This window comes from Aporhodopirellula aestuarii (genome assembly GCF_023701485.1).
Taxonomy (GTDB): Bacteria; Planctomycetota; Planctomycetia; order Pirellulales; family Pirellulaceae; genus Rhodopirellula; species Rhodopirellula aestuarii.
Map to the genome: position 1 here is coordinate 57672 of NZ_JAMQBK010000051.1, position 53239 is coordinate 110910.

A 53239-nucleotide genomic window follows, 5' to 3' on the forward strand; every position below is an offset into this window, starting at 1 on the left:
ATGCACGCCGTCATGATCGGAGGGTCGGTTCTTTTCAAAAGTCTTCATGACGGCAGGTTCATTGCAAGGAGGGAATCATAGGGAGGGCGAACGGACTGGTCGTCCGAAGAGTTGCCCGCCGAAGCGGACGAGTGGATGGAGTCGATCAGCACCGAATGCGTCGGCAAGCTTTCGCAAATATCGAGATGACGCGATTGGATCCCGTGAAGCAAATTGGCCACGGCGTCGGCGGGCATGGCAACGTCGGCAAGTTGACGAGACGCCGCGGTCCCGGGATGGATACCAGCGGGACCCAAGATGAAATGGTGGTTTGCCTCGGCGAACGTGGGGTCACGCTCGGGTAAACGCACGCGGCCACTGGTAACGTACTCATCCAACAACATCGACAACGATTCGGGCAGTTCGACGCTTGTCGCGTTTACCCAAAACGGCGTGTCGCGACGGCGTGACACCACATAATGCATCAACAGAAAATCACGAACTTGTGTGTAAACGTCGGTCATCCGAGCATTAAACAATTCGTGGTCGAAGAACGCCGAGTGAAATGTTGACGGTGTCGCTTCTGGCAAACACTCGACGAGTTCATCCAATGCACGCTGGACCAGGAAAATCCCGGTCGACTCGAGCGGCTCGACAAACCCCGACGAAAGGCCCAGCGCGACGCAGTTGCCGACCCACGACCGAGGACGCATGCCGATTCGCATCGGCACGATTTTTGATTGAGTTGTCTGCGGATCGGCACCGACTAGGCTGATTAACTCACGCCGAGCCGTCTCATCGTCGATGTGTCGCGACGAATACACATACCCACAACCGGTGTTTTCGGCCAACGGAATTTGCCACGACCAACCCGCGTTCATTCCGGTACTGATCGTGTACGGTGGGAGGCGTCTCGTTTCCCGATCGCTGCCTGCGGTCGCGTTTGTATCGTCCTGCCCCGGCAAACGTAACGTAACCGCACGATCACAGATTAATTGATCCGACCAATCAACCCACGACGACCGCATCACGCGTTCGATCAAGACGCTCGCAAACCCGGTGCAGTCGACGTACAAATCTGCTTCGAGCGCCGGCTGTCCCTCGAGATGCAGCGAATCAATGTTCCCGTTCTCATCCAGCTCAGCGCCAGTGACTTCCGCGATCTGGTGCCGCACACCTTCGTTCATCGCGACGTCTTTTAAGAACTCCGCGAGCTTACCGGCGTCGAGATGAAACGCGTAATTGCGTGCCATACTCGGCGACCCCGGTCGCCGTGGAGCACAACCGTGCTGACACAGTTCACGTTGAAAACTGTAGTCGGTGTACCGAGAATCGGCCGACACCGCACCTTCTCGCACGGCTCGTCGCCAAGCGTGGATTAGATCCACCCCGTCAATGGGACAACCGCAGATCCCAAACGGGTGCCAATATCGATGCGTCGGCTCGACCCAGTCGTCAAACCGAATGGCTAGCTTGTAAGTGGCACCGGTACGGCGGACGAATTCGTCCTCGTCGATGCCCATGTTTTCGATCCAATCCACCATCGCAGGGATCGTCGCTTCGCCCACGCCGATGGGTGGCAAACGAGCTGATTCGACGACGGTAACCCGACAACCGATGCGTCGCTTGAGTGTCGCCGCGCTCATCCATCCGGCCGTACCGCCACCGACAATGACAACATGACAGCGTCGATCCGGGTCATTGCTGGCATTCTGGCCGGCAAGCGGACGAGATGTCATCGGATTGAAGTCGGTGGAGGGAGGCATACATCGGGGAGTAGCAAATCCCGCCACCTAATAACAGAGCGTTTTCCCGAAAACCCAAGGGAGGTGTCTTTACTTCAGCCTCCGCAAACACGTACTCCCAAGCACTATCGATGCGCGCAGAAAGCGTGTTTCACCCTCAGGGGCAAAACGCGTTCACACCCGAAATAGGCACCTCCTCGTGCCCAAACCACACCGAATGACTTGCGACGCCGATACTGGTCCAGCGAGCGCTTAACCGATCATGAGCCGCACCGATCGAACGTCGCTACCAACCACGAGACGAGCGTCTCATCTCGTCGTTTTCATCTCGTGGTCTTCCGCGACGATCGACGCACCGACTACGCGTGGGTCGTTTCCACGGCTTCGTTCTTGGGCTGATTGATTTCGGCGAGCAATTCACCGAACCACGGCACGTCGATGTCAAATGGCTTGCCGCCTTTGATTCGTTCGAATTCGATCGCACGAAGTTCGTCACCGCGTTCTTCGTCTTCCCCGATCACGCCGCCATCGCCAACGAGTGCACATTCGACGGCCTTCTTCGCACAGCGGCCGATCAGTTCGATGTCGGCAGCGTTGGCCGCCGCCGCGCGAGAATAATAACCGCTCTTTTGAATCAGCGTCTTCTCGGCACCGAGCATTTCGGCAAACTGCTTGCCGAACCATTTACCGGGGTTCACCGCATCGAGTTTGTAGTGACCGAATGCGTCTTTGGGCACTTCTTCACCACGTGATTCGATTTCTGCCACGATCGCGTCCACGCCCGCACCTTCGGAGATGAAGATATTGACGCAGTCGTGCTCGTCCATGATCGCCTTCAAACGTTTGGCTTCATGTTGCAAGTCGAAATGCATTTCCGGGATGTAAACACCGTGAACTTCGCGTCGTTCGCGTGACAACCCGATCTCCGGCAAGAAATTTTTCGTCGCAAGTTGTTCGCGATACTTCACCGCCGTTGCCGCGGTGAGCCAACCGCAATTGCGGCCCATCACTTCGTGCACAATCAACATCCGCGGGTTGGCGTTGTGCTCGGAAACAACGTTCTCAAAGAACTTCGCACCGACCTCCGCAGCCGTCCACGCACCGAGACTTTGCTTGATCGGAATCACGTCGTTGTCGATCGTCTTCGGCAATCCAACAACGGTGAGTGCGTAATTGTGACGGGCAAGGTACGCCGCGAGGTCCGCAGCGGTCGTGTTGGTATCGTCGCCACCAATCGTGTGCAACACATCGACTTTGTCGGTCTGCAATTGCTCAGCGGCAACCTGCAATGGATCTTGTCCCTCTTTGACGAGTCCACGTTTGACACAATCGGCGACGTTGGTCAGCTTGATCCGACTGTTGCCGATCGGGCTGCCGCCATGCTCGTGCAACACGTGGGCACGTTCTCGCATCTGAGGCGTCACTGCGAAACTATCACCGAGCAACAATCCTTTGTAACCCGAGCGGTAACAGATGATTTCGACTTCCGGTGCTTTCTCGCTGTAGGCCTCGATCAAGGCTCCAATGGCGGAAGACAGACAGGGGGCCAATCCCCCGGCGGTGAGAATTCCGACTCGTTTGACCGTCATGACGATAGTTCCCTGAAAGTGGCTCGAAAAACAGATGAACGGATAGGCGGCAAACGCCGCGAACGGATCAGGTAGATTATCGCATTACGGCGGAATCGTCGCCCAGGGGGCAGGTGTCTGGGGGGCACGGGCAATTCACTCGCCCTCAACGCCTGAACAGTCGACCATGTTCTTCCCTTCCGAAAAACGCTCAATCCCGTGTCCATTCGGACCAATCAGCTAGGAAACGCATGAACTTGCGATCAAAAACCGCGCAGCGATTCTTGGTCGCCGGCCAGTTCCTCACCGCGGCAACGTTGGTGCTGACCGCCCGCAATGTGCTGAACTCACCCGTCGCACTCGTCTTGATCGTCGCCGGAGCCTTGCTCGGCATCGGGGCTTGGCTGACGTTCGGTTTGACAAAGATCACTGTCATGCCCGAACTCAAAGACGAAGCGAGACTGATCACAAACGGACCTTATCGTTTCATCCGTCACCCGATGTACACCGCCGTCGCGTTGTTCTGTCTCGGTTTCGTAGTCGCCTCGCCGTCGCTGTGGCGAATCTTGATATGGATCGCACTCGTTGTCGTCGTGACGGCCAAGTCCCGGATCGAAGAAGCGTTCTTACTCGATCGGTTCTCGGAATACTCGCAATACAAAAAACGAACCGGCCGCTTCCTTCCGTTTTGCTAACACGCCCTCATCTCCCATTCTCCCCACGCCCGGACTCAACCACATGACTTGGTTTCAACAACTCACCGGCATCGATGAGCGATCACCCGATCACGTGCGATCCCAAATCAACGTTGACGACGGCGCGCTCGTCATGCCTAACGGCAAACGCATCGCGTTTGGCCGATTGGAAACACCCACGCTCGGCGAATTACGATCGCAAGCCAGCATCATCCGACCGGCAGGAGATGGACTACGCCTCCGCGAAGTCGTCGGTGACGTTCGTAAACTGCACGCCGATCCGGCCAACGCGGGCTCGCTGTTCCAGGTCGCGTCCCAATTCAACTTATTGGAAATGGCTGGACCGTCGGTAACGCCTGAACGTGGAGTCGGTGTCTATGAAAACGATCTTACCCAAGGCCCCGCGTGTGCGATCTCATGCGGTTCCGGCACGATCTACCGCAACTACTTCGCCCCCGTGGGCGACTCGATCGGACAAACCGCCCAACAGCAAATCGATTGCTCGGCCGATCTCGGACAACTCCTCGGCAACGCCAGCGGCACGCTCTGGAAGATGCAAAACGGTTACCTGTTTCCGACCGATTCCGGACTCGAACAAGTCGCAACGAAGCTACAAAGGGCCGACGACGGGGAACGGGACCGATACCGAGAGAGCCTTCGCATCGGCGTGCAGTGGAACACTGCCGTAACATTGCCGGGCTGTGATCACCGTGTGTCGCAAGCGTATTGCTCCGCTCTGCCAGTCGCCTACGGCCGCCAACCGGCAAACCAATGGACGCAGTTCGCCAGACTCGTTCTCGAAGCCGCGTACGAAGCCACGCTGTGCGCGGCCATTCTCAACGACTCCCCACAAGTCTTCCTCACCTTGCTCGGTGGCGGTGTGTTTGGAAATGAGGATCAATGGATCATCGGAGCGATCGAACGAGCCATCGAGAAAGCCCGCCAATACGATCTCGATGTCGCAATCGTTTCATACGGATCGTCCCAGCGAGTTGTCGCTGAATTGGTCACACGATTCGGCGGTGCGGCTTAAACACAGCAACCGGCCTTCCAATCACCGCTGATAAATCGGCAAGAAGCCACGGTCAATCTGCAACATCGTCAGATTACAAGCGGTGACATATACCGGATGGATTTGACCATCCCATGATCCGTCGGCTTGCTGTTCCGCAGAAATGCGATCGTAGAGCCGGTCGCGAAACGGGAACCACAACTCGTCGCCCTGCCGATAAACGACTTGGCTGTAGTACAGATACGTGTAATGCCAATGACCAAAGGACTGGCCGGCCTGACCGATGTCGTGCAGCGACTCTTTGCTGTAGGCGAGCATCTCGGGAACATGCTCGCTGTCGTAATCCCCAGCGTTGTAAAGCGCCGCGAGTGCTGCCGCCGTGATCGCCGGACGACTGCTGCCCGTTTGGCGACTGCTGTAACTGATCCCGCCGTCGGGATTTTTGCAGCGGTAGATGTAGTCTTTCGCTTTCTCGATCACTTCGCTGCTGACCGGGATGCCCGCGTTACGACACCCGCGTAGCCCTTGGACCTGCGTGATCGTCGTGCTGCCTTCATCAAAATCATTGCCTTCTTTCGCCGACACGTATCCCCAACCCCCTGCGGCCGTTTGAGCGTTTCCGCTGAACTGCACCGCGCGGCTGAGCACATCGACGAGTTCCTCGCGGCGGTCGAGCAGACCTTCCTCCCCGAGCACTTGGGAAAGGAACAACATCGCGAATCCGTGCCCGTACGTGTACCGCGAATCGGTCTGCGGGTCGCCGATCAGACCATTGCCCCGCGACTTGCTGATCAAAAAGTCAGCGGCGCGGGCGATTTGACGGGCGTAGGGTCCCTGCGTCGTCGTGCTGCCGCTGGCAATCAGAGCCGTGCCCGCCAAAGCGGCCATCGCGGTCGGATAAACCGTCGTGTTCCACTGCCCACGCGACGACTGCTTGCTGCTGAGCCATTCCAAACCGCGGTCAATCGCCTCCTGCCATTTCGGTTTGGGAATCGCCGCATGGGCGGGCGAAGGCATCCCCCCCACCGTTGCCGCGACACCGCCGCCCACAGCCAAAGCCCGGAGAAATTGACGACGGTCGAACGATGAGAGATTCATAATGGACCCTAAATTGGGAAAATGACGTCATTTCGGGAGCGTTCCGGCACGATCCAGGATAGCAGGAGAATGCCAGATCGAGAAACGCACCATTTTCTACGAAACCAGTGAAGTTGTAACGCCTGTAACGTCGATAACGATTGTGCCACCGATTGGCTGGACTCGAATCGCACGAGAGGCGTACCACGATGACAAACACGATGAATCTACGAACGACCGTCACCACTTTCGTGGCCGCGACTACATTGCTGACCCTGCTGACCGCAACCACCGGATGTCAGGTCTCGCTCAATGGTCAAACGCTGCCAAGCCCGTATTATCTACAGGACGACGTCCAGTATTTCCCTGCCGGGCCTGAATTCAAGCTGCCACGTGAGGCAGCCGCTCTCCGCGCAGCACAAGCCGAAGAAAAATTGAACAAGCGATGAACCGAACCCCGCATCAAGAAAAGATCATTCGCAATTACTACCAAAATCGCGATGTGATCGGGCTGCAAAAAGCCTCCGAAGCGGTAACGGATCTTTACCTCAGCGAAGGAAAAAAACGCGCCACCGTGTGGAAACGGCTGGCCAGCCATCTCGAAAAGATCGGCGTTCCTGAACCGCAAATCGCAGCTCTCCGCGAAGCCGACGACCCTGCTGCGGTGGCGAAACTGCTGGAAAAATACTCCGGCTAAACCACCTGTCTCGGTAATCTCAGCTGACCAACGCCCCAATTTTATTGAGGGCGACGGGTCGCTCAGAGACTCTCTTGGAAGTCCGGATTCTCTTGGATGTCCGACGCGCTCGTGAAACTGCGTTGCAGCGGCTTCACGCCACTTCCCAGCGAATGGCGAGCAACCGGGCGGCCACCAACAGCACGAATGCCGTCACCATCAAGACGGCGAGCTGGGGCCCCAACTCGCTAGGCGGTAACTCACGCCAAAAAACCTTGTCGTAACCGTCCAACGCCCACGCGTTGAACGTCCACAAGCCGGCCCGCTGCAACGATTCGCTCATCACGTAGCGTGGCACCATCGAACCGCCCAGCGCGCTCATCGTCAGGACCGCAACCACGGACAAACCACCGAGTTGTCCCCGGGTCCGGCACAGCGTTGCCAAAAACAGACCAAACGATGCCGCCGCGGAAGCGGTCGCCACCGTCATCATGGCAAAACCATCAAAGTGCTCGGACAAGTTCAAACCGAACACGAGCTGCGCCCAAACGAACATCACGGTGACCTGAACGCATCCCAATAGGGTTAGGTAAAACCATTTGCCAAGCAGCAATTGGTCCATCGTCATGTGCGTCGCGAGCAAGCGTTCGAGCGTTTGGTTCTCGCGTTCTTCCAACAACACACCGCCGCCAGTTGTCGCTCCGAAAAGCAAAAACATGACCGCAATGCCAGCGGCGTAGACACTGATCACCGGATTCGTTTTGCCTTGACCGATGATGTTCACCACTTCAATCTTCGGGGGGCCAAACGCTTGGGGTACAAACGACGGGGCCGGCGGTGACGAAGTCCCGTCCGGTTTGGAGGCGACATTCTGAACGAACTGCGCAAACTCAGCCTGCTCCGAACTCGATGTCGGCTCACCCGTCTGAGATTGTCCGCTGGGCAGTTTCACCGCGGACGTCGGCGGTTCCGCTGCGGACGTTGACGAATCGACCTGCTCCGGTATCCCGGGCGCCGAACCGACCATGATCTCGCGAGTCACCAGAGCCGTGACCACTTGGCTGGCGACTTGGTCCGACGCGTCATTGAGCAGTTCCGCGGAAATCTGCTCGTCCTTCTGATCGATTACCACCGCGATCGTGGCGGTCCCTCGCCGTACCATCATCTCGGCCGTCGATCGATCCACGGTGTCCCCGTCTGACGAACCTCGAATGATCCGGAGTCCCTCGTTTTTGCCAAGATTGTCCAGGACAGTTTGGCATCGATCGGTCACCTCCGACGCCGCAGCCGACTCGGCCGCCCCGTTCACCAACGCCACTTTCACCCGCGGCGTGGAACCGACACCACGCGAAAAGATCAACGCAAAGATACTGAAAAACGCGATCGGGACCACAAATGCCAACAACCATTCGACACGGTTATGTCGAAGGCGGCGCAAATGGATTTCGATGACTTTCCAAATCACGACGGATCAATCTCTCAGTTCGTGACCGGTTAAATGTAAAAACACGTGGTGCAGCGACGGGCTTTGCACATCCACGTCCACCACCCCATATCCGGCCGCTCCCACCGCATCGATCAATCGCGGCAATCCGACAGCGATCTCGGGCACCTTGGCCGAAATCGATCGCTCCCCCGGTTTCACCGCTAACGTCAAACCACACGTCGCCAAAGGTTCATTCCCTTCGCCTCGCAACACGCGATCCAATCGCACCGTCACGCTCCGGTCGCGACCGATCGTCTGCCGAAGCAATTCATCAAACGTTCCGGTGGCAACCACCCGGCCGCGGTCGACGATCACGATCCGGTCGCACTGCGTTTCCGCTTCGTCGAGATGATGAGTCGTCAGCAAGATCGACGTACCACGTTCGCTGAGCTGATCGAGCATCGTAAAGATCCGCTGGCGACTTTGTGGGTCCACACCGACACTCGGCTCGTCAAGCAGCAGGACTTCCGGTTGATGCAAAACACCGCACGCGAGGTTAATACGTCGCTTCATCCCGCCCGAGAAAGTCGAAACCAGATCGTCGCCCCGATCGGCGAGCCCGGTCCACTGCAGCGCCCACTCGACGCGCTTGGCCAAGTTCGAACCACGCAATCCATGAAACCGCCCAAACGCAAACAGGTTCTCGCGAGTCGTGAGGTCTCCATACAAAGCGATCTCTTGTGGCACCAACCCGAGCGTGTCGCGAGCAGAACTGCGGTCGACCGGTTGGCCCATCAATTCAATCGTCCCGGAATCCGGCCGCGTCCGCCCCGAAAGACAACGGATCATCGTCGTTTTCCCCGCCCCGTTGGGACCAAGATAAGCGAGCCGCTCCCCCTGACGCAGCTCAAACGAAACCCCGTCGAGTGCCATGTGGCGCTGAGAACCGCGATTCCAAAACGGCAAAACGCCTCCCTCGCGAGCGTAGCTTTTGCGCAGCTCTTTCACCAAAACGGCGGGGGGCGTGGTGGAAATCAACGCGGTTCTCAGGTGCTGATGTGGGAGGACGTCGCCTGAGAATGGTACCCCAAGGGTGAACTTCACGGAAACCGCAAACTCCTTGCCGGATTCCGCCCTACCCTCACTCCGCTTTGCGGTCGAAATACAACGCACCCGTCGGGCAAGCCGCGATGCAGCGTTCGGCTAAATCCCCCATCCCCTCGTCATAGCTGCCGTCAAACGGAACGCTCACACGCACGTCGAACCCGCGACCGACGAAGGACAACCCCAACGCGTCTTGCGACTGCGATGCGATTTGAATGCACAATTCGCATTTAATGCACTTACCGGGCTCAAACAAAACGTTGCCGCCTCGGCCGAGAACCTCGTACACCCCCTGTCGCGTCCCAAACCGGTTCGGGTCGGCACCGTATCGAGCCGCATAGTTCTCCAACCGACAATCCCCATGTGCAACGCATCCACACGACAAACATCGATCTGATTGCTCGGCAACCTGCTCATCCGAATAGTCATCCGACGTGTTGGGTGTTTGCACGGGCACCGACGCCGCCCCGGCCAAGAATTGTTTCATCTCTTCCGTCGCGACTCGCCCCAATCGCGATGCAAACGGCTTCGGCGGTGCCGTGACTTTCTGCCCCGACAGGAATTGATCGATACACCCGGCGACCTCTTTGCCATCCGCCGCGCTTCGCACGAACAAACATTTCCCCCTGACCGCGCAGCCGGCCGCGAACACGTTTTCACGTTTGGTTTGATAAGTCTCGCGATTGATCTCGATTCCGCGACGCGATCCATCCACCGACCACTCGTCCGACATCTTCACCGCATCGGCACCCGACGCGATCAGTACCACGTCATGCGAATCCACTAGTTTTTCAAACGCCTCACGCGAGTCGACCGGGGTCGCGGTCTCAACTTGCACGTCCAACCCGACGATTTGTGCGATCTCCGCATCGAGTGTTCCCCGCGGCAGCGTTTCTGAATCGGTTTCCCATCGCAGTCGCCCACCGAGCTGTACAGTCGCCTCGATCAACCGGCATGCGTGGCCGCGTTGACGCAAATAATACGCCGCCGACAATCCCGTCGGCCCCGCACCGATAATGGCAACACGTTTCCCTGAGTCGGCGGCGCACTCCGGCGCAAAGGCGTGTTCTGAAGCGAGGTCAGCATCGGCGGCATAGCGTTTGAGTTCGCAAACCGAGACGGGATCATCCGCCGAACTGCGACGACATCCTTTCTCGCACGGCTTCGTGCAAATCCGCCCCAGCACCGCGGGGATCGCAATATCGCGTTTGATCGTCTCGATCGCGTCATGTAAATCGTGATTACCGAGCTGCCTGAGCATCAGTGGAATGTCCATGTGTGCCGGACATGCAAAGAAACACGGCGCCAAACAATCGCCGACGTGATCGCTCAACAACAATTCGAGAGCCGTTCGCCGGGCCGCATGAACTTCCGCCGTCTCGCTGTCGATCTGCATCCCGTCGACGATCTTAGTCGCGCACGAGGGAACGAGTTTTCCGCTTGCCCGATCTCGAACCAAACAGACCTGACACGACGTTGAAGGCAGATAGCCCTTGAGAAAACACAACGTCGGTATCTCAATGCCCAACTGCTCCGCCGCATCCAAGACGGTCGTGCCCGCGGGAACTTCAATTGTTCGTTCGTCAATCGAGATCTTAGGCATTGGTTCTTCTCACAATTTCCACGGCGTTTTCAGGACACACGACGCGGCAGGTATCGCACGCCGTGCAGAGGTCGACATCGACGACATGTTTGGCGTATGGCACCGCGGGGATCGCGTCGACGGGACAGTGCTGCGCACACAACGTGCATCCAATGCACGCGTCGGTAATGTGATAGGCGATCAGGTTCTTACACTTGCCCGCCGGACAATGCCCGGCCAAGTGTGCTTCGTATTCCTCACGGAAATAACGCAGCGTCGAGAGCACCGGGTTGGGGGCCGTTTTCCCGAGCCCACACAAACTGCCACTTGATACGCTTTGGCACAAATCTTCGAGTAAATCCAAATCGCCTTTCTTCGCCTCGCCCCCACAAATCCGTTCCAAAATCTCCAACATCCGCTTCGTACCGATTCGACAATACGTGCATTTGCCGCACGATTGATCTTGGGTGAAACGCAGGAAATATCGCGCGATATCGACCATGCAATCGGTATCGTCGAGAACGACCATCCCACCGCTGCCCATGATCGCACCGACACTACTCAGTGCTTCGTAATCAACCGGCGTGTCTGCCAAACTCGCCGGCACACAACCGCCCGACGGGCCTCCGATCTGAACCGCCTTAAAGCGACGACCGTTTGCAACACCACCGCCAATTTGATTGACGATCTGGCGAATCGTCACCCCCATCGGAACTTCGATCAGTCCGCCGCGTTGAATTTTGCCCGCCAAAGCAAAGACTTTGGTTCCCTTGCTCGTCTCGGTTCCGAACTTGGCAAACTCATCGCCGCCATGTCGCAGAATCCATGGGACCAACGACAACGTTTCGACGTTGTTGATCAGCGTCGGCTTCTCCCACAATCCCGATTCAGCAGGAAACGGAGGCCGCAGCCTCGGAGTTCCCCGGCCGCCTTCGATCGAATGGATCAATGCGGTCTCTTCGCCACAAATGAACGCGCCCGCCCCTTCTTTGACCGAAAACTTGAGCGAATAATCGCTTCCCAAAATGCGATCGCCTAGCAACCCCGCCGCTTCGCACTCCGCGATGGCATGGCGAATCCGCTCGACAGCGAGAGGATACTCGGCGCGAATATAAAAGTATCCCTGGTGAGCCCCCACCGCGACGGCCGCAATCGCCATGCCCTCAATCACGCGATACGGAAACGACTCCAAGATCATGCGATCCATGAACGCGCCCGGATCGCCCTCATCACCGTTGCAGATGACGTACTTCGTTTCCGCATTCGCACCTCGCACCGTACGCCACTTAATCGCAGACGGAAAACCGGCGCCGCCTCGACCTCGCAAACCGCTGCGCTCAATTTCCGAGATCACCTCGTCGCTCGACAATTCATCCAAGCATCGCTTGAGTGCCACGAAACCTTCATGGCGTTGGTATTCGGAAAGGTCCAAGGGATCGATGTCGCCACACGATTCCGTGGCGATCCGCTTCTGCGGCCCCAGAAACTCACACACCGGGCCTTCTTTCGGCGACACGGCTTCGACGCTCGATTCGGCACCGTTTTCACGGCCATACAACTCCGCAACCATCTTGGACCACGACGTTCGCATTCGCGACACGATTCCGGTCGGCTGATAGTTTTGTAAAACGATTTCTTCAACCTGCTCGGGCTGCACGTGACAGTACAACCGGCTGGTCCCGTCACCTCGGATCGTCTCAACCAGCGGCGTTTGATGACACATCCCGACGCAACCGACCCGTTTCACTTCCGCCGCAGCCCCGATCGATGTCACGACCTCTTGGACCTTGTCGAACACCTGACCGCTGCCCTGGGCAACACAACACGAACCGAGTCCAACGCGAATTTCCCCAACCGCCGAACCGCTCGTCGAAAAATCACGTTTCCGCAAATCACGACGCGTGGACTTCACCTCGCTGCCTCGCCTGGCAAACCCACGAATCGTCGAGGGAACACTCTGCGGAGTCAATCGTCCATACGTGGCATCGTCGATCTGCACGACGGGAGCCAGCGTACAACAACCCAAACAGGCAACCGGCTCGATCGTAAACTGCCCCTGTTGATCGGTATCCTCTCCGGGTTTTAAACCCAGGTGCAGGGCAATGGCTTCTTCGATCAGATCCGCACCCTTGACGTGACAGGCCGTGCCACGGCAAACCTGGATCGCGTGCCGGCCCATCGGGCGATGACGAAACTGCGTATAGAACGTCGACACGCCAGTGATCGCCGAGGGCGTGATCTCGGTCAATTCACATACCCGCTGCAACGCCGCATCAGGCAAATAGCGATACTTCGTTTGAATCGCTTGCAAGATCGGAATCACCGCTTCCGGACCGCCACCGTGCACCGCAACCGTCTGATCGACGAACGCCAAATCGATCGCTGGCGACGCGATCACCGTAGTGTCGTTGACGACCTTCTCAGCGCTGCCTACCGCCGCATTCATGATTCACCGATACAGAAAAGATGTTTTTCGCCGCGAACATAAATTCGTCCGTCCAGAATCGCGGGGCTCGTCACGCATTTTTCACCGAGATCCGCCTCCGAAACGGTTTCGCATGCCTCCTTCGTCGTCGCCACGATCCAGCACGCACCGGATTCCCCAATCAATAAAACTCGATCACCGATCTTCGTCGGCGACGACTTGAACCCGTCATCAAAATCTTGCTCCCAAACCGGGTCACCACCTTCACCGATGTCATAGCTGGTCAATGTTCCAAATGACGCCAACATCAAAATCATGTCGTCGACTAACAGCGGGCTGGTCGTATCGGGAGCACCAAAATCGACTTGCCAAATGATGTGTGTGTCCGTGACGTCGCCACTGCCACCGAGCCGGATTGCCGCACCACCGGGCACCTCGTTGCAGACATACACCACGCCATCACGCATAACCGGCGACGGACCGACATCCTGATAGAGTGCATCACACCGCCAGATTTCTTCGCCGTCGCTCGTGCGATACGTGATCACCCACGGGTTCGCGCACGTGATCACTTGCGACTCGCCCTCGTACTCGATCACCAGCGGCGTCGACCAGGAAGCGGGCACGTCACGCGAAGTTTCCCAGATCGTCTCCCCGGTTCGGCCATCGAGTGCAATCAAACGTGATGACGGTTCGTCTTCCTCGCCCTGGTCCAATTGAATCAACACGCGTTCCTCATCCGTCACGAGCGAAGAAGCGTGCCCGTACGGATTGTGAGGCGTACCGAATGATCGAGTCCAAACGATCTCGCCGTCAAAACCCATCGCGACAATGTCGCCGTGGGCGAATATCGCGAAAACACGCACGCCATCGGTCGCCATCGTCGGTGCCGCAAACCCCGTGTCGTCATTGACTGTCAACTCGACCGGCTCACCTCCGTCATCCTCCGGTGCAGGCAGAGGCACATCCGTCTGCCAAACCAACGCTCCGTTCGCGGCGTCAAAACACGAGACCGTGCGGCGTTCCTCCGTCGCACCACTTAGAAATACACGATCCCCCCAAACGATCGGAGAATTGGTTCCCGGCAAGTCCACGGGCGTTTTCCACAAAATCCCTTCGCCACTCGCCCCATCCCACGTTTCGGGAATCGACGTCGACTCCACGACTCCCATTCCGTCTGTGCCCCGGAACCGCGTCCAAAACTTGCGTTTCTCATCGAGCGTCGGCAACACCTCGGGATCGACAACCGCTGGTTCCACGTCCGGCATCGAAGGCTCGGTTGCGCCAGCGTCCTCCAGCTCCTCCGACTCGACATCAAGCCCCCGCGTCGCGACCATCGCAACATCATTTGATTCAGGAAACAATGCCGCCAGATGCGTCGCGTCGGGCGGCAAGACACTGCGATCAGAAACAATCAGCCAACTCGAAAACAGGAACACGCCCACCGCAAAACCGCCAACCGCAGACAGCGATTGCAAACTCATGATTCGATCGGGATCATCCACATCCGATTCAAATTCCGCCAATTGCGGCGGTTGTCGCCGCAGATTCGCGACCACTTTGGCGGACGCAATCGTGACGAACAGGCTGCCCAACAACAACCAACTGGCGGCCCCCATGAAGGCACGTCGATCGAAATACTCGGTGCGCAGTTCCACGTCGAGCGATCGGATCTGGTTCGCAATCGCGGCATGGACCGACTCATCGCCAGACGCCTCGCGTAGCGACTCCTTCAACTCGACAAACTCCGGCGTCACACTCGGATCCACCACCCGCCCGGCGAAACTCGCCAACATCGCGACCGCGACCACGACGGAAAAGACAGCCGCGATACTCGAAATGCGGACCCAAGTCCGGTCATTTTGCATCAGCGATCCAAACGACGGTTGCTCGCGGCCACTCATGTGATCTGCACCAATTGAGAGGGCTCCGTCGGACCGGTGGTCGGTGTGACCCCGGGAGCTTTCCCATCCGGCACCGGGCAGTACCAGAAACAACGACCGCACGAAACACAGTTCTTCGTGTCAGCCCGATAGTCCGCGTGAGGACGACGAACGGCCAGCGACACCAACTTGACACTGATCACCACACCGATCCACGCCCCCAGCGCCACGCCGAGCCAACGGAAACGCTCCTGGGTAACGAGCACCTTTTCGAGCAACGCACGCTCGTCACGTCGGGCGTTTCGAAACGCTTCACTCGCGTCGGTCGTCGTGGCGGTCAGCCCCAACGTTTCCATCCGCAACTGTTCGGCGAGCTGAACCTCCGGATCCATCCGAGACAACGGCCCACGCATCATCGCCCCCAAGCCCGCGAACGCGACAACGATCAGCGGCGCCGCTACAAGGAGATAACCGAGTCGTCTACGGCCTCGCGAAGCCTCCACGGGAGTCGCCCGCGACACAGGTGATTCGATTGCACCATAAGGACACGCCTCCGAACACAATCCACACGTGATGCACTGCGTCGGTGGAATCCGCACATGGAATCGTGAGAACCGCGAAAACACCGACAACACCGCACCGTATGGACACAAGTACCGGCAATAGGGACGCCCGACAAAGACGCCGACCAACAACAACACGCCACCGGCGATCATCATGTTCGCGTTACCACCGAGCCGAAAAAATCCGACAAACGGGTCATAGCGGCAAATCAAAAAGGCGGTTCCTGTCGCCGAAAAAATGACCGCCGCCCCCAGATAAATCCACGTCATCAATCCGAGCGAATGATCCACCCATCGAGGGACTTGCACGTTCTTGACTGACACGAACTCCTGAATCGCTCCGAGCGGACAGACCGCCGCACAAAATGTTCGCCCAAAGAACAATGTGAATAATAACGGCAACAAGAAAAACGCGACGACTGATAACGGAATCACATACCCGTTGTCGAAGATTGCGAGTGCCACGTTCTGCGTCGCACCAATACTGCACACGCACCCCTGGCGAACAAAACCAAACCACACCAACGACGCAAATGACAACAGGAACAAATGCCGACGAGACCGCGTGACCAATGCGAAATAACTCGCCAGCGACAACGCCACAACCAGAATCGCGACGTCGAGATACTCCCACGCCAGACCGCTGCCGCTGGGAACCTGAGTGGTCGGTATCGAGTGCGAACTAAAGTCAGGCGTCGGAATCAACTCACCCGATACGATCGACGAATGCAGCCCCACCAGCAACGCCAATAACGACGCAAAACTCCATCGCAGACGACCGCCAAACGGATTCGCGACGGTGTGTCGCCCCCAACTCTCACGGACAGAACGAACCAAGCGTTTCATCGCATTGTCACCGTCCGCATCAACTGCTCGACCGGATCATCGTCGGAGCGATTTTCGTCACCGAGTTTGTTCTCATAGAGTGCTTGCGCCTGTGCTTTGACAAGGTATGGTTTCTCCGCCGGCACCCGCGTGTACGCCTGCGTCGGACAGACTCTCGCGATCGCACACTCGTTGCAATTCACGCATCGATCGTGCATGACCTGCAGGTACAGCGACCCGTTCATCAACGCGCATCCTTTGACGCACTTACCGCAACCGATACACGCCTCCTCATCGATCGTGTATTGATAGAACCGCTGGCCCGCTTTGTCTTCAATGAATTCGCGGACCACCGCCGCCGTCGGACACAATTGGTTTTCCGCCGCTGTATTCACATCGTGATAGTTCGTGTCGAGGTACCCCGTGCAGATGTCGCAGTAACCACACATATCAAAACACTGCACACACTTGACGGCTGACTCATCGAGCACGCAGTAGGTCGAACAGTGACTGCAACCGACGCATTTATCGGGATCAAGTTGCCATCGTGTTTCGCCCGCCTCCCCATGTCGCCCAGCTAAGAATCCACCGAGGGACCCCAACGCGATCGCACCGGCAACCCGAGTTCCTCGTACCAAAAATTCTCGCCGACCGGCAATCGGCAGCGAAACATCAGCGGCGGGAGATCGCCTGTCAGACACGATCGGCTCCCTTCTTCGCTGCCCGATTTTGGGTTGCCTGCTGTAGCGCCGCTCTTTCGAGTGTCTCTCTTTCCAACATCGCCGCCGGCAAGACACAACGACTGATTTGCATGCAATCTCGGCATGTGGTGAGTGTCTGAGAACACCCCGCGCGCAACCGACGACGCGTCAGCACCCAAGCAACGACAGCGATCACCAGGCTCAGCGACCATCGCACGCTCGTCTCGATCCATTGCCGACGGTTCATCTCCATCGCTCAGATCGCTTTCTTTTGAGTGCGGATAAATGTGCGAATTTGATCGGCCGTCGGATCGAGCACCAAGATGCGTTGCTCGTCGTCGACCGCGATGTCAAAAACGTCCCCGCTCAAAACTTCGTCCCCTCGACTTTGACGGCGCAGCAACTGCTCCGTGCCGGCCACAACGCTCTGCAACTTGCCCGAGTCGTCATAAACCTTGATCCGCGGGATGCCCTTTTCCGAAGTGACAAACCGTCCACCCGGCAACATCGCGATATGGGCTGGGTTACAACACCCAAAGAAATCTTCCATCCCTGAACCGGCTTGCCCCCAAACCGCCTCGCGGTCACCGTCCACCGAATACGTCTCCACCCGACGAGCCCCTGGGTTCACGACATGGACCAATCCGTTGTCCTCCGCCACCACGTCGAAGTAGCCACTCGGGACGACAAACTCAGCACCAATCACCCCCGTCTGTATCCCGTCATCATCAAATACGATCACGGTTTGATTCCCCGCATCGGCGACATAAACGTTTTCATTCGTCAACGAAATTGATGTCAACAACGGCAACTTACCGACCACATCCCAACGTGCAATCGATTCACCGTCGGCTGAGAAAATTTCGATCGCATTATTTCCCGCGACATAAATACGACCGGCCTGCGGATGATCCTTTCCCGCCACCGCCACACAACGGGGTTTCACCACCGGTGCCAGTGTCTGCAATACCACTCCTTCGGCATCCAGAACCCAAACGCTCGACTCACCGCAAACAACCATGTCACCATTCGGCGACACCGCGAACGCATGAGCATCCGACAATGGCAACGCGATCGGTGCCGCCTCGGAGTAGTGCAACAGCGGTTCGGCAATATCCGTATGCCTCGAAACATCCAACGCAAAACTGTTTTCTGATCTCGTCAACGACTCCATCCGCATCACAACGACCGACACACCACCGAGAATCAAAACGGCGAGCATGATCCACAACGGAGCCAACACAGATCCTGGATTTCGATAGTTCATAGCGAGTCCTCACTTTTTTCAGGCGTTTTCGCGGCCACGTTTAAACACACCAATCGAGTCATGTCACGAAGCAACAGATTCCCGTCAACGATCGCCATCGGCCCCCATGCATCGTGACCATCTTCAAACACCAGATGGCTGGCAAGTCTTCGATAACCCGACGCGTCCGCTTCCGCGATCGTTAATTCGCCGAAGTTACTCATCATGAACAACAAACCGTCCGCGATCAGATACGGCCCGTGTCCAAATCGATCCCGACCACTGTTCCAGATTTCTTTACCATCGATGTCCATGCAAACCATGGGACCACCTCCCCGTTTGCGAATACCGAACAGATGCCTTTCGAACAGAATCGGGGTCTGTTGTTCGGAATTAAATTCCTTCGGAGTGAATTTCCTTTCGACACTGACATGCGTGCCGCTTTCATCAACACGTAGTATCAACGCGCCGGTGTCGTTGCCGTACCCGCTGCAAACAAACACACGCCCATCAGGCAAAATCACTGGAGAAGGCGCATGAGCGAACTGCACCGGCCACTGCGTGGTATCCCACAACACGCTGCCGTCAGTGGCATCCACGCCAACCACCCCACCGCTGCCGCAGTACACATACGTTCGTCTCCCGGCATGCTGCATCACCGCAATACTGCCGTGCGTCATCTCCCAGCCACGCGGGTTTTCGGCCCGCCAAAGCACTTCGCCTGACTCGGGCCTGATCGCCACCATCAGCGCCGCGTCTCCCGGAGCAACGATCAATTTTCCTTGATCGATCAGCGGACATTGCCCCGCATACCACCGCGGAACGGTTGTTTGATATTGCGCACGCAAATCCATCAGCCAGCGGTTTGCTCCCGTCACCGCGTCCCAGCAGGCGAGATGGCATTGCGGCCCGAGCGTAATCACGCAATCTTCGAATAAGACCGGAACCGTCCGCGTGATGCCATGGTTGCGAGTCACCGCAACCGGGTAACCGTTACTCCAAATCTCCCGTCCGTCGTCGAGCGAAAGACAACGCAGCACATCGGCTTCGGCGGCCTCGTCGTAGTCCAACACATAGACACGTCCGTCGCGAACAGCGGGACTCGCGTAGCCTTCGCACATCGCAACCTCCCAACGCAGCGGCGGTCCGCTCGCGGGCCACGATCTCGCTAACGGTATCGAATCAGGGCAAACGCCATCCCGATTCGGTCCTCGAAAACCTGGCCACTCCCCTTTGATCTGAGAAGCCACACCCGTTCCCACAACAGGTTCCCCCGCGACAGTTGCTTCATAGGGCAACCGGTTCGCGGTAACCAACACTCGAGGCGTCCCGTCCATTCCCGGAACGCGCATTTCAATCGGCATTGTCGAGCGAGTAAAGAACAAACTCAACAACAAGAAAACGGCCAAGACAAAGACCGCTGCGGAAATGGTTCTATCGACCGATGAAGGCATCATCGTACGTCACCGAAGTCTCCTAGTGCGGAAAGCGAAAGCCGCCTCCCTGGAAGTAATCGATTATGCGCGAGACCTCTACGCATTCACTACAGATGAATCGGCGCCAATTGACGCACACGGTTACAAGACACCGTAAATCACGATGTTTCTGAACCGCCTCGCGACGATCCACCGCACGAAGTCAGACCTCAAATTCCCTTCCCAGCCCCCTCGCACCCTCCGTGGGTAACACTGTCCTGCCTGACGCTTCCGCATGCAAACTCAACAAGCCGTCACGAGCGCTTCGTCACGCACGTTCTCGATTGGGAGCCGCGATGTACCTTTTTGCTAGCTGGACAGCGCCACGTTCTGGCAGACGTATTGGAGTTTTCGACGTTCCGGTAGCGGGCCTTCTCCGAAGCTCCGGAAGCGGGTAACGCCCGCAATCCTCGGTCTCGGGGGACATTGATTGTTTTAGTGCTCTTTTTAGCGGAACGGCGCGAACCGTCCGGTCTCGAGTCACCGGACGGCGCGAGCCGTTCCGCTACTTTTGAAATCCCGCAGTAATTAAATCAACGTCCCGAGAGACCGAGCTACGTGAAACGTGACGCTGTCCAGCTAGAGGTACGATGGTAGCGGCTGGCGCAATCGTCGCCGCCCTTTCGGCGCTTCGTCACTCTTCAACGAAACTCTTGAGTCGGCTCAGCGCATCATCCCATTGCTGTGAGATCGCCACGAGCGACTGAGCCGCTGACTCCACCACCTTGGGTTCGATTTGGAAGAGGTTCTCGCGTCCTCTACGAACGCCTTTGACCAAGTCAACCGCCTCCAGAACATGGAGATGTTTCCGGATCGCTTGACGAGTTTGCGGACGTCCTTCGGCCAACTGCGTGATGCTACACAAATTGCCTCCACCCAACTGGACCAGCAACGACAACCGAGTCTCGTCACCGAGCGCAGCAAACAAGGACGCGTTTTTCGTAAACGTTCGTTCCGGTTCCGTACTAGCTGACATAGCTTCTAATTACTTTTAACGAGACAGACCCAATCACCACCACCGGGCCGACGCCACCGACCCAACAAACGACCTCGCACATTTCCGCAACCACTAAGTTGCATATTGACAGAGGGCGGGATACAAAGTCAAGCGAATCGAAATTTTGTTCGGCCCATGTCGATTGCGGCGTGCGCCGTTCGACTAGATCTCAAACCGCTCAATTCCCCGCCCGTAAACACCCTATCAAGGAGGCCCCCTTTCATGTTTGCAAAGCCCCAAGCCGAACACCAATGGCTCGAACAGCTCGTCGGCGAGTGGTCATTCGAACACGACTGCCAAACACCGGATGGAGAATCCATGAAATCATCCGGGAAAATGACATGCCGCATGTTGGGAGGCCTTTGGGTCATCTGCGAGAGCAGTGGCGGATCGAGCGCGGATGATAAATGGTCGTCCATCATGACACTCGGTTACGACGCAGCCAAAAAACTCTACGTCGGGACGTTCGTCGGCTCGATGATGGACAACATCTGGCCGTACCAAGGTGTCCTCGATGAATCCGGAAAACGACTACCGCTCGATTCCGAAGGGCCCAAATTCGACGGCAGTGGCACGGGGAAATTCCGCGACACGATTGAAATCGTAGACGAAAACAACTGGCGGATGATCAGCGAATTGCAAAATGATGACGGCGAATGGACGAAGTTCATGCACGGACACCACACCCGCGTCTAACCGACCGAAATCGCAAGACACTCCGCCTCTTAATCTCTCACATCATACCCCTTCCCTCTTGGTGAAACTTATGAAATGCAATCCGATCGTATGGTTTGAAATCTATGTCGACGAAATGGCGCGAGCAACCAAGTTCTATGAGACCGTGCTCGACCTCAAACTTGAGAAACTCCCCACCCCCGTCGACAACTTAGAAATGATGGCGTTCCCCGCATCGATGGAAGCTCCCGGCGCATCAGGTGCGCTCTGCAAGATGGAAGGATTCAAGTGCGGCGGAAGCGGCACGATCGTCTATTTCAGTTGCGAAGACTGCGGGGTGGAATCCTCGCGAATCGAAGCCGCCGGTGGAAAGGTCCACATGCCCAAGACCGCCATCGGACAGTACGGATTCATCTCGCTCGGAGTCGACACCGAAGGCAACGTATTCGGCTTGCACTCGCAAAAGTAGAAGACTCCACCCTCAAAGGTCGCGGGCCCATCAATCGGAAACACTTCATGAGCAACGCAGTTGAACTCCATCGCGTGTTGCGAGCACGTGACGAACGCGTCTACCGCGCGTTCCTCGACGCTGCCGCGCTTGCCCGGTGGCTCCCGCCGTACGGTTTTGTTGGGGCCGTCTATGAGATGGACGCCCGCGTCGGTGGCGGGCATGGAATGTCATTCACGAATTTTTCCACCGGCTCGAGTCACTCGTTCAAACGACGATTCGTCGAACTGACTCCCTATGCTCGCCTCGTATACACCGACCGATTTGACGATCCCGGCTTGGCGGGTGAGATCAACGTCATCGTGACGCTTCGGCCGGTCGTGTGTGGAACCGAATTGCAAATCAAACAATCTGGAATCCCTGATGTTATCCCCGCCGAAATGTGTTATCTCGGTTGGCAGGAATCGCTCACGATGCTCACGCATCTGGTCGAACCAAACATTCCCGATGGCACGTGAGAACTCGGGCGTAACTTCGCCCCAACTCCACCTTCAGGCCGATCGACTCCCCACTCATCACTCGAACCGTTCCCATGAAATCCTCCAAGACAGTTATTACCGGTTGGGCCCTCAGCGGATTGCTCGCCGCCTTCCTTTGCTTCGCCAGCGCGAGCGGCAAATTCACTGACTGGGAGGGCAAAGCCGAGATGTTTGGACACCTCGGATGGGAAGAGGGCGTGATGTTCACAATCGGTATCGTCGAAGTCGTCATCGCCATGCTGTTTCTCATCCCGCGAACCGCGTTCGTTGGCGCAATCCTTCTGTCGGCGTACCTCGGCGGTGCCGTCGCGACTCACGTTCGTGTCGGCGATCCCTTTTTCGTCCCGATCATCTTTGGCGTGATCGCGTGGATCGCGTTGGGACTGCGGGACCCCCGCGTGTTCCAAATCGCGTTCCGCTCACCAAGCGAACCGACTCCGGCCACGAGCAATCAAGCGCCCCCGCTCACGACTGATTAAACCGTCACCTCAGCTGCCATCCTGCCGCTAGGAATCTCATCGATCTGTGAGAGCCACATAACTCAGACGCGTTCCAGCTTTACCGGCGTCGTACGTTCGCCGTTCCACTGGCAAACGTAAACATTTTCATCCTCGTCGATGCAGACATCGTGTCCGTGATAGAACGTCCTTGCCTCGTCTTGCTTGACCGGTTGCAGGATCCCGTTCTCATAGACCGGCTGCTCGCCGCCGGGGCACGAGACCACGCGATCATCCTTGTCCATCACCATGGTGAATCCAGACTGATAGAGCCACGGCTTGGGAACATTCACCTCCGCAAAGTGATGGCTCCAACAAACCCCGGCATAAACGTACTCACCATGAATCACCGGCCGGCAGATCTGTAGGTTGGCCAGTGACACGGTCTTGAGCCACTTGCCATCAAGCGAAAAGTACTTGAACGCTTTCTGGCCGCGACTCGTCACGATCAGCTTGGGGTTGGCCGGATCACGCCCATCAAACGCAACCCCGTGGGCATTGGCTAGGTTGTAGTTTTTGTCATCGTTGTTGCGCCCACCAAACTTCTGGATGAACTTTCCGTGCTGGTCATACCGCAGGATAAAGTCCGAACCATATCCGTCGGCGATGTAGATATCACCGTTGGGTGCCACCGCGGTCTCAGTGGGCTGAAATAGCATCTCAGGTGTATAGGCACCGACTGTCATCGGGTGACTGATCGTAAAAAGCATTCGTCCGTCGATCGTCATCTTGGCGACATATCCGTTCTGTCGGACCATCGTGACACCATCGTCGAGACTGCGAACCCAGCCACTCTCGCTGACGAACAGGACGTCTTCCCCACCCTCGTCGACCAGCGTCAGTCCATGGCCGCCGGGCCAGTACGTCCCCCAGCTATCTAGGACTTTTCCGGACTTGTCGAACACGATGATATTGTTTCGCGGGTCGTCACCGATCATCACCAAACGGCCCTTCGAGTCCTGCACCATCTCGTGGCAGTTATCGATATGGAGTCGAAACGGATTGACAGTTGCCCAATCTTTATTGACGCGGTAGCGAAAGTCCCCATGCCCGATCAGAGCTTTACCGGCCCCAGTCTCATCGGCCACTGCGTTCACCCAAGCCGAAGAGTGAGCCAACATGGCGGTAGCTGCAGACACAGCCACGCCAGACTTGAGAAATGAACGACGGTCGGACATGGGGATACCGATTGCAAAGGGGAAGGAAACAGAGACCTAAAACGGCAAAATGGCGACGCAAGAATACCACACTCTTGCACGCTTAACCTCCCGAAATCCCTACTCCACAAAACCAACTCACCTATAGACTTGCAACCCTTCTTTCGCACTGTCACAAACAAGAACGTCGTTATCGGGACGGGCAAGCGGGCGGTGGACTTGGAACAATAAACAGGTAGCCAGGAACCTTTCGGACGATTCGCCGTTTGGCGCTAACCACAGCTCCTTGCGTTCAACCCCGGTGGGTGCTTGGTCAGCATTCAAGCTCGGCGTGGGACCTGACGGCTAAGAGGATCCTACCCGTCCGAACGCGTCGCGGACCAAACCTCACCACGCCGATTCATTCCGACGATTCGCAAGTGAACCCGATACAATCGCGGCTTGTCTGCTCTATCAACAACTGGCAATCGACAAGCACAAGATTTTGGGGAAGAGACCATGGCCTATCTGGGATGGATGTTCGCGGGGGTGATGCTCGGATGGGTGCTGGCATTCTTGGTTCGCACCAAATCGTTCATGATCATGAACTCGTTTGGCAATGATGAACAAGACGGTTCACAGCAATTGGTGGCCCCCTTGCTCAAGTCCCACTTTCACCCGACTCCGACCTCCCAAATCACAATCACGGAACGTCGATTCCCGTTTCGCATGCGTGCCGATCTGCAACGGACCATCGACAAGCTATTGGGTAGCGAGATCACGGTGAAGCATTTTTTTGGCGTCCGTTGCGAGTACTCTGCCTGCGCTCCCACGCTAACGGATTGCATCCTAGAAAGCATGAACAACCCGACGTACTCGGTTCCACCCGAGTACGAAGAACTCGACATCGGTGACGAACAGCCGCTGCGAGTTCTCAAGAACGGCTTGTGGCTACTCGAAGCGGAAGAGGTTCGCTTTGCCGTCATGCTTAGCCCGTGCGGCCAGTTCGGCGAGGTTTCGGGAATGCAATTTCAAGTCGGCTCCCCACTATCTCAGAAAGGCAGCCAGATTGCCCAGCGTTTTTTCAAACAACTCGAAGACGCCGTCGCTCGTGGCGAATCGTACCGGGGCAAAATTCTGTCGCTCGAACAGGCGGAACATTCGTATTCGGGTGAGTCCAACGGGATCACCGTACACAAGCTCCGTGATGTTCGTCGAGAAGATGTGATCTTGCCCGCCGAGACGCTGACGCTGCTCGAACGAAACGTCGTCCAATTCGCCCGCAATCGTGAACGACTTTCTCAACTGGGCATGTCCAAAAAGAAAGGGATCCTGTTCTACGGCCCTCCCGGAACTGGAAAGACCCACACGATCCATCACCTCGCCGCATCACTCGCAGGACACACGACGATCTTGATTTCGGCAGAACAGGTCGGCTTGCTGGGCGAATACATGACGCTGGCCCGCCTGCTGCAACCCAGCATGGTGGTGATGGAAGATGTAGACTTGATCGCGCGGGAACGCACCAAGATGGAGAGCGTTTGCGAAGAAGTCCTGCTCAACAAACTGCTCAATGAAATGGATGGCCTCAAGGAAGACGCCGAGATCTTCTTTGTGCTCACGACCAATCGTCCTGAGGCACTCGAAGCAGCACTCGCATCTCGCCCCGGACGAATCGATCAAGCGATCGAGTTCCCGCTTCCCGACGCGGAAGGCCGGCGAAAATTGGCCAACCTGTACGCGTCCAAGGGGCTGCTGGACAACGGGCTGATTGATGAAGTTGTTCGTCGCACCGATGGAGTCAGTGCGGCATTCATCAAAGAGTTGATGCGTCGGTCGTCGCAGTTCAGCATCGAACGAGACGCAGACTCTCCGTTGACGCATGCCGACTTGGATTCGGCCTTGGACGAGATGCTTTTCAAAGGCGGCACGCTCAACCGCAAACTCCTCGGAGCCGGTCAAAACCAAAGCGAATCATGAACACTTAGGTTTCAAGTTTTAAGCCAACCAACCATTAGGCTGTCGGCACCATCCCAAAGAGATAGCCCCTTGGAACGCACACGTTATCCCCCACGATGAAAATGTGGCCGAACGCTCTGCGGTTGGAATCCTGACCCACCGACCGCAGAGCGTTCGGCCACAAACTTGCGATTAATCAGTGGATGTCACCACTGGTTGCACCTGATGCAGTCCAAGAGGGTCAAAACACGCCGTTTCTGTCCCTTCCTGACCGAACCGGTGACGACCGAATCGAGCCATCGGAACACGAAAAAACCCCGCAAAACACTAGGTTTTACGGGGTTTGCGGGAGTGGGCGATACAGAACTCGAATCTGTGACCTCCACGATGTCAAAATTCCTCTGACACACGCTGTTTAACACGGTTTTTGCTGGAAAAACCCGTCAATTTCGACAATTCCAATCGTATCCTGCTGCAGCGTTCATTGCAACCAATGGCGATTATTGCGGTATTAGCTCCCTCGATTAGGCCGTATTGCAAGGTTTTTTAGGTAGGCCAACTCACTCGCAATGAGCGTCCTCGCGAACATGGGTTGTGTGCGGCGAGGACGTCTGCTGGATCACGAGGACTGCCCAGAAAACCTACAGGAATTGCTCGCTATCGAATGGGACCACCCGAACTGCGATTCGCCGGAGCACCTACTGCGGGTCAGTCTGCGGTGGCACTAAAGCGAGTTTGCACGAGTGCAAAAGCGGTTGAACGAGGCGGTCGAGGTCGCGGAGCAAGCGTTCGCGGACGAACTGTCGAAACTCGGGGACTTAGCTGATCGCCTGGCAGATGAAAACGACGGTACACCTAAGGTGATCCGGTCCTCTACCCCCTCTACACGAAGTCGCCAACGTGCTCGACGACGCTCTGCGCTGTAATCGTCCAAACGTAAAGCATCTTGTCATCGGTGACAGCAATGATGGTTGAGTGACCAAACCCAAGATCCTATACCCCGCGTCTACGACAGCTCTGGTGTACGGTTACAGACTAACGTCGGTGCCCATCTTCCCATTCCTTTCTGCTCCGGCGTCGGCCGCCGGAGTAGGCAACTGGTAAGCCGAAACCCGCTTCGGTCTCCGCCACCGACGGCACAAAGCGAAGCTCGCAACTCCGTTCGGTTTGTCCAACCGACCGCAGTTGAGAGCGAGGGAGTGGAGTTGCCTTAGGGTAACTTACTCGTCCTTCGTCTTCGATAGTTCGGAGGCAATCTGGCTCGCGTCGCTACGTTTCGCACGCTCTCGGCAATCGCTGCCGATGATGGGAAACAGCGTCGACCCGTATTGATGCGAGGAGGTGCCAAAATGCGTTTCCCGCTAGTGGACTACGCGGTTGGCGGACGTCAAAAAGATGAGCCACTGGAACAGCCGTGGGCACTTCTTCGGGACGGCGGCTGAGGCGATGCGACGAATTCTTGTAGATCAATCCCACTCACGTTTTTCACGCAGTATGCTGCAAACCAAGCGATTTCCAACTTGCGCTGATTTTCCTTTGAAATTGGCAATCGAATGCCAACGTGCCAAAGGAGCAAGGGGATCAACAAACAAGCAGTGAAGATTGGGCCAACAACAACGGGTAGACTATGCAATCGGAATCCGAATACTTCGTGAAACCACGGAGCAAGTTCGTATTCTTGCATCATCAATCCTTGTCCCCGTCGAGATCGATCCGCTGAAGCGCCATTTGATAGGTCTTCGCCAATCTCTGATCGGACAAGCCTTGCTTGAGCGTTGGCACTGCCGACTTGGCGTGCTGCCCCAGATGTCCCAGCGCTATTGCCGCCTCGAGTCGAATGTCAACTTCTTCGTCTTTCAGTGCAACGTTTAGTGAAGGGAGCAATTCTTCAGCAAGTGCCTTCATCACAAGTTGCTTCGTTTGAAATCGCGTACGGATGGATGTCTGCCGAGCGATTTCAGACAACGCACGGACAGCACTAAAGCGAGCTTTCGCACTAGACGATTCCAACTGCGTGATGGATGCGGCTACTAGTCTTTCGGTGCCACCGTCGATGCGGTTTATTGCGACTAGTGTATTGCTGTGATACCCCTGACGGTGAGGCATATTGGGGTCCAAGAATGAGTCGAGGAGGCTCTTCAATGCGTGCTTATCGCTCGGTGTTAACAGCACGGTTAATGCCGTCGCAGCGCCTCCGCGTGTATCGTAATCAGAAGCTTTAAGTAATTCAATTAAAGCAGGGATATCCGCGTTGGCGGATGGGCCGATATTGGCCAATGCCCGGCCAATATCCCCTTGGCTTCCACGTCTGCCGTCTTGCAATGATCGTATTAGCGCGGGGGCAGCCACCACTGCATCCGGACCGATGCTGCCCAGGGCACTAGCGACTGATTTTCGAACCCAATAATCTTGGTCATCCAGAACATCCGCCAGTGAACGCGCAGCCGCTTCCCAATCAGCTGCCACTAGATCATCGGCCGCGAGAACAGCAAGCGACCGTGCGGCATTGCATCGAACTCCGGCGCTCGCATCCTTAAGTGATGCAAGCAGGGCTGGTACGACGCCGTCTTTTCCATAACCAATGGCATCGAGAGTCTTGACCACCCTATACATTAAGTCGGGGCTGTAATGGGTTACGGGGCCTCGTTGCTCGGTGAGCATTTCAATCAAATTGGGCACAGCCGCTTTCGCTCCGGGTCCAATTTTACCAAGTGCGTCGACGACATAATAGACATTAGCGCTATTTCCTTTCAGGTTCTCCATCAGCTTTGGAACGGCAGGTTTGGCCTTGGGTCCGAGTTTTTCGATCGCGTGAATCGCTTGGTAACGCAGAGACGGATCATCCAGAGCGTTGCTCAGTTCAGGGATCAACCCTGCCGCCACTACTGGCGTGACGTTGGCAACATCAATCGCAGTTCTCTGGACCTTCGCATCGGGATCTTCAAAAGCCTGTCGCATGATTGGGGATACCGAGTCCGAATCGGCGTATCGAAAAAGAGAAATGACTGCACAACGGGTCGCGGAATCCCCGTCGCGAAAAGCACGACTCAACCACTTCGAAGCAGCGTCATCAAGTTCATTAGGAAAGAGTTGTGGATCAAGCGTGATGAGTTGAGGTTTTTCAACAGAACTCAGTAGATCAATGAGAGGTGGGATCATGGCTTGATATCCGCCGATTCGCCGGATCGAATCAAGATAAACTTGGGCTTGAAAAGCCCAATGGGACTGCTGGTCAGCTGCTGACGTGACTAGTTTCTCGAGCGTTGGGAGAGCGTCTTTGGCAAGCGGTCCCATCTTGCCGAGCAATGTTGCGGCCACAACGCGGGCATCCTGGACGGATGAATCCAAATGCTCACGAAGTTCCGACACGAAGACGCTGTCAGCTGGAGTAATTATCTCCTGCAACGCTTTCGCAGCAATGCCGCGGATTCCGCGGTCCTCGTGAGCGAGCAAATCGATCAGTGTTCCCTTCGCTCGTCCGCTCTGTGCATCGATCGCGACGATCGCGTGTATCGCCGCACGTTGCACAATAACCTCGTTGTCGTCGAAGATATCAGTCAGCGTTGGAATTGCCGCTTTCGCGTCGGTTCCGATCTGAGACAACATCTCGACAGCTCCGATGCGAAGATGGACGTTTTGATCTTCGATAACTTCAATCAGAACCGGAACACTTGGTTTTCCAATCTTGACGAGTGCTTCGGCACAGAAAGCCTGGACGGGATCCGATTCTTGTTTGGATCCACGTTTTTTCCAGAGTTGAATCAGTTGGGGTACGGCTTCTGGCGATCGAATCACACGACAGTTCTGGAGAAGCTCACGTCGATTCCAAACGTTTTCTTCCTCGTCAATCATTTTGAGCAGCAATGGCACCGCGTCGGGTGGAATGGGGCCAATTCTTCCCAGCGTAAGCATCGCCTTTGAACGCAACTCGCTATTTTCAAGTAGCTTTACCAACATGGGTGTCGCTGCCTCTGCCCCTGGCCCGATTTTGCCTAAGGTGAAGATCGCCGATTTTCGACATAGCTCCGAACTCAATGCGTTGACTAATACGGGCACAGCGGACGCCGCGTCGGGGCCGATCATTCCAAGGGCTTGAATGGCGTTCTTCCGGAGTTCTTTCTTGTGACATGCTTCCACTAACAGTGGCACGACTTCTTGCATATCCGTTCGCATCATGCCGAGCAAATAGATCGCGTTCGTTTCCGCTCTCACCCCGTGAGTGCCATCCAATTGCGTGCGTAGTCGAGGAATTATGACCCTCCCAAAAATCTGTATTAACTGTTCACCATTCGGCGGCAAATTCCGGGTGAGAATCGCATTGTCCAAAATTGCGTTAGCTTCTTGCGAAAACACCTCGAGTCTGAACGCGGCAGCAGCAGCCTGCCAGTGTAATCTATGGACTGGCTCGTCCAACGATCTCTTCAATGCGATTCGAATCTCGGGAGAGTCGATTTGCGTTTCGCAGTCACGCAACCATTCCAGGCCGATTGATCGTACGGCGTCCCGTTCATCGTTCAGCATTGCTAACACTGCTCGCTTTGCAGCGTCGATGGGCACATCCGCCTGCCGTTTTAAGAATGCCTCCGCAGCCGCGAATCGCACGCGTGGATCCTCGCCGCGGAGCAGAATACCCAAGGCGTCACACACGCCTCGGGTATCGGCTATCGTATTAACAGCAAGTAGCTCTATCAACTTGAGTCGCCGGGTTCCTTTAGGAATATAACTTCTACTTGGAGCCGGCTTCGTCGCGTCGATTGCCTCGACCAAAATCATCGGACCTTCGGCTGGCCGAATACTCAGGATCGCGTTCGCTGCAGCGGTAGAGATCCGATCATCACTGCCCGACACAAATCGCCTACTTAAAACGGGCACCGCAGAGTCCGCCTCTTTTCCAATTTGGCCCAAAGTGTTCGCGGCCGTTGGCATCACATGGCCATTCCCGTATTCCGCCAATATGATTAACGTTGTGATCGCTTCTTTACCATGTCCCTTTATCGAGTCGATCAGTTCAATCCGTTTGGCGTCATCCTGAGATTCATAAGTTTCCACGATCGCTTGGAGCAATGCGATGACCCAGGAGTCTACGTTATCTCCGTTAACTCCTGCTTGAAGTTTCTCTAATGCAAGCTGCGTCTCCACAACGGAGAAAGATGGATCCTCTGCATCAGAGATTCCAAAGCTTGCAACCCAAATCCAGCCGGCCAAAAAGCCGTACACGACGCGTGAATGATTCATCTCGTCTTGTCCACTGTGTTGGATGTCAATCGAATGGCAATTGCGGAGAGAGTCAGTCCCATCTTCACTTCAAGAGCCCGCCTTCGTATTGATGCGGCATGCTGTTGATACAAAATTGGCTCGTCGAAATATAATTTCCGAAATGAATGCGTCGCGTACGTATCGGCGACCTTCTGCCTTATGTTAAGCGAGGGTGACTACAACGAACAGCCACAGGGGCGGCTGTCGCCGGGGTCAGGATTGGTTTTCGGTTTTCAGCTTCTTTCGTCTCGCAAATGCCGATCCGAGTTAAATGATTAAGGGAGCGGCTCTCGCCACTGCATGCCCCCAACTGCAATCCGTAAACCACGTCGGTTTCATCGACCGGTAGAATGAAAGGCGATTTACCGAAGTCGGCCGCCGGTGCAGATTCAAGTGCCGACGAAAAATGCGTCGGTGGCGCACACGGAAGAGGATCCTGAGGTTGGATTCGAGCTATCGGTTTGTCCCACTTCGTTCACCAGAGAGATACACGAAACTGCGTCGGTGTTCGCGCCCCACGCGAGTGACTGGAGTGTCAGAACACACCAAGGATCCAGTAAGAACCGTCAGCGTCAAGAGCAAGAGTTTGTGGTGGAAAGACAATTCCAATCGATGCTGAACGACACCACGCTAACCGGCCCAACAAGCAGCCGCGTTCGACTCACTCCGCGAACAAATCGTCAAACTCACCAGCGAAGCCGTAACCTAGCCCACGAGTTGAGCGAGTAACTAGACCGATTTCCCAAGGGCGTAACCAAGCAGAAAACCGGATTGCTGATGCGTGTCTCCCGACGTGGCCATCGCTTGTTTGATTGCCGTTTCTTTTTCTCGGCCGATCACCGCTCCCAGTTCCCCCTTGTCCAACCAAATTCCATGGTCGTGACAGAGGTCGACTTGAATGCCCTGCTGTGTGTCGGTCGCCATCTTCTCACCGCAAATTGGGCATGGACGCTCACCTTCAGGAACGCATGAACCATTCTCAGTATTCGTCTGTAAATCGTCAGGGCCACTCTCTGGGTCAAGCGATGCAAAGAACTGATCAAGTGATGATTTTTTATCTTCGGAGGTCATGGTTTGAGGTCTCGAAGGGATGGCCAGTTTAACTCGAACAAGAATACTCCGTCCATGCGAATCCCACAAATCGAGCGGCGCGGAATACAACAACGTGTGAGCGGAATGACGCTAGCTACTTGGAAACGCCGGATTTTAACAGCGTCTTCGCGAAGTTCTCGCCAGCTAAAGCCGCGATGCGTTTCTGTTCTGCCGCAGGGAGGTAGTTCGGTTGACCCCACTTCAGGAGCTTAAACCATGTTGCCGGGGTCGGTTTCAATGGCGCACTCATCGACCCTGATACCGCCAATATGGTCGTTCCGACCATCGTCGCACCGCGTCTTCTCGGCACCCAAACTCCTCGTGAACGATAACGCGGAGAACCAGTGTTATCAAAGTCCCCGCTACGAGCGTCAACGTATCGCAAACAGTCGTGACCGTGAGTTTCGCTGGTTTTGCTGGAGCTAAACTACGATCACCTCCACGCCGACAATCAGCGACGTAGTTACATCGCTGATCCATTCGTTGATTCGATCGTTGCATTCAAGCTGAGGTAACCGGTGGCAGAATTGGACACTTCGATGCCGTTTGGATACCGTTCAGATGCAATGTAAGTTTGCAAGTTTGATGTAAGCGTAAGTCCAAATTGGTTTTGCACATCTTTTGAAAACCTAAGGCAACGTCGCTGGCGTGGGTTGAGATTCTGGTAGGACATTGAGCAATCTCCTGACGTGTCATTCCGTTGGTCCGAGTTCGGTTAAGGCGGATTCTTGATCCTAGAGCAACATAGTTTAGGGCTGGGGTTCCGTAAAAAATCGGACGTCAACTTGAAGTTCGATTTTTCACTAACCTGCGTGGGTGATGGACTCCCCCGCGTCGAATCGCATTCCCTTGCCTGCTCCGGCTTCATCGACCGACGCTACTCAGCGATTCCCAAATAAGTCCGTTTTTGGGACACTTTCGTCCTTCAGGATTAACTCTGCTAACGCAAGCTCCAGGTCGCCCATCAGGTCGCTCTGTTCACTCGCGATGAAAGCTTCGCTGTTAACGTGCAATGCAATCGTCACGGAGCAGTCGGGATACTGTCGAAGGCTCGAAACGTAGCGGGGCACCCAGCCACTGTGGCTGTAAACCAGGCCGAACTCAGTCACGGTTTTGATTCCGACCCCGGTACCTTAACGAACGGTTGGGGAATCTGACGACGCACTCACGGAGTCGGCTAGGAGAAACACTGGCTTGACCGTCACGGCATCTTACCCCGAGTGGACGGCATCACTTCGGTGACGCCGCCGCGGTTTAACGTTGAATCCCGGTTAAAGTAGACAACGGCGGCGGCGACCGCAACGAGCAGGTAGGTATCGAAAGGCTGTGCATCCGCCCAGAGAGGATTGATCAGTTGCCAATGAAAGAGCATCGGCCAAAGAATGCTACCGTGGGTGCTGTTGAAGAGCGGCGTGACGATCACCGCCAGCACCACGTTGCCGATGAAGAACGGCGTAAAGCTCCAGCCGCTTTGCAGTGTTCCGGCCAGATAGAACGCAGGGAGGTGCCAGATCCCCCACACAACGCCAATGATCACACCGGCCCAGAGAGGTGCGAAATGACGTTGCAACAGTGGCTGCGCGACACCTCGCCAACCAAACTCCTCAATCGGTCCGAGGAACAGCATGATGGCGAGTGTGGCGAGTACCGCCCCCACGCCCTCAGGCGGCACCGGGGCAAGCAGCGGACCGCCCTTGATAAGCGAGCCCGTCGCGAAGACAAGGGGCAACCCGATAGCAGTGAACACAACCCAATACGGGCTACATCGCCACAGACATAAGCGAGAGAGAAACCCTTTCAATCCGGCAATGCCGCCGTACAGGAGCACCAGCGGGATGGCACTAATTCCGGGTGACCAGGTCGCCAAGAAGAATGCCGGGTGACTACCGCTAATTTGCCCAAGCCGAGCGGTCGCAAATTCTGGAAAGACGATGTAGAGGCCGACTGTGCCCCAGGTGATGAGGAAGGTAATAAAAAAGAAGATCGGCAGCACGTAGGAAGGCATGTCGTTGGGGCAACTAGCATCCTCCGATACAGTCCTTGCTGTGACATTGACTTCGCTCATCGCTGCGATTCCTTACTGCGGACAGACCTTACAAAATTCAGTGTGAAAATTCAGAATAGGAGCTCGATAGTACTCGAGCAAACTGGCAGCGTGTTGCCTATCAATCTCATTTCATGGCTCTAACAAGACACTTCAGAATCTGCATCGGACAAATTGGCCGAAGCAGATCCGGCGATTTGCTTCAACGCTCCGGCTTCATCGACCGGTAGCTCGAACTTGACAATCCGAAGTAGGTCACCTCCGCGAAGAACGGAAATCGCTTCGAGCTGTCGAGGGGTCCAAATTCGTGTAGTTGAGAGTGATCGAGCCGAACCTCTTTGAGGCGACTCATTCCCCCGTATCGCTAGAGAACCTTGAACGTTCGAACGAGTCTCGGCGGGTTGGCCATCTTGGTATTCGCCACAGTACAATCATTGCAGTGATCGAGGTCGATGTCTTTCCAATTCTGTCGGAGATCGAAGCCGGTGATGCCAAAGCCTCCGAGGAACTCTTGCCGTTGGTTTACGAGGAGCTGCGTAAAATCTCTGCAGCTCTGATGCCCATCGAGCGGACCGACCACACGTTGCAGGCGACAGGGCTGGATTCCGTGCCCGACGATTTCAATGTGTCGATACTCCAGCACAGTCAGCTAGAGTGGTTGTTTCCCATCGCTCGGCACTTTCGTGATAGCATGCGTTAGCGTTCTGGTCTGTTGCCCTCACGCCCCGCCCGTGCCTTCGCCCGTCGGGGCCTCCGGCGAGTTATGATTGTTCCTGTCTGTTTGCAAGGCCGGTTGGCTTGCGTCATGCTGCATGGCATATCAACTCCCTTTGGAGCCTCAGAGATGCGATACCTGTCCCTGCTTGCCATGCTCTTGGTCATCAGTTGCGCCCCCAGTCGCAAGGATCAGTACCAGGAAGCTCTCGCTAAATTGAATGAGGAAACAGAACTGCATGAACGGATGCAGCGAGAGCTGGCCGCGTTTGACGCCGAGACGCGGACAGAACTTGATTCCATCAGGCAGACGCTAGACCGGCAATTGCAGGCGCTGAGTGATGGGAAAATTACGCTTGAGATGCTAGACCGGCGACTTCAGGCTTTGGGCGATGGGCAAATTGCGATTGAAAGCATCTGCAAAGACGCAGCATTGGATCTGTCGGATCTGGAGCAAAAACAAGTGGTGGAAACTCTCGACATGGCGAAGAACGCATCAATCCGTCTTAGGGAGGAGCGAGTTAAGAAGCGGGAGTTCCTTGCCACTGTGGTCGAGCAACAACGTGACCGAGTTCACCAAGCCAAGGAAAAGCAAGTATCGCTCTCCGACGCCGCTAATTAGCGTAGCCCACCGACTCGCCAAAACCGAATCAAGCCAAGTAGCTCCGGTTTCATCGACCGGTAAATCGAAGATCGATCTACCCCGCAAAGTTTTCCCCGACTGCGGAAAACCCGGGACCAAACCAAAACGTCGCCGGGACAATCCCAAAAACTAACCCAAACCCGGCCACGATGTTCGCCGAGTGCATGCGAACGCACCTGACCGACGAACAGAGACATGAACGAATCGAGCGGCTGGTCCAGTCACCAACCGAAATCACTGGCTAGCCCCGCCGCTACTCGTCGCACGGTAAACAAGTACGACTTTTTATTAGGTAAAAGGGTAGCGGTTCGCCACTGCCGCAAGGAAAACGGCCAATGCGGACTCCAGTAGAACTCCTGTTACCCTGAACGGTTTTGGCCCGCTATTGTTTCGGGGGCATTTCATTCGCCAATCAAGTGGAATCGATTTCGCGGGGTAAGAGAATTCGCAGACCAGTTGATGCTCACCAACAAGCCCCGAGCAGCACGCTAAAATAGTTGGGTCGAGCCGTAGCGGCTCTTTCCCATGACACTGGGCCCCAGCAAACAATTCTATGATTCTCGATGTGATCCCGTGAAAAACCCATTTCGACATGAAACGATCCGATCGCAATTTGCTCCATCTGAGATCATGACCAGACTGCGTGAACGATCGATCCCGTACGAGTCGGTTATCAATTGGACCAAGCCGATAGAGGGTTACACAACATTCGTGAAAGAATCATTCGTTGGCGATCGAGAAGTGTTGGCGAAGATTCACGGATATAACTTTGAGTTGATGCCAATAGGAATTTGGCCGTTAAAGGGTCGGACGTCGGGACCAAGCGCGGGAGCGTTGATTGGCACAATTCAGACGGAAGGCACCGGCTCCCGTATCGATCTCTCGTACCGGATACCGGTGATCGTGACTGCATTTCTATCGGTGACGTTCCTTTTTACCTGCCTGTTAAGTTTACTGACGGCTACAACGCTTGATCTGACACCCAACGAAGACGATCGCTCAACGCTTATTGGGATGATTTTTGGGTTTCCTATTTGCGTGATTCTGATTGCCATTGCTATGATCGCGCCGGCATGGCAACAGTCAGAGATGATGCGTCATTTTTTTCGGGAGATAATTGAAGAGGATCCGCAGATTTTTACCAAGGCAGAGGCCCCGATCGACGCAGGTTAATAGGCGCTGGCTCCGCGATGTCGCTTTTCGCGGCGGTCGACAATTTTATCATCCGATCGGCAACTTCTGCCGGCTTTCGCGACATCCGCTCACGGAAAGGCTTGGCTTGTCCATCGTCGTTTCAGTGACATGCTAGTTTATGGCACAACCTGTTTTGAACGGATATCAGAGACGATCGCTTTGATCGTAGAAGATTCAAAGCAATATCCACGCTGCGAAAAAATGTGGTTATTTCGACACTTCTCGGTGAACGCCACCAAAATGTTTTGTCGATGCAGCGAAGTAAGCCTCGAAACTGTGCGTTTCTCTGCGTCTTGGCGCCCTCTGCGTTAAAAAACGATCGGAACTGCGCACTGATTAAACGCAGAGGACGCGAAGAAAACAATGAAATTGCGACTAATTCCAAATTTGGAACGAGGCAGATAGTGGCGATCAGCGAAAAGTGTCGTTATTTCGCTTTCTCCCACGTGCCGCTGACGATCGTTTCCGAAAAGTTGTGTACGAGATCCGGGACAACGAGACGCTTGCCTTCGCCGTCGCTCGCTCGAGTCAAACCCCGACTAATGGAAGGGTCGAGATTGTTTGTTAGGACGTTGCTTAGTTGTTCTGCTGATTGACACGTTGCCTCGTCGGAACCTTGGAGGTCGTGCAGTTTTTAAGTCATTTGCTGGCTGGAGTTTAACGCAAAAAAAAATGACCTTCGGTGATCTTGGGATTTCGCACAGAATGTGCGTTGCTTTCAATTCCAGGAATCACACGGAGGTCGTCATGAGTGTAAGGGATTCAGAGACAAAAAAAACTCGTTACCGCGAGTCTCCGATGCTCGAGTCGGACCCTTGTTGGAAACAGATCGGCGAGAAGCTCCCGGAAAACGATCACACTCGAATCGTCGAGCGGCAGGTCAATCGACTCGACGACAGTGTTCTAGACATGCTGTACCATGGAGTCTGCAAGGATAGCCTACGATCGCCGCGCACACAGCGGGCAGAATAGGAGCTCATTGAATTACCAGGCTTCGTCCGTCCAGTCAGGTACACTGAATGTCGCCCGAAGTACTCGGAGCAAACTGCAATTTCGTGGTTGGTGATTACAACTTGCGTCGGATTCGCTGACAAAGGGAACTCTTCATGCCGTCGGAAAACGATGAACGCATAGAGATCAAAACGACGACTCATGTTCCCAGGCAGGCTCCGAATCTCGTTGAAAGGAGAGCAGGAGCTCAGCTTACTCTCGCAGGGTCGGTGATTATCTGTGGCTTGAGTTTGCTAATCATCGCATCTGGGATTGGCGAAGTACGTCGTGGTATTCAAAGGGCCAACCTGCCACATACGAAAGGCCTCGTCACCAAGTCTGTTGCAACGGCTCAAATTCCAGAAGCGGCTGCAGACGCGACACCGTTTGTAAGAATCGAATACGAGTACATAGTCGATGCGGAAACCTACACAAACGATCTGATGAGATTTGGCATATCGAATAGCGAAGCACAAGCGACAATTGAACGATATCCGCTTCAAGAACAAGTCATGATTGCTTATTGGCCGAGTAACCCCGAAGCATCCTACTTGTATCCGTCGAACGCATTTGGCTATCGCGACTTCAAGGACTTGCTCTACGGTGTAATTTTCCTCGTATTCAGCTTGATTATCGGCACTCGTTCCGTCGGTAAATTGCGGAACACGCGGCGCGTTCAACCCGAGTGAGACCGCTAACTTAATTAAGAGGATCGGTAGTCCTGCTCGACCCTATTCACGCCTCGGCAGGGCGATGCCGCGAGTCTGAAAACGACCGATCGCTGCATGACGGCCATAGGTAAACCGGGTCTGGGCTCCTGCATTGCGACTTTCGGAAGCGTCTTTGGCAAGGGCCTGAACGTGTCCCTAAGCCGAGACATTCTTGGTCACGCTTCGAGACTTCGGTTGCATCGACTTCGGGTGGTTAGCGATTTCGCGAATTCGCGTCGGTCGTTTTCACCGACGCACCGAATCGCGGATAGCTAGCCTGCTCCGGTTTCATCGACCGGGCGATTCACCGGAGTACCGAACAGAATCGGCCGAAAACTGCTTCGGCGTGCAGCACCGACAGCATTTCCTGGGAGGTCTTCAAGCTGTCGGTTGGTCCAACCTCGTGGAGTTGAGAGTGATTTAGTGCCGATGCCTTACGGTGTTTTATTCGCCGTTCAGGCGAGCCCGATTCGGCGGCGATCCGCTCGAACGAATGTCTGATTCCACTAAATACGAGTTAGCAATGATGGGAAAGATCTCCTCGGTCACCCATTCAAATGTTCACTTGCTCTTGGTTTGTTGCGCCCGTCATTCAAGCGGGATCTGACAGAATGATGATCATGCGGCGCACAATGTATAGTGGGTAATCCAAAACGTGCAGTTTCGCCTCAAGTATTGAGTTGAACAAGAGTTGCACACCCCAAACCGATGACGATGACCTCAAGGCTTGAAGAATTGACAACGTGAGTAGCCAACCATTAAACCAGTCGTTCGACTTCCAATCGTTTCAAGAGCGATTGAAGGCTGGCGATTCCAACGCCGTCAAAAAGCTGTTTGACGATTACTCTCGCAGGCTTGTTCGACTCGCCGGCAATAACATCCATCCCGCATTATTGAAACGCTTCGATGGTGAAGACGTCGTCCAATCGGTGTTTCGCACATTCTTTCGACGTCAGGAAGAAGGCAAATTCCAAATCGAGCATTCGCAGGAATTGTGGCAACTGTTGGCGACGCTGACACTGTGTAAGACCCGTTCGCATGCGCGAAGGCATACCGCGGAGCGAAGGGACGCTACGGCGGACCGCGTGATGTCCGATGAGAATCAGATGTTCGACCGACAGCCATCACCCGGAGACGCGTTGGCGATGTGGGAGGAAATCGATGTGGTTTTGGAGGGTCTTCCCGATCGCACCGGTGAGATCATTTCGATGCGTTTGGAAGGCAAAAATCGGACCGAGATCGCCAAGGAACTCAACCTGTCGCGGCAATCGATTCATCGGATCCTGAAACTGGTCCAGCAGCGTCTGACAAAGCGTTTTGAGGAGATTTCGGTGACGGATTCAACGGTTTCGCAGAAAAATGAAGATTCTGGTTGACACTTTTGCCCGTCACCACGATGGAGCAGATAGAACCGGAAGTCAGTTCGATCAGCCGAACTTCAATTGCCCTGAACAGCAGCGAGTACGCTCATGTCATCACCTGATCCACTCGCCGTCCTTGAGGTTGCCGAGCGAAACGAACTCGAATCACTGTTGATGGAGTTTGATGGTAACTGGAGAGCGAATTCACTGGATGAGTACGGACGGCGTGTCGCTTTAAATCCCGATCAGCAATATCGCCGTGTCGCCTTGGCCGAACTGGTCAAGGTCGACTTGCATCGCAATTGGTCAGGGGGAAACGGCCGCCTACTGGACGAATATTTGGATCAGTTTCCGACACTTGGAAACACTGAGTCCGTGACCGCAGATTTGATTCTCGCCGAATATGAAGCCAGAAGCACCGTCGATCCAGAACTCGCTTTGGCCAGTTACGAAAGTCGATTTCCAAAACGTTTTCAGCAGGTCAAGCAACTTGCCGGAGAGCTGTTCGATTCGAGCATGACCGATTCGTCGTCGCCAAAACGAACCGAGAAGGAATTGGCCCAAGCATCAATCGACACGAGTCGCGTCGATCAACTGCGCGACACCAAGGATGGCAAGAAGCGCGATACCGTGGTCGAACTGCCTGTTGAATTCGGTCGATACCGGATCCTCAAGGAATTGGGGTCCGGTGCGATGGGCAGAGTCTATCTAGCACACGACAGCCAACTGGACCGCCAAGTCGCCCTGAAAACTCCTAGCTTTAGCGGTTCCAATGACGACGACATGGTCACGCGTTTTTATCGCGAAGCCCGCTCCGCAGCCAAGATACAGCATCGCAACATCTGTCCCATTTATGATGTCGGCGAAATCGATGGACGCCATGTCATATCCATGGCATTTGTCAAAGGCCGATGCATGTCTGATTTCATCAAGCCCGGCAAAATGCCACCACAGCGAACATCTGCCATTTTAGTGCAACGGTTGGCGGTTGCATTGGCGGAAGCTCACCGGCACAACGTGATCCATCGAGACTTAAAGCCCACCAACATCATGATCGACCTCAAGAAGGAACCGATTGTAATGGACTTTGGCTTGGCTCGCCAAATGGACGTCGAGAGTAGTGTGACACAAAGTGGAATGGCCGTCGGTACGCCTGCTTACATGTCACCCGAGCAGATTCGAGGCGAACTGGATGAAGTCGGCACAACGGCTGATATCTACGCGCTCGGTGTCATTCTTTACGAATTGCTGACGGGACGACTTCCGTTTCGCGGTCCGATCGCCAAAGTCGTCTATGCAATCGTTCATGACGAACCCGCCGCACCATCGACCATTAATCCTGAGATCGAACCTGAACTTGAAGCGATTTGCGCCAAGATGATGGCCAAGGATCGCGATCAACGTTACCAGTCGATGGACGATGTTGCTGCCAATTTGAAAAGTTATTTGAAAGACGTTGGGAAAAAACCGATTGCAAATTCTTCTTCATCGTCGAGGAATCGTGCTGAAACGACATCGGATTCGAGCACGGCACAACTTACCGAAACGGGCGCATTAAACGCATTTTTTGCGGCCCAGGCGGATGCGGATTCGCGTGGCACATTGGTTGAGCCCGCGGCAAATTCGCAAGCTGCGACGCTGCCGACTCAGCGAAGAACCTCTGGACGATCCGATCGGAATCGTCGTGGACGCAATCCCTGGATTGCCTTGGGCTCGTGCGGCGGTGCGGCTCTGCTGCTGGGCGTCATCATCTATTTCAACGGAGGTAAGGTTGAACTTGATTCCGACTCGGATGCGGTCGTGAATGTCGACCACCAAGGCAACGTCAGCATCCGCCCCGGATCGGACACGAAGCAGGGTGTCGCTGCCAAGGAACCAAAACAGGCAATCTCACAGGCAACGCCGATTGCGACAAACCAACTTGAACTTTCGCTTAGCAATCCCAAAGTCGAACTGTTGAAGGAGCGGCAGCATTCCGGTGCCGATCTTTCCAAAATGAGAGCTCAACCTTCATCTACAGAACCCACAAAAACAGAGGCACCGACAGTCAGGTCGTCGCCGGACGATCGCGACATTGCCGAGAAGATAGTGGGGTTTGGTGGCAGCGTGCAGCTGGTCGGCAGTGACAAGTGGATCTGGACGATACCCGAAGGTGACATTCGGGTCGTGGGGGTCTCTTTTTTCCGCAAACAGAAACATTTCGGCGACAAGCACATCGCGCTGCTCGGACAGCTGCCAAGTTTGCAAACGGTCATCTTTTACCCTAACGATATGACAACCGAGGGGATCGCCACGCTGGCCAAGATGGAAAACGTCGTTGAGAATGTCGAGGTCCTGCGATTTAATCGGGTGGCATTGGGCCCCAAGACGCTTGCCGCATTGGCGAAGTTAAAACGACTGGACACCCTCACGCTCCATCATACCGACCTGATCGACGATGACCTGAAACTGTTGGCGAATCTACCAGCACTCGAGGAACTCATTTTGCAGCAACACAGCAAGAAGAAATTCGGCCAGGCCTTCCTTACGGACGACTGCTTGAAGCATCTGAAAACAGTACGCGGCCTCCGAAAACTGACGCTCATTGGTCAGCAGTTCACCGACGCGTGCCTCGTCAATGTAGCAGAGTTACATTTAGAGGAACTGTGGCTGGCCACGCCCAACGTCACCGATCGCGCGGTCGCGCAGCTAAGGGAAAATCGACCCCGCCTTGGGGTTACGCGGTTCAGGGAGTCACCTGAAGAATAGGAGAGGATCGATCTGATTTTGATCGCCAACAAATGACTGCGTCAGGTTCGGACAGGGACGACTTCGCAAACCCATCGCATTCACCCAGAGAAACTTTTTCACTCAGTGAAACAATGAGAACGTCGCGCCAACCACAACCGGCAAACAAACAATGAACCAACGATCAACTCGCGATACTGAAGAAGAGCCTGTCATTCAGACAGTAGCCGAGCCGCTGCAGCAGTACTTGCAGAAGAAAGCTGCACCACAATCACAGGCGGCCGGCAAGGAGTCTGCTTCGCCATCACCGCAGGCCCGAGCGTTCCGCCCTACCAATCGCCAATCGCTTGCATTGCTGACGATCCTTGACGATGGCAGTCGAGAAGAAGGGGAATCAATCCGAATTCGTGATTCGAGGTTCACCATCGGTCGCGAGAAAGGTGATCTGAAAATCCCGTTCGATAGCGACATTTCCAGCAGTCACGCCGAGCTCCGCTGCCAGAAACAAAAAGGGCGTTTTCGGTGGTATTTGATCGATCGTAAGAGCACGAATGGAACTTTTGTTCGAGCGTTCCGCGCATCACTCTCGCGCAAAAGTGAGTTGATCATCGGTGGGCGACGCTATCTCTTTCAATTACCTGAATTAGGTAATGAGGCAATCGAGACCGAAGCTTTGCAAACTCAGGCTTATCGAGCGCCAACTCGAACGATGCTTGAGCAGTTTGTTCCCCGTCTTGCCGAAACGGGAGTCCCAGAGGAAAACGCACAAACGTTTTCAATCGGAGGCGAAACCACCCTGGGTGGTGACCAACGATGCCAGATTACAATTGGCGGAGACCCCTTCGTCAGTCCAATGCATGCTCGCTTTTATCAAGATGAAACGGAGCGTTGGATGATCGAGGATCAAAAGTCGTTAAACGGTGTTTGGATTCGGGTGAAGAGATTTGCGCTGGACAAACAAACCGAATTCCAGCTTGGACAACAGCGATTTCGATTTCGCCCCAGCGTCGCCCCAACAAGCTAATCCTACAGTCACAGACAATCATGCCTCAGCAATCGTGGACCATCGGATCAGATTCGTCTTGTGACCTTGTTGTTAAAAACATCATGGTCTCAGGACAGCACTGTCGCCTGACAAGCGATGGAGACGAGTTGACTTTAACCGATCTTAATTCCACCAACGGAACGTATCTCAACGGACAACGGCTTCTTGGGACACAAGCAATCTCAACGCACGACACGATCACCCTAGGGCAGACTCAATCAATGCCCTGGCCAGAAACCTTCAAAACGACAAGGTCTGCAAACACAAACCAGACGGTTCCCAGCGAGCAGGAAGAAATGAAAACGGTCATCACGCTCGGGCGCGGCTCGGACAACGTGTTGATCCTTAGTGACCCGAACGTGTCGACACATCATGCGAGGCTGATGATCAAAGGCGGAAAAATAGTACTAGAGGACTTGGGGTCAACGAACGGCACATCGGTAGGTAGCGTCGAGAACAAAATCAGCCGCGCTTACGTTCAAAATGACGATACGATTTTCCTGGGATCAACGGCATATCAAGTTGCGAATTTGCTCAAGCGATCCCAACCAACTTTTATTGATCCAGAGATTCGGCCATCAAATCGAAACTCAACCCGTCCAACAAACAACAGCACGATCACTTTGGCAACGGTTGGGGCGGCCGGGTTGCTGTTAGCGTTGATCGGCTGGTTCGCAACGCGTGATCCTAGCACAGCAGAGACACAGCAACCTGACACGCCCAATACGATGGCAGCGACTTCGCAAACCGTTGTCGCCAAGGATCCCGTTGGACAAGCAATGTCAGACAAACGCAAAGATGAGCCCACGGCTGGCACGGTAAAAGCCTCCTTGTCGCAGCAAGAGAAACTGTCGAGATCGTTGTTCTTAATCGTTTGCTCGGACTCAAAACGAGAAACTCCGTTTCGTGTTGGGACTGGCTTTGCGATCGACTCACAACACATCGCTACCACTGCCTCCGTGGTCCAGGCCATGCGAAATCTGCAACAGAATGGATTTCCGGAGGCCTTTTTGTTTTCACCCACAACCGAGAGTGAACGAAGCATCACCTCCGCCGTCATCCATCCACGGTTTGAACTCGCCAACCAAGTGGCTCGCAAGGCGCAACAAGAGCATGACGCCATTTTTGATCAGCTGGAATCGCAGCCCCCGAAGCCGGAGGCGTTCGAGAAGGTGAAGGTTCAATTGGTTGCGGCACGCATGAAGGCGCTTGAGGCGATTGATCAAAAGATGACTTACGACGTCGCCATCATCAAAACGAACCAATCGCTGTTGCATTGGTTGCCCGGCACAGCCGCTGAAGTCAAGTTGCGACCAAATCAAAAACTGAATGTCACGGGATACGCATTTGACGTGGAAGATCCCTACTTTGATCGCAGCGTTCCGATTGAAGCCTCCACGATTTCCAGTCGCGTCGGCCAACTGGCGAAAGCGACCCAGGACTCGCAGGATCGCATGGTAGCGAAGGGAACTCCCCAGCAGCACGAGTATGCGTATCTTGGTAGTCCAGTGATGAACGCTCAAGGGAAGGTTGTGGGCATATATTCCCGACCAACACCGCCCAATGCTGATTCTGATTCGGAAAGCGAACCTTCATTTGAAGCCGCACTCTTTCAGCGTGTGCGAGAATGTCAATAACTATTGAATCTCTTCGAAAACTATCTGAGCTTCCAAATGGCTAAAACCGCAATTGCAGCATGCCTTCTTTGCTTTGTAACAACAGAAGCCAGCGTGGCACAGAATGTTGTTGATCCTGTTTTTAGGTATCCGACTCGACTTCGATGGGCCGTCTATGATCCGTATTATGCGGTTACCTCACGGATCTACGCCCAAGCCGACTTGATTCGCGCGCATGGCGACACGGCCGTAGACTTTGCGCACGCACGCAACCTGCATGCGGACGCATACAGCAAAGAACTGGACAACTGGAAAAAGGAACTGCGGATCTACTGGGAGCGCAAGACGCTCGCCGAGCAAAAGAAATTAGAACTAGACCACGTTCGCCAAATCGCGCGGATGAAATATCTGAATGATCAAAAGTGGCAGAATAGTCGTGTATGGGACCGCTTGAAGAACCATCCCGAACTTAGCGGCCCGAATATCCGAAACGGAAGGGCGTTGAATTTCATGCTGGCACGACTGGCCGCATCCTCGCTGCCCTACCGCTTCGATCCAGGATTTTCTCGCTACAGCGAAGAAGCGCTCGACCAGCTAGACCTTGACGATGAATTGTTGGGTAACGTTACTCTTAAGCAAGGTCCCTTTCGATTTACGGCCAGTCAGAACGTCGATGGGACGATCAGCCTGTGGCCGTATATTCTGCGATGGGATGATTTTAAGGCGACACGCACAGCTTTTGAGCAATCTCGCGCTGCAGTTGTCAAGGAATCTGAGGAGACAGGACAAGCATCGGTTGACGGGATTCAACGAATGGAATCGGCGCTTATGAAACTGACCAGTGAATTCCACGGATCGACGAAAGTGGCTCAGTGGGTCAAACAACGCAATCGGTACACACACTTCTACGCTGGTGATCGTTTTCTGCAAGACCTGGATCGCGAGATATTGCAATTGGAAAAGTCGGGTGACATCCGCCCCTTTCGTGGACAGAGCGGCTACGATCCCAACTCGGATGGCGATCACCTCGTTAGTTTACTTTGTTTCATGAATCGCAATGGCGTTGAGTTCGCACCGTCAAATCCTGGTAGTGAATTTGCGTATCACAATATGTTCGTCCTGATGCGTGGTCTTTATTTGACCGTGGCGGAAGAGGACGAGTCACTGAAGCCAAAGGATCTTGGCAAGCTTGCCAAGTAGATTCCGTACTTTGCGAACGGCAAACGCATTGAGATGACTCGTCACCTAACGGGCTAAAGTCCGAGACTCGATGGCATTCACCATTCGATGCCAGGGTGGTATCGGATATCCACCGGGTCGGAGAATATCATCCAGACGTACAGGCACGGACACCAATCGTTACCTTTCGACGTCAAGGGCATGGTACGTGCCATAAACTGGTCCATATGAATGACCGAATCGGCGCGGAGGGTGCCGCGGAGGGTACATCGACTTCAGGGCCGAAGCCCACATCCGAACTCGAATCGGTATCGGGAAAACTGGGGCACCGACGGGTCAACTCTGATAGATCCGAAACTTGCTCCGGTTTCATCGACCGCTGCAGGATTACCGGCGTCTGATGTGGAAAGAGAACCTGCTCAGGACACTGCCAAACTATGCCATTCGCAACGCGGGTTGAGTCTTGGATCGGCCCCATCGTATTCGCCAACTTGCTTGTCACGGGCTTTTCGGGCACTTGATACAATAGTGCGAGCGTGAAGCTTATTCACGTTACACGTGGCGGATAGTCGGTAGTCCAGCCCCTCCGGTTCAGTGCCTTACTTAGAGAAACTACTTATTGCGATCAGAGTCAATCAGCGGGCTGCTACTAGGCTTATCGATGATGGGCTGCTTCTCGGGATGCGGTCCGCAGTCAAATCAGCAGGCGGACGCAGGGCCGGGGAAGTCCGCCGTCGGCGCGTTGCCGAATTCAGTACCTCACGAGAAAGCCGCCAAGGCGGCGGATCCATTAGACGAAGTTCTGCATACCCCGGCGACCACCGTTGAAGCAGCAGCTGTAATCGATCTCTCGACATTTCCACTCCTGCCCGACGCCGGGGAAATTACGACGAGAACTGTTGCTTGTTTGGAGTATGAAGCTCGACTCAAGGCATTTGGTGTGAGAAACGAATATGAGTTTCAGCGCCGCAACTTGCTGGAGCGACAGTGGGAGGAATGGTCCGAATCCGATATCTCCAACGGATACGCCGAAGGTCAGTTCGTCCGCTCCGGATTTCACCTCTATGTCACCGTCCAACTACACGACGAGCCTGGAAAAGTCGTGGTGCGACTGAAGAATAAAAGCAACGTCAATGTAAGCAAGCTGCCAGTACCGCCCGGCGCGACCTTTGTCAGTGTGAACTATAACATTGCCTCGTATGAAACGAGTGTTGGCGTCGAAGAAACCAGGGAAGCGGTTCGCAAGTTGTTGACCGATCACGGTTGGAACGTTTTGGGCTGGCGCGGCAACAGTCTGATTCTGCAACAAAACGCCGTAGAGCTGACCGCCGTTGTGGAAGAACTTTCACGGAAATCGGGCAAGACAAGAATCGCCTACTGGACTGAGCAATTATCGACCGATTCGCGGGCGCCTGCCGATGCCAACTTGAGCAAGTACGAAGTTCAAGATAACGCAAGGTAGGTGAACCAGAAGGCTAACAGTGGAGCAATAGCAAGTTAGAACACACTGACTGCAACAATTCGGAATACTCGATGACGGCAGTGTCATCGACTTCCGAAGCTAACATTCTGCGACAGCGTTCCAGTTCGGTGCGCAAGGGCCGCCCGTTTCATGTCGAAATAGTTGACGAACGCGGTGGTAAGAAACATCGCCAGCTGTACATGACGAACCGACTTGAGCAAGTAATTCCGAAGCGTGCTCCGGTTTCATCGACCGGGCGATTCACCGGAGTCGGCCGCCGGTGCGCCGAAACTCAGATCGGTCCCGGGCACCGAACGCAAGTCTGGATCCGGCAACTCCGCGAGTTTTGTCCAACCGAAGGCGGTTCCGTTTCGTTGAAACCTCCATCGGTGTCGGTTCAAACTGCGTTATTGATGGAGCCAGGTCAGGTCGATGACACCGTTGGGAATCTCGCTTCGGCAGACATCTGACACGATCCGTACGCCACCTCTGCATTCCGAATGATGGTGTCAGCGAAGTTGAATCACAGCTTCGATGGGACGTGAACGTTTTTTGTCATCATGTGCGTTCAACCAGTTCTTGGCACTGACTTCCATTTCGCCTACGCGATGCTTGACTCGATATCGAGCGAGTTTTCCCAGTTCGGGATATCTCATCGCGATGTTGCCTTGTTGATTAGACGGCTCAACTCGCATTATCGAGCCGCGCACATCGGGTCCAATGTATTGCAACTCAGCTCCAACGAGAGGGGCGCCGGAGTCATCGACGATGGTCAGCTCGATCGGCGGCGCCGGAACGAGCTCGACTAGATGACGCACGGTTCGTAACGGATCCAGTTTTTCGCGCAATCGGAATTCAACGGGGAAGTAGCCTTCGCGAGTTGCCATGAACCGAGACTCACTCATCTCCGAAACGATAGTGGTGAAAAAGTCCAAGCCAATACGCGCCGGATCCTCTCCACCTGGGTCATGGGTTGGATAGTTCCTTCGTTGAATGGTTGGGATGGCTGGAATTACAGGGTTGGCATCGCTTCGATGTCGAAATTGCCATCGCGATCGCTGGTCACGAGGTAGTGCTTGAAATCAATTTGGGCAACGAACCGTTGATTGGTGCCCAGTTGCTTGCGGAGCGACTTGCACGCTCCGGTGAAATCTCGTGACGCTTCGTTGAAGCGGTCGGCCGATCGCAAGTAACGGCCGACCGCCAATGAAAGTGCCACACGGCGTTCGATGTCCAAATCACTCATTCGCTACCCTGACGTTGAATATTCTGCTTTCGTTCGCACAATTCGAGCGAGAGATCATCGGCGAGCGGATTCGCGACAAGATCGCGGCTCAGCGACGGCGAGGGAAATGGGCGGGCGGTATCCCGGTGCTGGGGTACGACGTTGACCGATCCGGGCCAAGCCCGAAGTTGGTGGTCAACGCGGACGAGGCGGCGAAGGTGCGGCGGATCTTTGGGTTGTACCTCGAGATGGAGTCGATGACACCGGTGGTCGAAGAGCTTGATCGCCGCGGCTGGCGTTTAAAATCCTGGAAGACGAAATCGGGAAAGACGAGAGGCGGAAAGTCGTTTGATAAGTCGTCGCTGCACACAATGTTGACCAACCAAACCTACATTGGCCGGATCAAGCATAAGACGCAGACGTTCAAGGGTGAGCATACGCCGATCATTGACCAGAAGCTATTTGATGATGTCGCGGCGATGATGCGTAGTCACGCTCGCGGCGGCGGCAATCACCTGGTCAACAAGTATCAAGCGTTATTAAAGGGTTTGATCTATTGCCCGGCATGCAACTACTCGATGGTTCACAACGTAGCTCGCCGCCGGTCGAAAGTGTACCGCTACTACACGTGTGTGACGGCGATAAAACGCGGGCGGAAGTATTGTCCGTCACCCTCGCTGCCAGCGGCGGATATCGAGGCGGCCGTGGTCGACCAGATTCGCTGCATCGCGGATGATCCAGGTTTGCGCCGCGGTGTGTTGGAGCAGTCGAGCAAACGTTGTGAAGCGGAGCTGGCGGAGTTAAATACTCAGCGAACGCAGCTCACCCAACGGATGAATCACCAGCACGAGCAGATGAATCATGTGAGCAATTCGACGGATGTCGGGTCTGGCGATTCAGAACGATTGGCCGCATTGCACCAGGAGATCGCCGGCATTATCGAGTCGCTTGAAATCGTTAACGGCGAGATCGAACGCTTGACTGCGGAACAAATCGACGAGCGTGATGTGAACGCCGCCTTTGCAGATTTTGGCAACGTCTGGAATGAGCTGAACACTCGCGAGAAGTCGGCGGTGCTGACGTTGCTGATCAGCCGGATCGAATTCGACGCTGACGAAAGCTCACTTTCGATTTCGATGCACCCGGCGGGCATCAAAACCTTTTCCGCCGAAGCGACGGAACAACAACAGGAGACGAATTCATGATTACGGTCAAATGTAAGGTCAACGTGAACCTGAAGAAACCCGCCAAGAAGAAGGCGGAACCTGCCGACGAACCGCCGGTGAAACGGCGAGGGAAGGTTCCGAGGATTTCACGCTTAATGGCGCTCGCGATTCGGATGGACGAGATGCTGCGGCGTGGTGAAGCACAGGACACGATCGAACTTGCCGAAATGGGCAAAGTATCGCAGCCTCGTCTCACTCAAATCCTGAGCCTATCGCTGCTCGCCCCCGAGATCCAAGCAGCGTTGCTGTACCTGCCCCGCGAAATGACGGGGCGTTCCAAAATTCACGAAAGGAACTTGCGTCCGATCACGAGGGAATTGTGCTGGGACAAACAACGCGAGAAATGGGCAACTCTACTGAAAGAATGTCAGTCGATGGGAAAGGCTCTTGATGACCCTGGCCGCGAGCGTGGGCGTTCTACCATCTTTCACAAAGATGCCCATTACGAATCGTTTCGCACGTGCAGTGAAAGAGTCAACAGGCAGCCCGAGAAATCGATTGGCCAACTTGCTTGACCGGGGCATTGGCATCCCAGATAATCGTGGGGCCCCCTAAGCGGCGGTAAGTCCCGACCGAACCGACGATAGCACCTCTGGTGTCACCGAGCACGCCGAAGGCCCTACCGGCGATAACACCCCGTTCCCCAACTTATCACGGCCACAACCGGTGTGAATTACTTGGTTCGCTGAGAAATGAAAAATCGCCATCTAGTCCGATCCCTGGTGTTTCTTACAGCCATACTCTTGGCGCCGCTTCTGTTTTACGGGATCAAGGAACTCGCCACCTGGAACACGACACGGAACTACCCACGCCTAACGAATTCGGAGGTCAGAGAGCATGTTCAGATCGGCATGTCGAAGAACGCGGTCCACGAGCACTTGGGAGCCCCCAAATCGAAGAGCGATGGAGGCAGAATCTGGACCTACCTGAATAGAAACCCCGATCCCAGCGATCACGTGAGCCGCAGTTTCGTAATTCAATTCGAGAACGACATTGTGGCCAGGATCAGCTTCGGATCACCCCAGCACCAAGAATAGGAAGCGGGCGCGAGACCCCCGCATCTGCGCCATGATCGAAAAAAAGCGAACCCTCCGATGCACCTGAGTCGCCGAGCCAGGCGTTTTGACAATGGATGCTCTCTCGCGGCGACCGGGTGATCGGTAACGTTATCATTTTGAGCAGCGTGTGCGCATCTGACCATCGAGGCGCATCATCATGAGTAAATCAATTCACGAGTCACCGAACGGGTTCGATGTCAGATCTTCAATCCCGGTCCTGCGGATGTTCGATGAAGCCAAGGCGAAGGCATTCTATCTGGCTTATTTGGGATTTGAGATAGACTGGGAGTCTCGATTTTCGCCAACGGCGCCATTGTATATGCAGATACATCTCGGAGATGCCATCCTTCATCTCAATGGGCATGCGAAGGAGGACGCGCCGATTTCTGAAGTCAATATTCCAGTCCTCGGATTACAAAACTATTGTGACTATCTGAATGCTAAAGGAGCCGAATATCCAGAGGCAGTTGCCGTGGATCCACGATATCAGGGGCGGAATACAGACTTGAACATCTGGGACCCGTTCGGCAACTATCTGGTTTTCTGTTCGCAGACGACAGAAGGATAGCGACAAATGATAACCAGTAAGGCTTTGACATCGCGGAGTGACGTCAGGAACGCAGCCGCTGTTCAAGGGCATACTGGTTACATGCCAAATTGCTCACCCTGACTTCGGACCCTAGGAGATTAAAAAAGGTTCGAAAACCTTTTTGGCACCCTGACCGTTTCGTTGCGTCTGGCATTTTTACTCCCTCGTTCCTGTGCCCCCGGAAGCCTTGCAAATGATCGGTTCCTTTAACAATATCGAGTTCTACCTCTGGCCATTTCTGGCGGCGTTGCTCGTGGTGTTGACCGTGCTCGTGATTCCCCTAGGGGCCATTCTTCACTGGGCATGGAAGCGCAAACATCGCGGTAGGGTGCGACCGAGAAACCTGATGCTATGGTCCCTCGTTAGACTCTACCTAATCGTGGCGGGCGCACTTTCCGCAGGAATAGTTTTTACATGGTGGAACAAAATAACGACTTGATTTGTGCTGACAAAGACAGGTGTCTTACAGACAACCCAAGGTTTCAAATACGTGATCTTACTCCTCACTGAGCCAAGAGCATCGGTGGAAAAACCACATAATTACGGCTCATCCGACTAAAGCGTACTTCGTTTGATGAAGCGAGTAGAGCGTGAGTTCAAAATACTCGCGATCACGGATGCCGTAAGATTGCTGTTGAACGGTTTTGATTTTATTGTTGGTGCCCTCCATCGGCCCGGATGATATCCGATGCTCGAAGTAGTTCAGCAGGCCCTCTTCAAGACGCAGCAACGTTTTGGCCATCGTTTTTAGAGGCTCCAGTCCTGTCGTGATCGCTCGCTTGCACCAGGACCGCAAGAACAACTGGGCCGGCCAGCGAAACGTATGCCCCCAAAACGTTCGCAGCTCCTCCTTGAGATAGTACGCTATGGCCAGC

The 53239-nt window shown here is 55.0% G+C and carries 47 protein-coding genes (1 of these 47 running past the window's edge); 24 read left to right on the forward strand and 23 right to left on the reverse strand.

Going from position 1 to position 53239, the window contains the following annotated elements:
* From NB063_RS18990 to NB063_RS19000, 3 genes are all read right to left on the reverse strand, one after another.
* Positions 1 to 48, reverse strand: partial view of an Lpg1974 family pore-forming outer membrane protein gene (locus NB063_RS18990; RefSeq protein WP_250930340.1) — the 5' portion only. Its footprint begins 1296 nt before the window's first position; only the first 48 of its 1344 coding nucleotides appear in the window; it begins with the start codon at positions 46 to 48; the stop codon falls past the left edge of the window.
* Positions 45 to 1745 carry a tryptophan halogenase family protein gene (locus NB063_RS18995; protein ID WP_250930341.1) on the reverse strand — a complete coding sequence of 567 codons (1701 nt, stop codon included), beginning with the start codon at positions 1743 to 1745 and terminating at the stop codon, positions 45 to 47. The genes NB063_RS18990 and NB063_RS18995 overlap by 4 nt, the downstream gene beginning before the upstream one ends.
* 338 nt (positions 1746 to 2083) lie before the next feature.
* Positions 2084 to 3313: a pyrophosphate--fructose-6-phosphate 1-phosphotransferase gene (locus NB063_RS19000; RefSeq protein ID WP_250930342.1), complete on the reverse strand. Its 1230-nt coding sequence runs from the start codon at positions 3311 to 3313 to the stop codon at positions 2084 to 2086.
* Between the two features lie 230 nt (positions 3314 to 3543).
* Between NB063_RS19000 and NB063_RS19005 the strand changes: the two genes are divergently transcribed.
* Both NB063_RS19005 and NB063_RS19010 read left to right on the forward strand, forming a co-directional pair.
* The gene (locus NB063_RS19005; protein ID WP_250930343.1) at positions 3544 to 3987 is read left to right on the forward strand and encodes a methyltransferase family protein; all 444 of its coding nucleotides are present in this window, start codon (positions 3544 to 3546) and stop codon (positions 3985 to 3987) included.
* A gap of 43 nt (positions 3988 to 4030) precedes the next feature.
* Positions 4031 to 5020, forward strand: a complete 990-nt coding sequence (locus tag NB063_RS19010) for a hypothetical protein (protein WP_250930344.1) — start codon at positions 4031 to 4033, stop codon at positions 5018 to 5020.
* A gap of 21 nt (positions 5021 to 5041) precedes the next feature.
* Here the strand turns inward: NB063_RS19010 and NB063_RS19015 are convergent, their stop codons facing one another.
* Positions 5042 to 6097, reverse strand: a complete 1056-nt coding sequence (locus tag NB063_RS19015; protein WP_250930345.1) for a prenyltransferase/squalene oxidase repeat-containing protein — start codon at positions 6095 to 6097, stop codon at positions 5042 to 5044.
* A gap of 200 nt (positions 6098 to 6297) precedes the next feature.
* Here NB063_RS19015 and NB063_RS19020 point away from each other — a divergent pair, with 200 nt between their 5' ends.
* Both NB063_RS19020 and NB063_RS19025 read left to right on the forward strand, forming a co-directional pair.
* On the forward strand, positions 6298 to 6525 hold the full coding sequence (locus NB063_RS19020; protein WP_250930346.1) for a hypothetical protein: 228 nt from the start codon (positions 6298 to 6300) through the stop codon (positions 6523 to 6525).
* The gene (locus NB063_RS19025; RefSeq protein ID WP_250930347.1) at positions 6522 to 6773 is read left to right on the forward strand and encodes a hypothetical protein; all 252 of its coding nucleotides are present in this window, start codon (positions 6522 to 6524) and stop codon (positions 6771 to 6773) included. Before NB063_RS19020 ends, NB063_RS19025 begins: the two co-directional genes overlap by 4 nt.
* A 133-nt stretch (positions 6774 to 6906) precedes the next feature.
* Here NB063_RS19025 and NB063_RS19030 read toward each other — a convergent pair whose 3' ends face one another.
* The 11 genes from NB063_RS19030 to NB063_RS19080 all read right to left on the reverse strand — a co-directional run bounded on the left by NB063_RS19030 (position 6907) and on the right by NB063_RS19080 (position 20958).
* Positions 6907 to 8217 carry an ABC transporter permease gene (locus NB063_RS19030; protein ID WP_250930348.1) on the reverse strand — a complete coding sequence of 437 codons (1311 nt, stop codon included), beginning with the start codon at positions 8215 to 8217 and terminating at the stop codon, positions 6907 to 6909.
* A 6-nt stretch (positions 8218 to 8223) separates the two neighbouring features.
* Complete coding sequence (locus NB063_RS19035; RefSeq protein WP_250930349.1) at positions 8224 to 9216, reverse strand: ABC transporter ATP-binding protein; 993 nt, start codon at positions 9214 to 9216, stop codon at positions 8224 to 8226.
* A 103-nt stretch (positions 9217 to 9319) separates the two neighbouring features.
* On the reverse strand, positions 9320 to 10885 hold the full coding sequence (locus tag NB063_RS19040; RefSeq protein ID WP_250930350.1) for a 2Fe-2S iron-sulfur cluster-binding protein: 1566 nt from the start codon (positions 10883 to 10885) through the stop codon (positions 9320 to 9322).
* A complete protein-coding gene (locus NB063_RS19045; protein WP_250930351.1) occupies positions 10878 to 13310 on the reverse strand; it encodes an NAD(P)H-dependent oxidoreductase subunit E in 2433 nt (810 codons plus the stop codon). The genes NB063_RS19040 and NB063_RS19045 overlap by 8 nt, the downstream gene beginning before the upstream one ends.
* The gene (locus NB063_RS19050) at positions 13307 to 15193 is read right to left on the reverse strand and encodes an outer membrane protein assembly factor BamB family protein (protein WP_250930352.1); all 1887 of its coding nucleotides are present in this window, start codon (positions 15191 to 15193) and stop codon (positions 13307 to 13309) included. The genes NB063_RS19045 and NB063_RS19050 overlap by 4 nt, the downstream gene beginning before the upstream one ends.
* Entirely contained in the window at positions 15190 to 16581 is a 1392-nt protein-coding gene (locus tag NB063_RS19055; protein WP_250930353.1) for a 4Fe-4S binding protein, read from the reverse strand. Before NB063_RS19055 ends, NB063_RS19050 begins: the two co-directional genes overlap by 4 nt.
* The gene (locus NB063_RS19060; protein WP_250930354.1) at positions 16578 to 17261 is read right to left on the reverse strand and encodes a 4Fe-4S dicluster domain-containing protein; all 684 of its coding nucleotides are present in this window, start codon (positions 17259 to 17261) and stop codon (positions 16578 to 16580) included. Before NB063_RS19060 ends, NB063_RS19055 begins: the two co-directional genes overlap by 4 nt.
* Positions 17254 to 17508 (reverse strand): hypothetical protein, encoded by a 255-nt coding sequence (locus tag NB063_RS19065; protein ID WP_250930355.1) that lies wholly within the window; start codon positions 17506 to 17508, stop codon positions 17254 to 17256. Before NB063_RS19065 ends, NB063_RS19060 begins: the two co-directional genes overlap by 8 nt.
* A 9-nt stretch (positions 17509 to 17517) precedes the next feature.
* Positions 17518 to 18528, reverse strand: a complete 1011-nt coding sequence (locus NB063_RS19070; protein WP_250930356.1) for an NHL repeat-containing protein — start codon at positions 18526 to 18528, stop codon at positions 17518 to 17520.
* Positions 18525 to 19871 (reverse strand): outer membrane protein assembly factor BamB family protein, encoded by a 1347-nt coding sequence (locus NB063_RS19075; protein WP_250930357.1) that lies wholly within the window; start codon positions 19869 to 19871, stop codon positions 18525 to 18527. The genes NB063_RS19070 and NB063_RS19075 overlap by 4 nt, the downstream gene beginning before the upstream one ends.
* Before the next feature lie 745 nt (positions 19872 to 20616).
* On the reverse strand, positions 20617 to 20958 hold the full coding sequence (locus tag NB063_RS19080; protein WP_250930358.1) for an ArsR/SmtB family transcription factor: 342 nt from the start codon (positions 20956 to 20958) through the stop codon (positions 20617 to 20619).
* 243 nt (positions 20959 to 21201) lie between these two features.
* Here NB063_RS19080 and NB063_RS19085 point away from each other — a divergent pair, with 243 nt between their 5' ends.
* The 4 genes from NB063_RS19085 to NB063_RS19100 all read left to right on the forward strand — a co-directional run bounded on the left by NB063_RS19085 (position 21202) and on the right by NB063_RS19100 (position 23120).
* Positions 21202 to 21675 (forward strand): DUF1579 domain-containing protein, encoded by a 474-nt coding sequence (locus tag NB063_RS19085; protein ID WP_250930359.1) that lies wholly within the window; start codon positions 21202 to 21204, stop codon positions 21673 to 21675.
* Between the two features lie 70 nt (positions 21676 to 21745).
* Entirely contained in the window at positions 21746 to 22123 is a 378-nt protein-coding gene (locus NB063_RS19090; RefSeq protein ID WP_250930387.1) for a VOC family protein, read from the forward strand.
* 47 nt (positions 22124 to 22170) lie between these two features.
* Positions 22171 to 22620 carry an SRPBCC family protein gene (locus NB063_RS19095; protein ID WP_250930360.1) on the forward strand — a complete coding sequence of 150 codons (450 nt, stop codon included), beginning with the start codon at positions 22171 to 22173 and terminating at the stop codon, positions 22618 to 22620.
* Positions 22621 to 22694: 74 nt separating this feature from the next.
* Positions 22695 to 23120 (forward strand): DoxX family protein, encoded by a 426-nt coding sequence (locus tag NB063_RS19100; protein WP_250930361.1) that lies wholly within the window; start codon positions 22695 to 22697, stop codon positions 23118 to 23120.
* A gap of 62 nt (positions 23121 to 23182) precedes the next feature.
* Here NB063_RS19100 and NB063_RS19105 read toward each other — a convergent pair whose 3' ends face one another.
* Entirely contained in the window at positions 23183 to 24316 is a 1134-nt protein-coding gene (locus NB063_RS19105) for an NHL repeat-containing protein (protein ID WP_250930362.1), read from the reverse strand.
* A 477-nt stretch (positions 24317 to 24793) separates the two neighbouring features.
* On the opposite strand from NB063_RS19105, the gene NB063_RS19110 reads away from it, so the two are divergent.
* Together NB063_RS19110 and NB063_RS19115 are read left to right on the forward strand one after the other, a co-directional pair.
* Positions 24794 to 26254: an AAA family ATPase gene (locus NB063_RS19110; RefSeq protein WP_250930363.1), complete on the forward strand. Its 1461-nt coding sequence runs from the start codon at positions 24794 to 24796 to the stop codon at positions 26252 to 26254.
* Between the two features lie 1374 nt (positions 26255 to 27628).
* The gene (locus NB063_RS19115) at positions 27629 to 27832 is read left to right on the forward strand and encodes an ECF-type sigma factor (protein WP_250930364.1); all 204 of its coding nucleotides are present in this window, start codon (positions 27629 to 27631) and stop codon (positions 27830 to 27832) included.
* 87 nt (positions 27833 to 27919) lie between these two features.
* Here the strand turns inward: NB063_RS19115 and NB063_RS19120 are convergent, their stop codons facing one another.
* The 4 genes from NB063_RS19120 to NB063_RS19135 form a co-directional block, all read right to left on the reverse strand.
* Positions 27920 to 31468 carry a HEAT repeat domain-containing protein gene (locus NB063_RS19120; RefSeq protein ID WP_250930365.1) on the reverse strand — a complete coding sequence of 1183 codons (3549 nt, stop codon included), beginning with the start codon at positions 31466 to 31468 and terminating at the stop codon, positions 27920 to 27922.
* A gap of 750 nt (positions 31469 to 32218) precedes the next feature.
* Entirely contained in the window at positions 32219 to 32560 is a 342-nt protein-coding gene (locus tag NB063_RS19125; RefSeq protein WP_250930366.1) for a TFIIB-type zinc ribbon-containing protein, read from the reverse strand.
* Positions 32561 to 33462: 902 nt separating this feature from the next.
* Positions 33463 to 33690: a hypothetical protein gene (locus tag NB063_RS19130; RefSeq protein ID WP_250930367.1), complete on the reverse strand. Its 228-nt coding sequence runs from the start codon at positions 33688 to 33690 to the stop codon at positions 33463 to 33465.
* A 92-nt stretch (positions 33691 to 33782) separates the two neighbouring features.
* Positions 33783 to 34646 (reverse strand): CPBP family intramembrane glutamic endopeptidase, encoded by an 864-nt coding sequence (locus tag NB063_RS19135; RefSeq protein ID WP_250930368.1) that lies wholly within the window; start codon positions 34644 to 34646, stop codon positions 33783 to 33785.
* A gap of 418 nt (positions 34647 to 35064) precedes the next feature.
* Between NB063_RS19135 and NB063_RS19140 the strand changes: the two genes are divergently transcribed.
* The 11 genes from NB063_RS19140 to NB063_RS19190 all read left to right on the forward strand — a co-directional run bounded on the left by NB063_RS19140 (position 35065) and on the right by NB063_RS19190 (position 48736).
* Entirely contained in the window at positions 35065 to 35325 is a 261-nt protein-coding gene (locus NB063_RS19140; protein WP_250930369.1) for an ECF-type sigma factor, read from the forward strand.
* Between the two features lie 144 nt (positions 35326 to 35469).
* The gene (locus NB063_RS19145; RefSeq protein ID WP_250930370.1) at positions 35470 to 35961 is read left to right on the forward strand and encodes a hypothetical protein; all 492 of its coding nucleotides are present in this window, start codon (positions 35470 to 35472) and stop codon (positions 35959 to 35961) included.
* 732 nt (positions 35962 to 36693) lie between these two features.
* Positions 36694 to 37155, forward strand: a complete 462-nt coding sequence (locus tag NB063_RS19150; RefSeq protein WP_250930371.1) for a hypothetical protein — start codon at positions 36694 to 36696, stop codon at positions 37153 to 37155.
* Positions 37156 to 38282: 1127 nt separating this feature from the next.
* Positions 38283 to 38855 (forward strand): DUF3592 domain-containing protein, encoded by a 573-nt coding sequence (locus NB063_RS19155; protein ID WP_250930372.1) that lies wholly within the window; start codon positions 38283 to 38285, stop codon positions 38853 to 38855.
* Positions 38856 to 39619: 764 nt separating this feature from the next.
* The gene (locus tag NB063_RS19160; protein ID WP_250930373.1) at positions 39620 to 40252 is read left to right on the forward strand and encodes an RNA polymerase sigma factor; all 633 of its coding nucleotides are present in this window, start codon (positions 39620 to 39622) and stop codon (positions 40250 to 40252) included.
* Between the two features lie 93 nt (positions 40253 to 40345).
* On the forward strand, positions 40346 to 42985 hold the full coding sequence (locus tag NB063_RS19165) for a serine/threonine-protein kinase (protein ID WP_250930374.1): 2640 nt from the start codon (positions 40346 to 40348) through the stop codon (positions 42983 to 42985).
* A 151-nt stretch (positions 42986 to 43136) separates the two neighbouring features.
* A complete protein-coding gene (locus NB063_RS19170; RefSeq protein ID WP_250930375.1) occupies positions 43137 to 43988 on the forward strand; it encodes an FHA domain-containing protein in 852 nt (283 codons plus the stop codon).
* A gap of 20 nt (positions 43989 to 44008) precedes the next feature.
* On the forward strand, positions 44009 to 45646 hold the full coding sequence (locus NB063_RS19175) for an FHA domain-containing protein (protein WP_250930376.1): 1638 nt from the start codon (positions 44009 to 44011) through the stop codon (positions 45644 to 45646).
* A gap of 36 nt (positions 45647 to 45682) precedes the next feature.
* Entirely contained in the window at positions 45683 to 46825 is a 1143-nt protein-coding gene (locus NB063_RS19180) for a hypothetical protein (RefSeq protein ID WP_250930377.1), read from the forward strand.
* Positions 46826 to 47423: 598 nt separating this feature from the next.
* Positions 47424 to 48266 (forward strand): hypothetical protein, encoded by an 843-nt coding sequence (locus tag NB063_RS19185; protein WP_250930378.1) that lies wholly within the window; start codon positions 47424 to 47426, stop codon positions 48264 to 48266.
* 71 nt (positions 48267 to 48337) lie between these two features.
* Positions 48338 to 48736: a hypothetical protein gene (locus tag NB063_RS19190; protein ID WP_250930379.1), complete on the forward strand. Its 399-nt coding sequence runs from the start codon at positions 48338 to 48340 to the stop codon at positions 48734 to 48736.
* A gap of 39 nt (positions 48737 to 48775) precedes the next feature.
* Here the strand turns inward: NB063_RS19190 and NB063_RS19195 are convergent, their stop codons facing one another.
* Entirely contained in the window at positions 48776 to 49171 is a 396-nt protein-coding gene (locus NB063_RS19195) for a hypothetical protein (RefSeq protein WP_250930380.1), read from the reverse strand.
* A gap of 107 nt (positions 49172 to 49278) precedes the next feature.
* On the reverse strand, positions 49279 to 49512 hold the full coding sequence (locus tag NB063_RS19200) for a hypothetical protein (protein WP_250930381.1): 234 nt from the start codon (positions 49510 to 49512) through the stop codon (positions 49279 to 49281).
* A gap of 14 nt (positions 49513 to 49526) precedes the next feature.
* Between NB063_RS19200 and NB063_RS19205 the strand changes: the two genes are divergently transcribed.
* The 3 genes from NB063_RS19205 to NB063_RS19215 all read left to right on the forward strand — a co-directional run bounded on the left by NB063_RS19205 (position 49527) and on the right by NB063_RS19215 (position 52343).
* Complete coding sequence (locus NB063_RS19205; RefSeq protein WP_250930382.1) at positions 49527 to 50696, forward strand: recombinase family protein; 1170 nt, start codon at positions 49527 to 49529, stop codon at positions 50694 to 50696.
* Complete coding sequence (locus NB063_RS19210; protein WP_250930383.1) at positions 50693 to 51232, forward strand: hypothetical protein; 540 nt, start codon at positions 50693 to 50695, stop codon at positions 51230 to 51232. Before NB063_RS19205 ends, NB063_RS19210 begins: the two co-directional genes overlap by 4 nt.
* A gap of 700 nt (positions 51233 to 51932) precedes the next feature.
* Positions 51933 to 52343 carry a glyoxalase superfamily protein gene (locus NB063_RS19215; protein WP_250930384.1) on the forward strand — a complete coding sequence of 137 codons (411 nt, stop codon included), beginning with the start codon at positions 51933 to 51935 and terminating at the stop codon, positions 52341 to 52343.
* 568 nt (positions 52344 to 52911) lie between these two features.
* Here the strand turns inward: NB063_RS19215 and NB063_RS19220 are convergent.
* A partial coding sequence (locus tag NB063_RS19220) for a transposase (RefSeq protein WP_250930385.1) occupies positions 52912 to 53239 on the reverse strand: 328 nt, incomplete at its 5' end.

Excerpts from the sequence above, each read along its gene's own strand:
- NB063_RS19010 (WP_250930344.1), top strand. The coding sequence starts at position 4,031 with ATGACTTGGTTTCAACAACTCACCGGCATCGATGAGCGATCACCCGAT.
- NB063_RS19065 (WP_250930355.1), bottom strand. The coding sequence starts at position 17,508 with ATGAACCGTCGGCAATGGATCGAGACGAGCGTGCGATGGTCGCTGAGC.
- NB063_RS19125 (WP_250930366.1), bottom strand. The coding sequence starts at position 32,560 with ATGACCTCCGAAGATAAAAAATCATCACTTGATCAGTTCTTTGCATCG.
- NB063_RS19070 (WP_250930356.1), bottom strand. The coding sequence starts at position 18,528 with ATGAACTATCGAAATCCAGGATCTGTGTTGGCTCCGTTGTGGATCATG.
- NB063_RS19015 (WP_250930345.1), bottom strand. The coding sequence starts at position 6,097 with ATGAATCTCTCATCGTTCGACCGTCGTCAATTTCTCCGGGCTTTGGCT.
- NB063_RS19145 (WP_250930370.1), top strand. The coding sequence starts at position 35,470 with ATGCGATACCTGTCCCTGCTTGCCATGCTCTTGGTCATCAGTTGCGCC.
- NB063_RS19175 (WP_250930376.1), top strand. The coding sequence starts at position 44,009 with ATGCCTCAGCAATCGTGGACCATCGGATCAGATTCGTCTTGTGACCTT.
- NB063_RS19110 (WP_250930363.1), top strand. The coding sequence starts at position 24,794 with ATGGCCTATCTGGGATGGATGTTCGCGGGGGTGATGCTCGGATGGGTG.
- NB063_RS19135 (WP_250930368.1), bottom strand. The coding sequence starts at position 34,646 with ATGAGCGAAGTCAATGTCACAGCAAGGACTGTATCGGAGGATGCTAGT.
- NB063_RS19165 (WP_250930374.1), top strand. The coding sequence starts at position 40,346 with ATGTCATCACCTGATCCACTCGCCGTCCTTGAGGTTGCCGAGCGAAAC.
- NB063_RS19045 (WP_250930351.1), bottom strand. The coding sequence starts at position 13,310 with ATGAATGCGGCGGTAGGCAGCGCTGAGAAGGTCGTCAACGACACTACG.
- NB063_RS19055 (WP_250930353.1), bottom strand. The coding sequence starts at position 16,581 with ATGAAACGCTTGGTTCGTTCTGTCCGTGAGAGTTGGGGGCGACACACC.
- NB063_RS19000 (WP_250930342.1), bottom strand. The coding sequence starts at position 3,313 with ATGACGGTCAAACGAGTCGGAATTCTCACCGCCGGGGGATTGGCCCCC.
- NB063_RS19095 (WP_250930360.1), top strand. The coding sequence starts at position 22,171 with ATGAGCAACGCAGTTGAACTCCATCGCGTGTTGCGAGCACGTGACGAA.
- NB063_RS19170 (WP_250930375.1), top strand. The coding sequence starts at position 43,137 with ATGAACCAACGATCAACTCGCGATACTGAAGAAGAGCCTGTCATTCAG.
- NB063_RS19115 (WP_250930364.1), top strand. The coding sequence starts at position 27,629 with ATGAGCCACTGGAACAGCCGTGGGCACTTCTTCGGGACGGCGGCTGAG.
- NB063_RS19050 (WP_250930352.1), bottom strand. The coding sequence starts at position 15,193 with ATGAGTGGCCGCGAGCAACCGTCGTTTGGATCGCTGATGCAAAATGAC.
- NB063_RS19020 (WP_250930346.1), top strand. The coding sequence starts at position 6,298 with ATGAATCTACGAACGACCGTCACCACTTTCGTGGCCGCGACTACATTG.
- NB063_RS19200 (WP_250930381.1), bottom strand. The coding sequence starts at position 49,512 with ATGAGTGATTTGGACATCGAACGCCGTGTGGCACTTTCATTGGCGGTC.
- NB063_RS19005 (WP_250930343.1), top strand. The coding sequence starts at position 3,544 with ATGAACTTGCGATCAAAAACCGCGCAGCGATTCTTGGTCGCCGGCCAG.
- NB063_RS19155 (WP_250930372.1), top strand. The coding sequence starts at position 38,283 with ATGCCGTCGGAAAACGATGAACGCATAGAGATCAAAACGACGACTCAT.
- NB063_RS18995 (WP_250930341.1), bottom strand. The coding sequence starts at position 1,745 with ATGCCTCCCTCCACCGACTTCAATCCGATGACATCTCGTCCGCTTGCC.
- NB063_RS19105 (WP_250930362.1), bottom strand. The coding sequence starts at position 24,316 with ATGTCCGACCGTCGTTCATTTCTCAAGTCTGGCGTGGCTGTGTCTGCA.
- NB063_RS19080 (WP_250930358.1), bottom strand. The coding sequence starts at position 20,958 with ATGTCAGCTAGTACGGAACCGGAACGAACGTTTACGAAAAACGCGTCC.
- NB063_RS19120 (WP_250930365.1), bottom strand. The coding sequence starts at position 31,468 with ATGAATCATTCACGCGTCGTGTACGGCTTTTTGGCCGGCTGGATTTGG.
- NB063_RS19090 (WP_250930387.1), top strand. The coding sequence starts at position 21,746 with ATGAAATGCAATCCGATCGTATGGTTTGAAATCTATGTCGACGAAATG.
- NB063_RS19075 (WP_250930357.1), bottom strand. The coding sequence starts at position 19,871 with ATGCCGATTGAAATGCGCGTTCCGGGAATGGACGGGACGCCTCGAGTG.
- NB063_RS19085 (WP_250930359.1), top strand. The coding sequence starts at position 21,202 with ATGTTTGCAAAGCCCCAAGCCGAACACCAATGGCTCGAACAGCTCGTC.
- NB063_RS19215 (WP_250930384.1), top strand. The coding sequence starts at position 51,933 with ATGAGTAAATCAATTCACGAGTCACCGAACGGGTTCGATGTCAGATCT.
- NB063_RS19190 (WP_250930379.1), top strand. The coding sequence starts at position 48,338 with ATGACGGCAGTGTCATCGACTTCCGAAGCTAACATTCTGCGACAGCGT.
- NB063_RS19195 (WP_250930380.1), bottom strand. The coding sequence starts at position 49,171 with ATGAGTGAGTCTCGGTTCATGGCAACTCGCGAAGGCTACTTCCCCGTT.
- NB063_RS19180 (WP_250930377.1), top strand. The coding sequence starts at position 45,683 with ATGGCTAAAACCGCAATTGCAGCATGCCTTCTTTGCTTTGTAACAACA.
- NB063_RS19210 (WP_250930383.1), top strand. The coding sequence starts at position 50,693 with ATGATTACGGTCAAATGTAAGGTCAACGTGAACCTGAAGAAACCCGCC.
- NB063_RS19025 (WP_250930347.1), top strand. The coding sequence starts at position 6,522 with ATGAACCGAACCCCGCATCAAGAAAAGATCATTCGCAATTACTACCAA.
- NB063_RS19100 (WP_250930361.1), top strand. The coding sequence starts at position 22,695 with ATGAAATCCTCCAAGACAGTTATTACCGGTTGGGCCCTCAGCGGATTG.
- NB063_RS19040 (WP_250930350.1), bottom strand. The coding sequence starts at position 10,885 with ATGCCTAAGATCTCGATTGACGAACGAACAATTGAAGTTCCCGCGGGC.